Source organism: Leisingera sp. SS27 (assembly GCF_028368855.1).
In the GTDB taxonomy this organism is placed as follows: Bacteria; Pseudomonadota; Alphaproteobacteria; order Rhodobacterales; family Rhodobacteraceae; genus Leisingera.
Window position 1 is genome coordinate 56,645 of the sequence record NZ_JAQNCY010000007.1, and the last position, 57,671, is coordinate 114,315.

Sequence of the window (57,671 nt, forward strand, 5' to 3'; positions counted from 1 at the left end):
GGTCCGCCTCGGCCTCCAGCGCCGCCATTTGGGTCTTGCAGATGTTCTCGAAAGCGGTGCGCACATCGTGCATATTTGCGCCGCCGGTGCTGCCCTCGCCCTGAACCATAACCGCATTGGCGGCCTGCTGGCCGGTGGCGGCGGTGGTGGCGGTGGCGGCAATGCGCTGCAACAGCGGGATGCCAAGGTCGGCGACGATCCGTTCGCTGACGGCGCGGTTCAGGGCCGGAAGGCCAGACAGTTCCCACACCATGTTCTGCGGTGTCGCCTTTGCGTGGGAGGCGTTGACTGACGCCTCGGCCCAATTCAGGAGCGCGGCGGAGCTGGTCGGATCCATATCCTCCATTCCGCCGGTCAGCACCTTGTTGGCCCAGTAGGCGCTGCCAAAGATGATCTCCGCTTCTTGCGGCCCATGATGGGTTTCCAGTGTCTGGCGGATACTGGTCTCGATCTCGGCGACCTGTTTGGCCGGGTCGGCCAGCTCGTCGATGCGGTTTACGAAGATCACCACCTCGCGCGATTTGAGGTTGGAGATCATCCGGATCAGCCCCATGTCTACCGATGTCAGCGCCTGGCCAGCCGACAAAACCACAACGCAAATGCGGCTGTCGCGGATCGCTTGGATGGTGATCTGCTCGCGCATCATGAATGTGTCGTTGACGCCCGGCGTGTCGCGCAGGCAGAGCCGGTGCGGCACCGAGCGGCAATTCAGATACAGGTCCGCGGCGCGGGTGATATCGGCGAAGCGGCCCTGTTCGTCCACCGTGCCCAGATCTTCGTCATCGAAATCATCGCCGAGGCAGATGTAGCGTTCGATCAGGTTCTTGTCGAAATAGCCGTAATCGTGCTTCTGCCCCATCAGGAGTTCGAACTTGCGGCCCAGCCGCTGGCGGGAGCGGTCGCGCATCTCCTCGATCTGTGTCCGGATCTTCTGCAGCTCGCTGTCAGCACCGGCGCGGCCTGCCATTTCACCGATGCGGCCGCCTTTGGTAGTCAGCCGGTCCCATTCCTCTTCGGTCATGAACTGGAAGCAGGCCTTGTTCTCGGTGCGGGTCTCGCCCGGTTCCAGGTGCAAGGAGGTGACAACCGAGGTCCAGGGGTTCACATCCGAAGGCAGCAAATCGGCCCAGCCTGCCATCGCATTGACCAGGGAGGTTTTGCCGGACTTCACCTGCCCCAGCAGGGTGACGCTGGGTTCAAATGTGCCAAGCTCCTCCTGCAGGCGGGTGAGGCTGCGCTGTACCCGCTCGCCTGAAACGCCGTGCAGGGTGGCCAGTGCACCCTCGAGCCGCCGCGCCTTGCGGGCAAAGTCCGCCAGCGGTTCCAGCCCGGCGCTGAGGTTGGTGGGGCGGGCGGAGGCGCGGATGTCGGTGGCGCTCTCGATCTGGTGTTCCATGTTCATGGCAGGGCCTGTTTGATATCTGCTTCGGCGTTTTGTTCTGCTGTCCGGCTTGCGGGTCTTGGCGTGGCGCGCGTCTATCCGGGCGGCTCTTCCATCAGTTCCTTTTTCAGCTGAATCAGCAGGGTTACCGCATCGACGGCTGCGTCCTCATCCTGTTCCAGCTGGCACAGCATCAGCATCTCCTCGCCGTCCTGAGCGGCCTCACGCGCGGCTTCCACCGCTGCACTGGCGGGCATTTCATCAAGCGACTGCGACAGGTTGCGGATCATCTCCATGCATTGCGCCAGTACCGGGGCGGCCTGAGGGCCGCCAGCGGCTTCGGCCTCCGCCAGCATCGCCTCGGCGCCGGTTTGCAGCTGGTCCAGCGCCGCCGCCAGGCTGGCAGCCTGAGGGGCAGCGGCAATTGCCGCTGCTGGTGCTATTGCGGCGGAAGAGACCGGAACTGCAGGGGAGGGGGTCTCAGGCGGCAGGCTGCCGCCGAATTGGCGGATCAGCAGTTCCGCCTGATCGACGTCGGAGGCGCGGCCCAGATCGACCTGGCGCTGAACGTCTCCGGCCAGCTGCTTGCCGCCGCTGGAGCGCCACAATCCATCTTGCGGCGCATCGGCGGCACGGGCGGTCAGACCCTGGATCGCGGCAACCGGGTAAACGCCCAGAAACTCCTCCGCCGCTATGGGTTCCAGTGTTTCGATCAGCGCTGGCAAAGTGCCGCGCATCACTAGGCGGTCGGCCATGGTGAGCACGAGGAAGCTGTGATCCTTGGTGCTGTCGGGCACCGCGGTCCAGAGCGCCTGTTCACCGGCAGGGAACTCCTGGCTGCACCACAGGATGATGTCGGCGCTGGCGGCGGCCTGCTGCAGCATCTCCTGCTGGGTGTCCTGCGGCCCTGCCAGCGGCAACTCGCGGTAGCTGTGCCAGCGCAGGCGCGGGTCGGGCAGCATCTGGCGCACCCGGCGGGCGTCCTGCGGCAGCTCCATCTGCGCCAGCAGTCCGGGGATTTGCAGACGCTCGCCCGCGGCAGTCTCGACCTGCGCCATTTCCTCGGCGCCGTGGCAGACATCAACCAGCAGGCCGCTGCCGTTGCGGCCGATGACGACACTGCCCAGCAGCATGTCGATGAGGGCGGACTTGCCGCTGCCGGGACTGCCGGCAACCGCCACATGCACCGGCTGGCGCAGGCGCTGCAGCAGCTGGCTGCCCCAGCCTGAAACCTCGGACGGGAGGCGCCCGGTGCTGAGGGTCCGTTCCAGCTGGCCTGCCAGCGGGCTTATGTCTCTCAGGGGAAGGCTCACGCGGATGCATCCGTCTTGCTGCGGCCTGCCTCCGGCGCGTCGCGCCAGGAGGATGCGGCCATGAAGGTGACAACCCGGCGGCCTGCGCGCTGGCGAGCGGCCGCCGGGGCGGGTTCGGGCTGCTGCTGCTCCGGCGCAGCCGGCACGGCTGTTTCTGCTGCGGCAAGGCGGGGCGCCTGCGGGTCGAACGGTTTGATCACGCAGAAGGCGGCGTTGTCCTGCTCCGGAGCGTCCAGCGCCTCCAGCCGCCGCATCAGCGCCGCACCGATGCGGGCGCTGGGACTGTGGCATTCGGCGGCCAGCACTTCGGCGATCTCCTCCTCTGCCAGGAACAACAGCCCGTCGCTGGCGGCCAGCACGATATCTCCATGCTGCAGCCGTACCGGCGCGCTGCGGCAATCAACCTGTGGAATTTCGGCGCCAGTCAGCACCGAGGTCACGCAGTGGCGATCCGGGTGGGCGGCGGCCTCAGCCGGGTCCAGGCGGCCACGGGCGACCAGCTTCTCCAGCTCCGCCGCCATCGAATGATCGGCGTTTAGACGGATCAGTGCACCGTCGCGGAACAGGTAGAGCGGCGAGTCGCCGACCGAGATCCAGTAGAGCCTGTCGCGGAACAGCACTGGAGCAAGCAGGGTGGCGCCCATACCCTGCGCCTGCACCTGCGGCTGGTGGCTGGCATATTCGCTCAGGCAGGCGTTGGCGCCGTCGGCCGCGCTGTGCAGCACCGCACCGATGGCCGGCTCCAGCTGCTCTGGCTCGCCGGTGCGCAGCTTCAGCTCTGCAAAAACCTCTGTCACCACGATCCTGGCTGCGACGTCGCCGGCCGCGTGGCCGCCCATGCCGTCGGCCAGCACCGCAAAGCCGGTACCGGCGCCGGCCAGAAAATCGGCGGCGACGGCATCCTCCTGACGCTCGCGGCGGCCCTGGCTGATGGCAGTTGCTGCGTCGTATTCTAGTTCAGCGGAATGCAGCATGGGCGTTTTCATCCTGCTGCGGCTGGTCCCAGCCGAAAGAAGCACCGCAGAGCGGCACGAACCGCAGCGTGGTTTCGCCGATGCGGATCTCGTCGCCCGCGGTCAGCTCTTCGGTGCTGAGTACCGGCCGGCCGTTGCGGCGCACCAGGTTCGCCTTACCGCCGTGGCCGATGTAAAACGCCTTCTGCTCCGGATCATAGGCGATGGCTGCGTGGTTGTCGCGCGAGATGCTGTTGTCTCCAAAGTCGAGCCGCACGGTCTGATCCTCGCCGCGTCCGATCACGGTGACACCGTTAAACAGGGTAAAGGCAGCACCGCGGCCCGGGCCCTGCACCACTGCCAGCCAGCCGACCGGGAACTGGGTGTAGCCGGGCGCGGTGGTTTCACCGCCGCGTGAGAACGGATCGCTGCCGGGCGCCTGTGCCGGGCTGAAGCCGAGAAGGCGGGTTTTGACGCGGCCTGCGCGGCTGGCACCGCGTCCCATTGAAGGCGCGGGCACGTCGATGGGTGCCACGGCAACGGGTGTGCTCTGCTGCGGCTGAGGAGCCGGAGCCGCCAACTGCGTTGCCGGATCAGGCTGGGCCTCAGCCCGCGGCGCGGGTTCGGGCCAAGGATCAGACCGCAGGTCAGGCTGTGGTTCCGGCTGTTCGTCAGCCTCAGCCTCAGGCTCCATCTGCGGTGCGGCGGCAGGCTTGCGGTGGAAGACCCGGTAGCTTTCAGGCTGTTCCGCGGCGGCCTCTGGCTGCTGCAGGCGGCTGAAGTCAGGCTCTTGCGTCAGCACTTCCTGCGTGTCCTCGTCTTCCCCGGCTGCATAGTCGTCAGCGGCAAAGGCTTCCGGCTCTGCGGCCTCTGCCGCGAAGGGGTCCTCGTCTTCCGCATATTCCGGGGCTGCCGCTGTTTGCTCTGGTTCTGCGGCGGCCTCCTGCGTCTGTTCGCGGGCAAAGAAAGCGGCGATGGCGTCCTCCTCCGGCGCTTCGCTGCCGGGATTGTCCAGATAGGTCTCTGCGCTGTTTTCTTCTTCTGGTGCATCCTCCTCCAGGAAATCCTCCGGCAGAACGCAGCCGTCATCAGCGGCGCCCGGTGCCGGATCCAGCTGGAAGCCGCGGTCCAGGCTGAAGGGCGCACCCTCGGTGCGGGCCTCTGTTTCGGGCGCGGCGGCGAGGCTGTCAAACGGGTCCCGTGCCGGCGGCTGCACCGGTTCGGCGGCGGGGGCGGCGGCAGTTTCTGCCCTCACCCGCTCCCGTTTTTCGCCGATGATATCCTTGATGAACTTCATTGCGGTTTCCTTCAGTTCTTAACGGTTGCCGGGGTGCCGTTCTGGAACCCGAAAATTTTGCGCAGGCGGCCTGCGAATGTTGGTTTGTCTGCACTGGCGCCGCTGCCCGCAGCAGCCACAGGGGGCTGTCCGGCGGCGGGGGCTTTTCTGCTGCGCCTGTTGCGGGAGTCCTCTTCCGCCAGCCAGGCTTCCAGGTCGCTGACCGGCTCGCCGAACAGGTTGACCATCTGGCGGGGTTCCTGCGGCGGCCGTTCGGGTGCAGCTTCCGCCCGGACGATGCGCGGCTGGCCCGGGGTCAGGCTGGAATTGGTCGAGGCGACCAGATCGGCGATGGTTGCGTCCAGTTCACCGTCATCAACAGGTTCCAATGCTGTCTCTGCCATGGCATCGGCGGGCATCATCACTTCGGTTTCATACTCCGCCAGCATCTCGGCCCAGGCCCGGGCTGACTGAAACCGTTCGGCGGGCGGCACCGACATTGCCTGATCAACAGTGGCCAGAAGCGCAGGGTCAGCCGCCCAGGGGCCGCCCAGCAGCGGCGGGCAGGGGTCCGGGTTGCCGGCCATCACCGCGTTCAGCCGCTGCTGGCTGCCCGGAGGCGGTGCGCCGGTGATCAGGTAATAGAAGGTGGCGCCAAGCGCGTAGATGTCGCAGGCCGGGCGCTGCGGCAGATCGGGCTTGTAAAGCTCATGCGCCGAGTAGCCGTCCTTGACCGCCAGCAGCATCGGCAGCGCCGTGTCGTCCTTGGGGGTGCTTCCGGCCGCCGCGCCGAAGTCGATCAGGGTCAAGGTGCCGTCCTGGCCGAGCAGCAGGTTGTCGGGCGAGATGTCGCGGTGCAGGATGCCCAGCCCGTGCAGGCAGCCAAGCGCCTCCAGCGCCTGGGTCAGGATCTGCCGCAGCACCGGTGCGGTGAGGCGCTCGGGCTGGTCCTCGCGCACGGTCAGCAGGTCCAGCCCGTCGATGAACTCCATCGCGATATAAGCGGTCTGGTTTTCCTTGAAGACCTGATGCACGCCGACGATGCCGGGGTGTTCGGCGCGGGCCAGCAGATGCGCCTCGCGCAGGAAGGCGCGCAGCACGTTGCGGCAGGACTTGGCGTGTTCCGCCGCCGCCGGCTCCACCTCCGGGCCGTTGCGGCGGCAAATCCCTGCCGGAAAGCATTCCTTGATCACCACCCGCCGTTCCAGGCTGTCGCGAGCCAGATAGGTGATGCCGAAACCGCCGCTGATCAGCGGACGCTCAATCTGGTACTGGCCCTGCAACAGCTTGAAACCGCAGGGCAGTTCGCAGGTTTGTGCCGGATCGGCGGAAGTCGGGTCGTGCGGCACGGCGTCTGTTCCTCCTGGCTGCCTGGTCCCGGGCCGGAACGGCGCGGGCGGACCTTTAAGCTGCCGGCGGAATGGGGAATGTTCACGGCCCCATTCGGGCAATTACGGCAAAACCGCCGCATTTCCGCCACAATCCTTGCCAAAGGGCAGCAAACATTGGGTTAAAGCCGCGCCGGCGAGTTGCCTTGAAGTTAGTTAAACTGGGCCGCTATCCCGCTTGAGGGGCCCCTGCCGCCGGGCGGAGAAGGGCTGGGCTTTTCCGGTGCGTCCCGGTAGGATTGACGCATGACAATCTGGTATCCCGATCCCGAAACCCTCACACCGCCGCTGCATGCCAGCCTGGCGCAGGCCCTGGCCAAGGCGATCTCTGACGGCCGCCTGGCCACGGGTGCGCAGCTGCCGACCCACCGGCGGATGGCGCAGGAGCTGGGCCTCAGCGTGCATACGGTCAGCAAAGCCTATGACAGCCTGCGGCGGCAGCGGCTGATTGACGGCCAGGTCGGGCGCGGCAGTTTCGTGACCGGGGCTGAAGCAGGCTGCAGCCCGCCCTACCGGCTGCAGCCGGAGACCGGCAGCGGCTATGATCTGTCGATCTCAAGACCGCTGTTCGCACCGCTGCACGCAGAGAGGTTCCAGCAGGCGCTGCAGCAGCTGCCGGACGGGCTGGATCCCGCCTGCTACCTGTCGACCCGGCCCAATGCGGGACATCAGGCACACCGCGAAGCGGGCGCCGAATGGCTCAGGGTCTGCGGGCTGGAGGTGCCGGCGGAGCGCATTCTGATGACCAACGGGGTCAGCCACGGGCTGTCGGCGGCACTGACCGCGCTGGCCCGCCCCGGAGACACGGTGGTGGCGGAGAAGATCACCCATCACCTGCTGATCCCCGCCTGTGCCAGCCTGGGCCTGACGCTGGCCGGGCTGGAGACGGACAGCGATGGCATGCTGCCGGATGCGCTGGAGGACTATTGCCGCAAGAGGAGTCCCAAGCTGCTGTTTCTGCTTCCATCTCTGGCCAACGCCACCGCCGGGATGATGCCCTTGGAACGCCGCCAGGCGCTGGTGGATGTGGCTCGGCGGCATAATCTGCTGATCATCGAGAATGACGCTTTGGGGCCGGTTGCCGCGGACCGCCCGGCCCCGGTTGCGGCGCTGGCGCCGGAGCGCACGGTCTATCTGACCAGTTTCACCAAATGTACCTTGCCGGGGCTGCGGGCGGGATATCTGGCAGCGCCGGAGCATCTGCTGCCCGCGCTCACCACGCGGATCGTAGTGTTCAGCTGGATGGCGACTCCGCTGATGGGGGAGCTGGCCAGCCGCTGGGTGCGGGACGGTACCGCGCTGGAACTCGCCCGCTGGCAGCGCCGCGCCCTCGCGGAGCGCCACGGGATCGCCGCAGAGGTGCTTCAGGGCTGCGGATGGCAGGGCCACCCGGCAGCGCTGCACCTGTGGCTGCCGCTGCAGAACGGCTGGACCAGCGAGGGCTTTGCCGCCTATGCACGGCGACTGCAGGTCTCGGTGGCGCCGGACACCCCGTTCCTGGCGCCGCGGGTGCCGCCGCAGAATGCGGTGCGGGTCTCGCTGGGCAGCGTGCAGGATCCGGCCCGCTTCCGGCAGGCGCTGGAACTGCTGGCTGGAATGCTGCGCCAGCCGCCGGAAGGGGCCGCTTCACTGGCCTTCTGATTGTCGCGCGACAATAAAATAATTGACTCGCAGGACAAGTCCTCACAAGGGTGGCCGAAAGACCCCGGGCCTGTGCCGGAACCGGTGAATCCGCTGCAGGCAGCCAGGGGAATCACGCCGGCCATGCTGCTGCAGCAGGAGCTGGTGCCTCTTTCACCAGCTGATCAATCAGGAACCACACATATGGCAGACCCTAAGCTGTATTTCTCCCGCGCAGAATATCAGGCGCGCCTCGACAAGACCCGGGCCGAAATGTCCCGCCGCGGGCTTGATCTTCTGATCGTTACGGACCCCTCCAACATGAACTGGCTGACCGGCTATGACGGCTGGTCCTTCTATGTGCATCAATGCGTTGTGCTGGGACTGGAAGGTGAACCCATATGGTACGGGCGCGGCCAGGATGCAAACGGCGCGCTGCGCACCTGCTTCATGGATCCCGCCAATATCATCGGTTACCCGGACCATTACGTGCAGTCGACCGAACGCCACCCGATGGATTACCTGTCGGCGCAGCTGAAGGATCGCGGGCTGGATGGCGGCGTGATCGGCGTTGAGATGGACAATTACTATTTCACAGCCGCCGCCTATGCGTCGCTGCAAAAGCATCTGCCCAACGCGCGTTTCAGCGATGCCAATGCGCTGGTCAATTGGCAGCGGGCAGTGAAGTCGGCGACGGAGCTGGAATACATGCGCCAGGCGGGCCGGATCGTCGGGCGGATGCACCAGCGGATCTTTGAGCGTGTCGAGCCGGGGATGCGCAAATGCGATCTGGTGGCGGATATCTATGACGCGGGCCTGCGCTATGATGCGGAACTTGGCTTCGGCGGCGACTACCCGGCGATTGTGCCGCTCTTGCCCTCCGGCTCTGATGCCGCTGCGCCGCATCTGACCTGGGATGACCTGCCGATGAAGTCCGGCGAGGGCACCTTCTTTGAAATCGCGGGCGTCGTGCACCGCTATCACTGCCCGCTTTCGCGCACCGTGTTTCTGGGCAAACCGACGCAGACCTTCCTGGACGCAGAGAAAGCAGTGCTCGAGGGCATGGAGGCGGGGCTGGAGATGGCCAGGGCAGGTAACACCTGCGAGGACATTGCCAAGGCCTTTTTCGAGGTGCTGAAAAAATACGGCATCGAAAAGGACAACCGCACCGGCTATCCGATCGGCGTCAGCTACCCGCCGGACTGGGGCGAGCGCACCATGTCCCTGCGCCCGGGCGACACTAGGGTTCTGGAAGAGAACATGACCTTCCACTTCATGACCGGCCTCTGGATGGAGGACTGGGGCTTTGAGATCACCGAAAGCATCCGCATCGGTGCCGACGGCCCGGAATGCCTGTCCGATGTGCCGCGCAAGATGCTGGTGAAGGACTAAGCCATGAAGGCAAATCCCATTTCTCCCACCATCCCGCTGGACCGGGACGGGGTGCATCACGGCTTCCTGAAACTGCCCTACAGCCGGGATGACTCTGCCTGGGGCTCGGTGATGATCCCGCTGACTGTGATCAAAAACGGAGACGGGCCGACAGCCCTTCTGACCGGTGCCAACCACGGCGACGAATACGAAGGTCCGATTGCGCTCCATGAACTGGCGGTAACCACCAAGGCTGAGGATATCACCGGCAGGCTGATCATCGTGCCTGCCTTCAACTACCCGGCTTTCCGGGCCGGCACCCGCACCTCGCCCATCGACAAGGGCAATATGAACCGGGCGTTCCCGGGCCGCCCCGACGGCACAGTGACCGAGAAGATCGCCGATTACTTCCAGCGCACTCTGCTGCCGATGGCGGATCTGGCGGTGGATTTCCATTCCGGCGGCAAGACGCTGGACTTCGTGCCCTTTGCCGCCGCCCATATCCTGGAGGACAAGACCACGCAGGAGGCCTGTTTTGCCGCGATGAAGGCGTTCAACGCGCCTTATTCGGTGGAGCTGTTGGAGATCGACAGCGCAGGCATGTATGACACCGCGGTCGAGGAGATGGGCAAGGTTCTGGTCACCACCGAACTCGGCGGCGGCGGGTCTTCATCCGCGCGCAGCAATGCAATTGCCAAGAAGGGGCTGCGTAATGTGCTGATCCATGCAGGCATCCTGAAAGGCGAGATGCAGTTGGAGGAGACTGTCAGCCTGACCATGCCGGATGATGACTGCTTTCTATTCAGCGAGGGCGACGGGCTGTTTGAGATCATGGAAGACCTCGGCGAAGCAGTTGCCAAGGGGGACCTGCTGGCCCGCGTCTGGCCGCTGGACCGCACCGGCCAGCCGCCGGTGGAATACCGCGCCCGCCGGGGCGGGCTGCTGATCAGCCGCCACTTCCCCGGGCTGATCAAATCCGGCGACTGCGTCGCGGTGATTGGGGTCGCGGCGGAATAAACAAACTCTGGAAATAACCGAACAGGCCGTATAGGCCTGTTGTACCCTGGCAATAAAGGCATTGCGCGCTGCTGCTGAGGGTCGGGTGGAGATACCCGCCTATCCCGCGCAACAGCTGCGCAGGATCCGCGCAGCCTTCCTCCCGAAAATCAACCGGCGGCGCGCCGCCTTATTTGTGAGGATGACCAATGCTGAAGAACGACCGACTGGACCAATGGGACCGCGAGAATTTCTTCCACCCCTCGACCCACCTGGCCCAGCACGCCCGCGGAGACAGCCCGAACCGGGTCATTAAAACCGCCTCTGGTGTGTTTATCGAGGACCGCGACGGCAACCGGCTGCTGGATGCCTTTGCCGGGCTTTATTGCGTGAACGCGGGCTATGGCCGCCAGGAGATTGCCGAGGCCATCGCCGAACAGGCGCGGGAGCTGGCCTATTACCATTCCTATGTCGGCCATGGCACCGAGGCCTCAATCACATTGGCGAAAATGATCCTGGACCGGGCGCCTGCGAACATGTCCAAGGTCTATTTCGGCCTTGGCGGTTCGGACGCCAATGAAACCAACGTCAAGCTGATCTGGTACTACAACAACATCCTGGGCCGCCCGGAGAAGAAAAAGATCATCTCCCGCTGGCGCGGCTATCACGGCTCCGGGCTGGTTACCGGCTCGCTGACGGGGCTGGAGCTGTTCCACAAGAAATTCGACCTGCCGGTGGAGCAGGTGATCCACACCGAGGCGCCTTATTACTACCGCCGCGCCGATCTGGACCAAAGCGAGGAACAGTTCGTGGCCCATTGCGCCGCCGAGCTGGAAGCGCTGATTGAGCACGAGGGCGCAGATACCATCGCCGCCTTCATCGGCGAACCGGTGCTGGGCACTGGCGGCATCGTGCCGCCGCCCGTTGGTTACTGGCAGGCAATTCAAGCGGTGCTAAAAAAGCACGATATCCTGCTGGTCGCCGATGAGGTGGTGACCGGTTTCGGGCGCCTTGGCACCATGTTCGGCTCTGACCACTACGGGATTGAGGCCGATATCATCACCATCGCCAAGGGTCTCACCTCGGCCTATGCGCCGCTGTCCGGCTCCATCGTCTCCGGCAAGGTCTGGAAGGTGCTGGAACAGGGCGCCGACGAGAACGGCCCGATCGGCCACGGCTGGACCTATTCGGCGCACCCGATCGGGGCGGCGGCGGGGGTGGCGAACCTCAAGCTGATCGACGCGCTGAACCTTGTCAGTAATGCAGGCGAGACCGGCGCCTATCTGAATGCCACCATGGCGGAGGCGTTGATGGGCCATGCCCATGTGGGCGAGGTGCGCGGCGAGGGGATGCTGTGTGCGGTGGAATTTGTGAAGGACAAAGATAGCCGCACCTTCTTTGACGCCGCGGAGAAGATCGGGCCGCAGATCTCAGCTAAGCTGCTGGAACAGGACAAGGTGATTGCCCGCGCCATGCCGCAGGGAGATATCCTGGGTTTTGCGCCGCCGTTCTGCCTGACCCGTGCCGAGGCGGACCAGGTGGTCGACGCCACCCTGCGGGCTGTTAAGGCCGTGCTGGGCTGAGGGCCGCCATTCAGTTGCGGCAAATCTCGAGGACGGCGCGCAATCCCCGCTTGCCGTCCTCGAAAGAGAGCCGCCCGCCGTGCTGTTCCGCCACCGTGGCAACAATCGTCAGCCCCAGACCAAAGCCGTCGATGGCGCGGGTGTTATCGCCGCGGCGGAACGGGGCAATCACCTCGGTGATCTCCGCCGCCGTCATGCCGGAGCCTTCGTCCTCCACCGTGATGACCGCGTGATCGGCAGTGGAACTGAGGCTGATGGCGGCGCGGCGGCCGTATTTCAGTGCATTGTCGATCAGGTTGGTGATGGCCCGCTGCAAGGAAACAGGCCGCGCCACAACCAGCATCACCTGCCCCTGCGGCACCGCGCTTTGGCCGGGGGCAGAGGTGAAAACGGACCGCCCGCCCGCCGCCACCTGCGGTTCCGGCGGCAGCAGCTCTACCGGTTTGCCCATGTCCTGATAATCAGCCGCCAGCGCCTCGACCAGCGAGCTGAGCGACAGGCGGCGCGGGGTTTCGGCGCTCATCTCGGCGCGGGTGTAGGTCAGCACGCTTTCGATCATGCCGGTCATGGCGTCCAGATCCGTCTCGAACTTCTGGCGCAATTCCGTGTCCTGGATCAGCGCCGCACGCAGCCGCAGCCGGGTCGCAGGGGTGCCCAGATCGTGACTGACGCCGGACAGCACCGCCGCGCGGCTGGCAAGCTGTTCGCGCTCGGTCTCCAGATAGCTGTTCACCGCCGAGACAATCTCCTGCAGCTCCCCTGGGCCTTTCATCGCATAGGCGTCCGGCCCGCCCAGCCGGCGGCGGTGGCGCAGGGCGCGGGCGAAGCGGTCGAAATGGGCCGAAGTGTCCATCACCAGCGTCGCCAGCACCGCCAGGGCTAGCAGCGACAGCAGAACCGCCGGCAGGCGCAAGTCGCGCGGCGTGGCGGAACAGCCCCAGACAGCAGTGCCGTCGACCCGCTGCCAGGGGCCATAGCCCGCGCGCGCAAAGATCACCGGCTCGCTGCAATAAGTGGCCAGCAACCGGGTCAACGCCCCCAGCTTCTCCGCTGCTGTGGCGCCGCCTGCGGGCGGCAGTTCCGCCACCGGATAGCGCAGGGCAGGGGAGGCAATGACCAGCGCCAGAACCTCCCCCGACAGGGGATCGGAACCACTGTCGATGATCGAAACATTGGTGAAGAAGGCAGGCTTTGCGATCCCCTCCAGCCGCAGATAATCACCCGCAGACAGAAACGCGGCCTGTTCCGGCCCCACGGGCGTTACCGTCATTCCAGCAGGCGGTGGCGCGCCGCGGCGCAGGGTGCCGTCCAATGTAATACCGGAAATGGCAGCGCGGGTCAGATGCGCCTGCCAGCTGGCGCCGGAGTGGAACCAACCCCAGGCGCCGCCCAGCCCGGCGGCAAAGGCCAGCGGCAGCAGGATCAGCCCCCGGGTTCTGAGCCGCAGCGCCATGTGCCTCAATCTCCGCCAGTCTCGACATCCACCGCCAGGACATAGCCGGTGCCGCGCTCGGTGCGAAGCAACGTTGGCGCCCTGGGGGTGTCTTCGATCTTGGAGCGCAGCCGGCCCACCAGCACGTCGATGGCGCGGCCCGACCCCTCATCCGTTCCGCCGTCGCCGGTCACATCCAGCGCCGCCGCAATCTCCTCGCGCGTCAGCGGGATATGCGGGTTTGCAAGGAACACCTTCAGCAAGCCGGTTTCACGCCGCGACAGTGCCACCTGCACTCCCGCGGGGGAAATCACCTCATCCCGCTTGGCGTCATAGGTCCAGCCGGCAAAGCGGAAGGTGGCGACGCTGCGCCGGTAGATCAGTGACGACGACCGCCGCGCCCGCAGCAGCACGGCGCGGACACGGGCCAGCAGAAGATCGGGGTTGAACGGCTTGGCGATGTAATCATCCGCGCCGGATTCATACCCCGCCATCCGCTGGTGATCGGCGGACAGGGCCGAGACCAGGATAATCGGCACATCCTGCTGCTCGCGCAGGCGGGTGCAGATCTCCACCCCGTTCTCATCGCCCAGCATCACGTCGAGCAGAATGAGGTCAATCCGGCCCGCGCCGATCTGATCCCGGATCTCCGCTTCGCTGCCGCAGGGCAGGGCGATAAAGCCGTTCTGGCGCAGGTACTGGGTCAGCATCATGCGCGTCTCAGCATCGTCATCCACCACCAGAAGCCGCGGAATCGCCATCTGTTGCTCTCCTCCCCGGAAACCGCCCCTTGCGGCTGTCCCCGCTGTTTGTTTGTAACATCATGCAACAAAATCAATTGCTGCGTAACAACAGGTAACAGGCGGACGGTAAATCTGCCGTGGCAGGCGTCCGGGGTGCTGCCGGGCAATTGAAATGCAGCACCGGGACCGGGCAAGCTGATTGGCGAAGGCTGCGGGGCGCAGCCGTCACATAAGGGAGGAATGAGCGATGAAGTACACCGCTTTTGCGGCCGTATCGGCCGTGGCACTGGCCTGTGCTGCACCGGCTGTAGCCGGGCCAGAGGCCGAAGTTCTGCACTGGTGGACATCCGGCGGCGAGGCCAAGTCCGCTGCGGTGCTGCAACAGGAATTTGCCGACAACGGCGGCACCTGGACCGACATGCCGGTGGCTGGCGGCGGTGGCGATGCGGCAATGACCGCGCTGCGTGCCCGTGTCCTGTCCGGCAACGCGCCCACCGCAGTGCAGCTGAAAGGCCCGGCGATCCAGGAATGGTATGAGGAAGGCGTGCTGGCCGATATCTCCTCCGTGGCCGAAGCCGAGGGCTGGGGGGACGTGCTGCCCGGCTCCATCGCTGAGCACATGAAATGTGAGGGCAAATGGTGCGCAGCCCCTGTGAACGTGCACCGGGTCGACTGGATCTGGGCCAATGCCGCTCTGTTGGAGGCCAACGGCATCGAAATGCCCCAGACATGGGAAGACTTCAACGCCGCCGCGGACAAACTGATGGCCGCGGGCATCACCCCGCTGGCCCATGGCGGCCAGGCCTGGCAGGACGCTACCGTGTTCGAGGCCGTGGCGCTTGGCTTTCTGGGGCCGGAAGACTTCCGCAAGGCCTTTGTCGAACTGGACATGGACACCCTGAAATCGGAAAAAATGACCGCGGTCTTCGACCAGATGCGCAAGATGCGCGGCTATGTGGATGCCAACTTCCCGGGCCGCGACTGGAACCTTGCCACCTCGATGGTGATGAACGGCGAGGCGGCGTTCCAGATCATGGGCGACTGGGCCAAGGGTGAGTTCCTGGCCGCAGGCAAGGAGCCAGGCAAGGATTTCCTCTGCGCCTCGGTTCCGGGCGACGGGTTCCTCTATAATGTCGACAGCTTTGCCATGTTCGAGGTGGACGGCGAGGATAAGCAGGCCGGGCAGGACCTTTTGGCCAAGCTGATCGTCGGGCCAAAGTTCCAGGAGGTGTTCAACCTCAACAAGGGATCGATCCCGGCACGCGTGGATGTGAAACTGGATGCGTTTGACACCTGCGCGCATCTGTCGGCCAAGGACATGGGTGAAAGCGCTGACAATGGCTCTCTGCTGCCCAGCTATGCCCATGGCATGGCCCTGCGCGGCGCGCAGGCTGGCGCCATCACCGACGTGGTGACGGCGCATTTCAACTCCGAAATGTCCTCGGCTGAGGCCGTGCAGATGCTGGCTGACGCTGTCGCCAATTCGCTCTGATCTCCCCCGGGCCTCGCGTCCTCCGGGATGCGGGGCCACCTATTCAAGGCCCGTTTCCATGACTGAATGGCTTGAACGTCATATTCCGAAGATGGTGCTGGCACCGTCCTTCGCCGCGGTGCTGGTGTTTGTCTACGGCTTCATTGCCTGGACCGCTTGGGTGTCGCTGACCCGCTCGCGTCTGCTGCCGAAATACGAAATCGACGGGCTGATCCAGTACGAGCGCCTGTTCAACGCGCCGCGCTGGGACACCGCGATGTCGAACCTGTTTGTGTTCGGCACCCTGTTCATCCTGATCTCGATGGTCCTCGGCCTGATGCTGGCCATCCTGCTGGACCAGAAGATCCGCACCGAGGGTGTCTTGCGCACCATCTACCTGTATCCGATGGCGCTGTCGCTGATCGTGACCGGCACCGCCTGGAAGTGGATCATGAACCCCGGCCTGGGGCTGGAGGCCATGGTGCGGGGCTGGGGGTTTGAGAGCTTCACCTTCGACTGGGTAATCAACCCGGACAAGGCGATCTATGCGGTGGTCATCGCCGGTGTCTGGCAGGCGTCCGGCTTTGTCATGGCGCTGTTCCTGGCGGGCCTGCGCGGGGTCGATGGCGAGATCATCAAGGCCGCGCAGGTCGATGGCATCCCCGCCTGGCGGATCTATACCGCGATCATCATCCCTTCGATGGCGCCGATCTTCCTCTCTGCCTTCATCGTGCTGGCGCATCTGGCGATCAAGAGCTTCGACCTAGTGATTGCCCTCACCGGCGGCGGCCCCGGCTATGCCACCGATCTGCCCGCCACCTACATGTATACGATGGCCTTTTCCCGCGGCGACATTGGCCAGGCAGCCAGTTCCGCCATGGTGATGATGGGCGTGGTGTTCGCAATCATCGTTCCGTATCTTTACTCTGAGCTGAGGGCCAAACATGACTGATGTGACGCTTGCCCCCGCCGCCGCAGCAAACAGCCGCAACTGGAGCCACTTTGCTCTGCGCTGGACACTGTTCACCCTCCTGGGCCTGTTTGCCCTGTTCTACCTGATGCCGCTCTTTGTGATGATCACCACCTCGCTGAAAAGCCTGGAGGAAATCCGCACCGGCAGCCTGATCGCCTTCCCGCGTGAGGTCACCTTCGACGCCTGGCGCACTGCCTGGTCCGAGGCCTGCACCGGCATTCAATGCGAGGGCTTGCGGCCGTATTTCTGGAACTCCGTGGTGATTGCGGTGCCGGCGGTGGCGATCTCCACCATGCTGGGCGCGGCCAATGGTTATGTGATTGCGCAATGGCGGTTCCGCGGCGCCAACCTGGTCTTCTCGCTGATGCTGTTCGGCTGCTTCATTCCGTTCCAGGTGGTTCTCTTGCCGATGGCGCGGATGCTGGGGCTGATGGGGCTGGCGGGCAGCATTCCGGGGCTGATCTTTGTGCATGTGACTTACGGCATCGGCTTCACCACGCTGTTTTTCCGCAACTTCTATGTCACCATTCCGCAAGACCTGGTGAAGGCAGCCAAGGTGGACGGCGCGGGCTTCTTTCGGATCTTCTGGTCGATTTTCCTGCCGCTGTCGCTGCCGATCATCGTGGTGACCGTCATCTGGCAGTTCACCCAGATCTGGAACGACTTCCTGTTCGGCGTGTCGTTCAGCCAGGCGGGTACCCAGCCGGTGACCGTGGCCCTGAACAACATCGTCAACTCGACCACCGGCGTAAAGGAATACAACGTCGACATGGCCGCTGCGATCATCGCCGCGCTGCCGACGCTGCTTGTCTACGCCGTTGCCGGCAAATACTTCATCCGCGGCCTGACCGCTGGCTCTGTGAAAGGGTAAACCCATGGCTCCCATCCTGGACATCACCAACCTGCGCAAGAACTACGGGTCGACCGAGATCCTGAAGGACATCAACGTCAGCATTGAGCCGGGCGACTTTCTGGTGCTGGTCGGCCCTTCCGGCTGCGGCAAGTCCACGCTGCTCAACTGCATCGCCGGGCTGGAGCCGATCTCCGGCGGGCAGATCGAGATTGGCGGCCGCGACATGACCCATGTCAGCCCCAAGGACCGCGACATCGCCATGGTGTTCCAGTCCTACGCGCTCTACCCGACGATGACGGTCGCCAAGAACATCACCTTCGGCATGAAGGTGCGCGGCGCCGATGCCGCGACGCAGGAGCGCAAGCTGAAAGAGGTCGCGGCACAGCTGCAGATCGAGGCGCTCCTGGACCGGCGCCCCGGTCAGCTGTCGGGCGGCCAGCGCCAGCGGGTGGCAATGGGCCGGGCACTGGTCCGCGATCCCAAGCTGTTCCTGTTTGATGAACCGCTGTCGAACCTCGACGCCAAGCTGCGGGTCGAAATGCGCACCGAGATCAAGAAGCTGCACCACAACCTTGGCGCCACCATGGTCTATGTGACCCATGACCAGATCGAGGCGATGACGCTGGCAACCAAGATCGTGGTGATGAAGGGCGGCGTGGTGCAGCAGATCGGCACGCCCGCTGAGATCTACAACAAGCCCGCCAACCTGTTTGTCGCCGATTTCATGGGCAGCCCGGCGATGAACCTGATCCCGGCGCGCGCCCAGCCGAACGGGCAGGGCACCCGGATCGAGATGGACTGCGGCGGCAGCGCGCCCATCGTGCTGAAGGACAGCCGCGCCACCGGCCTGCCGCAGGACGTGATCCTGGGCGTGCGGCCGGAAGACATTGCCGAGGCAGGCTTCCGCGCAGGCGAAGGCGTACAGGAGGCCGCCTGCATGATCGAGATGGTGGAGCCTGCCGGCGCCGACACCTATGTGGTTTCAGAGCTAGGCGGCAAACAGGTCACGGCGCGGCTGCACGCAGAAACCCGGGCGCAGCCAGGGCAGATGCTGGATCTGGCCTTTGATCTCTCCAAGGTCTCCTACTTCTCGCCCGCAACCGGCGAGCGGCTGAATTGACCGGGCTGCGGCTGGCCGCGGATGTGGGCGGCACCAACACAAGGCTGGGGCTGGCACGCGACGGCCTGCTACTGGCGGACACGGTGCAAAGCTTCCGCAACGAGGCTTTTGGCCGCTTTGCCGAAGTGATGGACCTCTACCTGCACACCGCCGCCCCCGGCGGTGTGGCAGAGGTTACCATTGCCATCGCCGGGCCTGTCACCGGCACCACCGCGCGGCTCACCAACAGGGACTGGCACTTCAACGTCGCGGCCCTGTCGCAGCATCTGAACGGCGCGCAGGTGCATCTGCTCAATGACCTTGCCGCACTGGGGCAGGCCTGCCCGTATTTGCAGACAGACTGCCTCGACACAGTGATTGCCCCTGCAAGCTATACGGGCGGAGACGGCCAGCGGCTGGTGGTGGGTATCGGCACGGGTTTCAACCTCTCGCCGGTGCTGGACGCCGACGGGCAGGTGCAATACCTCAACGTGGAATACGGCCATGTCAGCCTGCCGCTGGATGTCGCGGAGCATCTGCGCAACCATGTGCCGGACGCCGCGAAGTTTGCAACGGTGGAACATCTCTTCTCCGGCCGCGGCCACGCAGCGGTGCGCATGCATTTTCCCAAGGATGACACCGGCACGCGGGATTTCCAGGCCTTTTATGCGGATCTGCTGGCGCTGCTGGCCCGCAACCTGATGCTGGCCTTCCTGCCTACGCAAGGCATGTATTTCGCGGGCGCCGTCGCCCGCAGCATTCTTGTGTCCCCGGCGAGGGCGAATTTCATAGAGGGGTTTCGACAGCCCTTCGAGCTCGACGCCCGCATCGCTGCCCCGGTGCATGTCATCCTGGATGACGCCGCCGCGCTGAAAGGCTGTGCGGCACTGCGCCTGCCTGGGCCGCACTGCTGGAAGTAGCGGCCATGTTTGGATGCTTGCGGGTTGGCGTCAAAGCTACCGCGCCTATTCTGCAAAGAAACGACGAAAGGCACTACACTGAGGAGCATGAGGCCGCCCCGGCAGGCGACTTGGACAAGCAGGATGAAGTGATCAAACGTCCTGTTCAAGGAAGCGCGAAAGCAACTCGGAAAGTATCGTCCCGGGACGCATCCGGCGATCCAAGCGGTTCTCGAACTCATTATATTAGCGCTGCAGGTGCTTGTGCGACATGCGTCAAGCGTCTTTATAGGTCAGATTAGGCTAGCACTGAAGCTATTTCCCGCTGACGCCTTGCGTGGACGTTGTGAACCGGAAGATAGCATAGAGCCTGAGTTTTTGCGGAGGATACGAATCGGCTGAGCGCCTGAAACTGAAACGGCAGGCTGGAGTCAGCCTTCAGCCTGTCAGCAGGAAATGCGTTTTCCGTCCATAAATTTACCATAATTTCGCTTACGCGTTTCTTGTGCCCTGGGGGCGCATCCAGATGTTCAGTCCCGGCATCTGGTGGATCGCATTCGTGATGAACCGGTCTGGCTCTGATGTTCAGATTTGGAAGATGCAAGGGTTTGTTGCAGACTTCGACGCAGCGGATTCATGTAACGCTTCCAGCTGATCGCTGGAGGAATGAGCAGCTGGCCTCCACGAACTAGAGGATCACGAAATGGTCTTCTGCGATGCCACGATCCAGGCCTGTTCAGGCATCAAGGCAGTGTTCGGGTTGCCGATGAGGCAAACGACCGGCTCTGTCGCGAGGTTCTTGCGCCCAATCGGGGTGGATTGGTCCGTTCCGGATTTCAGAAAGCTCTGCCCTCGGCAGAAGACGTTGAGTGTGAACCCCAGAACCGCAGTGCCGAGGCGAAGCTGATCCTCTTGATCGAAAGCACCGTTGTCAAAGCCGGAGGCGAAGGTGAGTGAAAGCAAGCAAGCGTGGAGTTTCCAAGCGCCGTTTTCGGCGCAAGATCCATCTTGGGATCGACGAGGAAACGCTGCGAGTCCGGGCCGCCGGGATACCCAAAACCGCGGCCGTGGGATGTAATCGTCCGGAAAAGAGTAAGCCCGGCCATTTGCCGGCTTCTGCAAAAAAGCTAGTTCAGAGAGAAAACACTTCAGTTTGTTGACGAACCCCAGGGGCACCAGCAGGCAAATGCTGGCGCATAAGCCTGTTCAGGACAGGTGCAGCCTCACCTATGAGGCGGGTTCGGTCCAATGGGTGGAAAAATTAGCCGGTGAGGTTTAATCCTGCTACCTTGATCCAGTTGTCCAGCGCATCCCGCAGTGTGTCGCCCCGTGCCGAATACCCATGCAGATGAACAGACCAGCGGTTTTCGGGCGCGGCTGATTGTTCCCCGCATGCCAGCCTGACTTCGCCTCCCATTTCAATGAATTGAGATGCCCTGCGTATGCCGCTAAGTCCGGACAGAATACGCCAGTCGGAAACACATTGCTGAGTGCTCATCCGTAACATTCGAATCTACTGGAACTGCTGCCTGGTACCAGGAGTGCCATCCCGGCCGCGCTGTTTGGCAAAGGAACGATTGCGTATCATGTTTCCTGGACCCTTGGCTGGGGAACATTGGCCGAATAGACGCGGTATTTGCCGTTTTGATCACCTCTCAACGGGCCAAGCGGGATGACGTTTGTAAAGCCTGAAGACTTGGCAAGCCGTGCAACAACCGGCGGAGACAGAAAGACGAAACGCTCTCCTCCCTGTTCCAGCAGGAATGAACGGAGCCGCTGCAGCACCAGCTGCCCTGCTCCCGGAGTTCCATTTGAAGCAAACCTGGTGAGCTCCCAAACCGCGGGATCGCATGGCGGTTCGGCGTCACATAGGTCTGCGGGCAGTCCTGGCAGCAGGCCGCGGACTGCATCCCGCACCATGTAGGTCATTTCGGAACTGCCAGGATAGCGGCCCCCGCGGTCTGTGCGCAGCAGCCTCGCCCCGGCCAGCGCTTCGTTCGTGGCAGGATCAAAGGCGACAATATAATAGGCGTCCAAGTGATCGTACTGGTCCAGATCGCTTTGGCAGGACAGCCACACGCGCCAGTTTTTACCTTCGGCGAACACGCTCTTCCGCAACGACATAAAAGCGTCCAGCACGCCCTGATCGGAACTTCTCAGCGTTTTTGGCAACCGCACGGGCGCGAACTGGACAACCATGGTTTCAATCGCCATGTGGGGCGCCGCCATCATGGTGGCGTTATCGTTTTGCATCAGAGTATCTCCAGTACGCATTTTGACCGTCCCCACTCAGCAAATACATCTAATGGTAGATTTTTGGTTGTCCAGAACTACCACATTGCGGCATACTATTAGCAACCCTGGTTACATCAGATGAGACCTAAGTTGCGGGCAATGCAACCTCGGTCGCCGCTGTGGAAACCTAAGTTGCAAAACATGGGAGATGGTCGTCAGAGATGCCAAAATCTGTAATTACAACGAATCTGCCCTCTGACGGTGCTAACAGCACCAGGATTGCGGCGGCATTTTCGGCCTGCAGATCCGAGATCAACGAAGTAAGCACTTCGGGTTTCACCCTCATGGTCAACTTTTCAATCATGGGTTACGAACACTTTGAGTGCTCCTTCCATGACAAGTGGAAGGAGCAGTATGACCGGGAAAATTATTTCCTTCATGATCCTGTTTTCAATTGGGCACTGAAGAACGAAGGAGCCATACGCTGGTCGGCTGTCGAGCTGCCTGATCCTTTGCAAATCCTCGAAAAATCTCAGCGGTACGGCTTGGTCTATGGTGCGGCGTTTGCAGCTCTGACGGGTTCAAAAAGATCTATGGTGTTTGTTTCCCGGCACGACAGGGAGCTTTCGGATGTCGAGATGCGCTCACTGAGCATGACGATCACGGAGTTTTTCGACGCGCTGCTTCCGCCCCCGTCCCTGTCCGAGAAAGAATTGGAGATGCTGCGGCTGCATATCCAGCAGGAGCTATCCTATGATGAGATCGCCGAGCAGTTTTCGCTTTCTTTGTCTGCAGTGAAGACCAGCTTCCTGAGGATGAGGCAAAAGTTTGGCTGCAAGTCCACTGCACGCCTCGCCTACCTGGCAAAGGAGCGCAATTTGTTTGGGGTGGAGCCGCGCTGAGCCTGTTGGCTGGTCTTGACCGGAGCTCCAAACGAGCAGTTCGGAAAGCCGTGGAATTAGCTCATACCGCCGCGATGGAAAGCCGCGGAAGCAGGGGGGTGGCCCTGCAAACAGACCCTAACATGAGAAGCCCCGGCGCATTCCGCCGGGGCTTCTCATGTTTAAGAGGCAAAGCGGATATCAGGCGCCCGCCGTCTCGCGTTTTTCTACGCCGCGGAAGAAGATCAGGTAGAAAACCGGGGCCGCTACCAGCGTCAGGACCGTGGCAAAGGCCAGCCCGCCCATGATGGTGATTGCCATCGACACGAAGAAGGCATCGGTCAGCAAAGGCGCCATGCCGAGGATGGTTGTCACCGCCGCCAGCATCACCGGGCGCAGACGCGAAACCGAGGCCTCTACTATTGCTTCGCGCAGCGGTTTGCCGGTCTCGCGTACGAGGTCGATCTCTTCGACCAGCACGATGCCGTTCTTGATCAGCATCCCCGAAAGGCTGAGGAGACCCAGCAGGGCGGTGAAAGTGAAGGGAAAGCCCGTACCCAGCAGCCCGATCACCACACCGTTAACAGACATCGGCACCAGCAGCCAGATAATGACCGGCTGGCGGATCGCGTTGAACAGCAGCACAGAAATCAGCACCATGATCAGAAGGGTCACCGGCAGCTGCTTGCCAAGGCTTTCATTGGCGTCGCCCGAGCTTTCATGCTCACCGCCCCATTCCATCAGGTAGCCGGGTGGTATTTCCATCGCTTCGATCGTGTCCCGTATCTCGGCAAACACGGTGGCGGCGGTCATGTCCGGCGGGATGTCCGCGCCGACAGTCAGCGTAGGCAGCCGGTCCCGGCGTTGCACCAGAGTATTCTCCACCTCGACATCAATGCCGTCGATCATCTGCTCCAGCGGCAGAAATTTTCCGGCAGAGGAGGAGAACACTACTTGATCGTAAATATTGTAGGTTTCCTCTGGCGCGCGGCGCACAACAATGGGGATCAGCCGGTCGCGCTCGCGGAAGACGCCCATCTGCAGGCCATCGGTGGAGAACTGCAGCGCGTCGGCAATGTTTTCCCGGGTGACGCCCGCGGTCTGCGCCCGGTCGGTGGCATAGACGGGTTTCAGAACCGGCTCCTGCTCGCGCCAGTTATGGCGCGGCAGCAGGATGTTGGGAGAGGCCGCTTCCAGCCGCCGGATTGCGTCTTCGCCCAGGCTGCGCAGGACGCGGGGATCGGGGCCGGAAAATCGCACCTGGATCGGATCGCCGCCGCCGGGGCCGAACACCAGCCGTTTGGTGCGGAATTCTCCCTCAGGGAACCTTGATTGGCCAAAGGCCTCCAGTTCAGCCTGCAAAGGCGGAATGGCGTCCAGGCTCGCGGTGCGGATAATCAAGTGCCCGTAGCTAGGGTTCGGCTTTTCGGCGGAATAGGTCAGCATGAAGCGGGTTGCGCCCTGACCGGTGAAGGACGCCACAGAAACTACATCTTCGCGTGCGCCAAGCCAGTCTTCGAACACTTGCAGATGCTCGGACGTGGTCTGTATCGAGGTTCCCTGCGGCAGTTTGTAATGGACGAAGAACAGGGGGGTGTTGGAATCCGGGAAGAATTGCTGCCGCACTTGCCCGAAACCGATAAAGCAGACCACGGTGACGGTAATCAGCCCAGCGACGACCATCCAGCGCAGCTTCAGAGATGCCCGCAGAATTGCGCCGTAGGTGCGGAACAGGACACCATTATAGGCATCGCCATCCCCTTCCTTGCCCTGTTTGAAGAAATAATGACCCAACAGCGGTGTGGCTGTCAGAGCCAGGAACCAGCTGAGCAGCAGCGAAATAGCAATCACCGCGAACAGAGAGAACAGGAACTCGCCAGTCGCATCCGGGCTGAGACCGATACCGGCAAAGGCCATGATGCCGATCACCGTGGCGCCAAGCAGAGGGATTTGTGTTTTCGAGGCTGCATCATGCGCCGCCTCGCGGGAAGTCTTGCCGCGCAGCATGGAGATTTGCATTCCCTCCGCCACGACAATGGCGTTGTCGACCAGCATCCCCATGGCAATGATCAGCGCACCAAGCGAGATCCGCTCCATCTCGATCGAGAACATGTTCATGAAGAACAGCGTGCCCACCACGGTCAGCAGGAGGGTGGTGCCCACCACAACAGCGGCGCGCCAGCCCATGAACAGCGCCAGCACGACCACCACGATGGACACCGACATAGCCAGGTTCACCAGGAAGTCGTTGGAGGCCTGCTCGACGACAACATGCTGCTGGTAGATTGGTTTCAGCTCGACACCATAAGGAATCTGGCCGTCCAGAGCTGCCAGTTTGGCATCAACGTTCTTGCCTACTTCGACGATGTTTTCGGAGGCAAGGCCTGCAATGCCAAGTGTAAAGGCCTCGACCCCGTCGAAACGGATGATGAGATCCGGGTTGTCGATGCGGCCGCGGTGCACATCGGCCATATCGATTACGTTGACCACCTCACCCTGCCAGCCGATCGCCAGGCCTTGAATTTCAGAAACCGAGTCCGAGCCTTCAGGCGCTCGCATCAGGGTTTCGGCAGGCCCGGCATCAAGGCTGCCGGCAGAACGGACCGAATTGGACGCGGCCAGAGCGTTGCTGATTGCGTCAATCGGCACATTCTGATTGACCGAAACCGCCATTGTAGGTTCGACGAAGATCGCCTCCTGCGGAAGCCCGGCGATTTCAACATCTGCCACCCCGTTCACCGTCAGCAACTCGCGCCGCAAGTAGGTTGCCAGGTCATGCTTTTCGGCATCTGTGTAGCCTTCCGCCGTCACCGCATAGAACAGGCCGAACACATCGCCGAAGCCGTCGTTCACAACCGGCTGGCTGACATCCTCGGGCAGAGAGCGGGCGGCATCGCGGACTTCTGCACGCAGTTTGGTCCAGATGGCAGGCAGTTCGGTGCCGTCGTACGTATCCTGCATCTCCACTTCGATCAGGGAGAAGCCGGGCTGGTTGACAGAAGTGATCAGCTTGACCTCGCCCATTTTTTGGATTGCGGATTCCAGAGGCTCGGAGACTTCACGCGCAACCTGTTCGCTGTTGGCGCCGGGGTATTGTGTCGCAATGACCGCGGATTTGATGGTGAAGGCCGGATCTTCGAGCCGGCCCAAGTTCAGAAACCCCCAGATGCCGCCAAGCAACGCAGCCAGCATGATGATCCAGGTATAAAGCGGCCGGTTGATCGACCCGCGTGCAATGTCCATCTGCCAGCCCTCAGTTTCCGAAACCGGTAAAGCGTCTGACCCGCTGTCCATCCTTCAGCGCACCGCCTCCGGTCAACACAATCTCTTCGTTTCCAGCAAGGCCGTTTGCCACGCGGAAATCACCGTTCTGTGCGGCTTCAACCTTGACTTTGGTCCATGCGACGGTGCCTTCTTCAGCGCCTGCAGGCGAAAAGACCATAACACCGGTGCTGCCATCGGTTGCAGTGACCAAGGCAGTGGACGGCACCCTGATGCCTGCATCGCCGGTGTTCACCTGCACTTTTACAGTTGCAGATGCACCCGGCAGGATCTGGCGGTTTTCGGGCGGGGTCAGGCGGAATGTCACCTGGTATGTCTGCCCGACGCTGCTCGCCTCTGCGTCATATTCAAGGATTTCCAACGGGTACTCGGTCTCTTGGCCGGGAAAGTTTGCAACAATCGTCCGCACATCGCTTTCCTCAGCCCTTTGGAACAGCACTTCGGGCACATCAACCTTGATGTGCAGTTCAGACATGTCGTGCAGCCGCACAATGGGCGTACCTGAGCTGACGGTGGTGAACTGCTCCACCTCACGGCTGGACACCAGCGCATCAAAGGGCGCGTCCAGGGTGGCGTGTTCGAATTCATACTCTGCGTCGCGCAGCGCCACCCGTGCCAGCCCCGCCTCAGTCTCAGCGTCGTCGATCGAGACCTGGCTTACGGTGCCAGTCAGATTTTTCAGGCGTGCCACTGTACGGTCAGCCTGTTCCTTACGCAGTTGCGCCTGCTCCAGCTGCAATGCGAACGGCTCCAGGTCGAGTTCGGCAATCAGCCCGCCCTTCGCGACAGCACTGCCTTCGGCCACCGGGAATCTCAAGATTTGACCCGAAACCTGAAACGCAAGATCCACCGTCTGCTTGGCCGCAACCTGGCCGAAGAACTGCCGTTCCATAAGCAATGCTTCCGAGGAGGTTTGCAGCAGCTTGACCGGTTTCAGTCCTTCTTGGGCAGGGGCGGCTGGGGGCAAGGCCGCAAGCCCCGCAGCCAAGACTGCGGCAAATGCAAACGAGTTAGGCAAGCGCATGCGTATCACTCCTTATTGGGCAGTTTTCTTGCTGTTCCGCTGTGTATGGGAGTTTCAGGAGGCGCTGCCTCTAGTGCAAGACAATATGCCGGGACCTGTGCGAATTAGCCGGTTTCCCGGTGTTTCCCTGTGAACAAGATCACAAATGGTAATAATTCTGCTACGTGCTTAGCCAAAGTGGATATGGGAACCTTCTGCAAGGCACCTTCCGCTCAGTCAGAACAGTGAGTACCCAACGCTTTGGAAAAAGCCGGTCAAGCGGAAGACAGCCCCACTCGTTGCCTCGGAATCGTAGTTAACAGTTTCCGGCCGGCTGATCCTCGGCCTCGGGCGACCAGTGTTGCGCGCAAGGAGGGGATACGGCCATCAGATCAACCGCGCGGGCGGCGATCTGTTCAGCGGCCTGTTCCAGGGTCCGGTGCCCCAAGTAGAATGCAGGAACCGGCGGCATGATGATGGCGCCCATCTCGGTTGCCGCTGTCATGTTCCGAAGATGAGCCAAGGTCAGCGGTGCTTCGCGGGGCAGCAGAACCAGGCGCCTGCGCTCCTTGAGTTGTACCCCCGCTGCCCGTGTCAGAAGATTATCGTCGAGACCATGCGCGATGGCGGCGAGGGAGCGCATCGAACAGGGAGCAATGATCATTCCTGAAACCGGAACCGAGCCTGACGCAATGGCGGCGCCAATGTCGTCAATTGCATGGCTGCGGGTGACCATTGCTTCGAGCGCTCGCAAGGCCTCCGGGCCGCATTCCTCCGCGAGGGTGCGCCTGGCTGCGGCGCTGGCAACCAAGTCGGTCTCAACCCCAAGGGAGGCCAAATGCCGGGCCGCCGCCAAGCCGAGCATAGCGCCGGACGCGCCGGAAACCCCCAGCACCACCCGCCGGGCGCTCATGCCCCCAGCTCCGGCATGAGGCGGGCAACCAGGTCAGCGGCAAATGCCTGATCTTCTGCCGCCCCGTGCATGACCTGCCCCCATTCCCGGGCGGTTTCACTTCCAATCTTGGTTGTGGCGTCGATGCCTATCTTGCCGGCCAGGCCTGGCTGGGGCGACGCGAAGTCGAGGTAATCCATTGGCGTGTTCTCCAAAATCATCACATCGCGGGAAGGGTCCATGCGTGTCGCCAGCACCCAGGCGATGTCATCCCAGTTCCGCGGGTCAGCATCGGCATCAACGGCAATGATCATCTTTGTGTAGCTGAATTGCGGCAGCATTCCCCAAAGCGCCATCATCACCCGGCGGGCCTGGCCAGGGTAGCGTTTGTCTATGCTGACAACGGCAATGCGGTAGGAGCAGGCGGCCGGAGGCAGCCACAGGTCGCGGATTTCGGGGATTTGCGCCTGCACCGTTGGCAGGGCCAGCCGGTTGAACACCTCACCGATGATGGCGGGTTCATCCGGCGGCCGGCCGGTATAGGTGGACAGGTACAGCGGATTTTCGCGATGCGTCACTGCACTCACCTGCATAACGGGAAAGGGTTCGTCAGGATTGTAATAGCCTGTGTGGTCGCCAAAGGGGCCTTCAGGCGCGGTTTCGTCCGGTGATACCCAGCCCTCCAGAACAATCTCGGCATCGGCGGGCACCATCAGGGGCACGCTCTTGCACGGGACCATGCGCGGCCGGGCTCCGCCAAGCGCCCCGGCAAAGGTTAGCTCGGACACGGTTTCCGGCAGCGGCAGCGCCGCCGACAGCAGCGTTGCCGGGTCCGCACCCAGTACCACCGCCACCGGCATTTTTTCGCCTCGTGAAACCCAGCTTCTATAGTGCGCGGCACCGCCCCGGTGGGGCAGCCAGCGCATGATCAGCCGGGAGCGGTCCAGCACCTGCGCCCGGTAGACGCCGGCATTGCAGCAACTTAGGTCCTGCGGGCCGCTGCCATGCGGCCGGGTGATCACGACCGGCCAGGTGATCAGCGGCCCCGCATCGCGAGGCCAATGGGTCTGCACCGGAAGCTTGGAGAGATTTGCATCCGCTCCTTCGCGCACAACGGCCTGCACCGGTGCTGTTTTGACGATCCTTGACCGGGTGGCCAAGGCGGCCTTGAGCATGGGCCAGCGCGAAAGCGCATCCCGTAATCCCTCTGGCGGAGCGGGTGACCTGAGCGCCGCGAGAAAGGCACCCAGTTCATCAAGCTGGTCCAGTGAAACCCCCAGGCCGGCCGCCACCCGCTCAGCCGTGCCGAACAGGTTCACAACAACCGGAATTTCCGAAGCCAGCCCGCTGTCCAGAACCGGGTGGCTGAACTGCAGGACCGGACCGCCGGCCTCCAGCACAGCGCGATGCACCGCCGTCATCTGATGCTGCACGGACACCGGATCCGGGATTTTCTGGAACTGCCCGGCTCCTTCGCACCAATCAAGGAAGTGGCGCAGGCTGGGGTATGGCGGAAGTGTACGAATGGTACTGCTCCATTGCTGGCTTACGCGGATCCCTAGCAGAGATTTACCCCCTGAATTTGTTCGCGCTCAAACTCGGGAGGCCTGCTGCAGAATAGAACCGCTGTGATTGAAACCACCGGCGGGAAAGGAAAATTATTTGCCACAGCCCCAAGTTCCCCAATGCCCGGCTGCTCTGGCGCGCATTCTGCGGGTGGCGCCGCTTGTGCCGTTATCCCTTTCGCTGACCGCCTTCTGCCGCCACATAGGCAAGCGTCACCCGGGATTGTTCCGCCGCCTGGGCGAGCACAGCCGCGCGCGCTTCGTCCTAAACCCGGTCGACCTACCCATCATGCTCTGCCTGGCTCCCAACGGCGGTGCCCCTACCCTGCGCGCACTGCGCGGAGATTGTGAGGGAGAGGCGCGCATATCCGGCCCGTTTGCTGCGTTGCTGGGGCTTGTCCACGGGGCCTATGACGGGGATGCGCTGTTTTTCTCCCGCGATTTGGTGATTGAGGGTGACACCGGCGCCGTCCTGGCCCTGCGCAATGCGGTGGATGATGCCGAACTGGACCTGTCACAGGAAATCGCCGCCCTTTCCGGACCGTTTTCCCGCATTATCCTTCAGACCGCCGCCTTTGCCGAACGGCGTACTGGCGTCAGCCTGGCCCGGCCGGAAGAGGACTGGGCATGGTGATGGAAATTGTCTGTCCCGCCGGCACGCCTGCCGCGCTGCGTGCCGCGGTCAGGGCCGGGGCGCATACCGTATATTGCGGCTTCAACGATGAGACCAACGCCCGCAACTTTCCCGGCCTGAACTTTGACCGCAGCGAAATGCGCGAGGGTGTGGATTTTGCCCATGCCCATGGCGCCAGGGTTCTGGTGGCGATCAACACCTTCCCCCGTGCAGGCAATCAATCAATCTGGCACCGTGCCATTGACGACGCAGAACTCTCGGGCGCGGATGCTGTGATCCTTGCAGATGCCGGACTGCTGGACTTCGCCGCACGCGCCCATCCGGGTTTGCGTCTGCATCTCTCAGTTCAGGCCGCCGCCGCCAATGCCGATATCATCAATTTCTACGCCGGCACCTTTGGTGTGAAACGCGTGGTTCTGCCGCGTGTGCTGTCGGTGCCGGAAATCGCTGCCATCAATGCCGAAACGGATGTGGAAACCGAAGTCTTTGTGTTTGGCGGCTTGTGCGTCATGGCCGAGGGGCGCTGCTCGCTGTCGTCTTATGCAACTGGTCTTTCGCCCAATATGAACGGTGTCTGCTCGCCTGCAAGCCATGTGAAATACCACGACAACAACGGAGAGCTGGATGCCAGGCTGGGCGGGTTCACGATCCACAGGGCAGCAAAGGATGAGCCCGCCCCCTATCCGACCCTGTGCAAGGGCTGCTTTTCGGCGGGCGGCCAGACCGGGCATCTGTTCGAAGATCCTGTCAGCCTCAATGCCGAACAGCTGATCCCTCAGCTGCAACAGGCCGGCGTCAGGGCCTTGAAGATCGAAGGGCGCCAGCGCTCCAAATCCTACGTCGCGCAAGTGGTGCGCAATTTCCGCGCCGCGGTTGATGCGCTCGAGGCAGGCAGGCCCTTGCCCGAGGGGATGCTCGCACGGCTGTCGGAAGGCCAGGCCATGACCACCGGCGCCTACAAGAAAACCTGGAGGTAACAGTATGGAACTGACTGTCGGGCCAAACCAGTTCTTCTGGCCGGCCGAAACCTGGAGCGCATTTTACGAAGGCCTGGCTGATGCCCCCGTTGACCGCGTCGTTCTGGGCGAGCTTGTCTGCTCCAAACGCCTGCCATTCTACCAGGACCGCATTCCTGAAGCACTCACTGCTCTTGCCGAAGCCGGCAAGGAGGCGGTTCTGACCAGCCTGGCGCTTGTCACTCTCAAGCGTGAACGCAAACTGACAGCGGAACTTTCGGACATGGGGGTGACGGTGGAGATAAACGACCTGACCGCCCTGGCGCATTTGCCCAAAGGCCTGGGCTTTCACGTCGGGCCGCTGGTCAATGTCTATAACGAGGGGACCTTGGCCTGGCTGGCATCGCTGGGCGCCAGACGGATCTGCCTGCCGCCTGAATTGCCTGTTGCGTCGGTTGAATCACTGGCCCGCGCCGGTGCCAGCCTTGGCGTGGACATCGAGGTTTGGGGACATGGCCGGCTGCCGCTGGCCATATCCGGGCGCTGCTATCACGCGCGGCTGCACAAGCGGACCAAGGACAATTGCCAGTTTGCCTGCGAACAAGACCCGGACGGGCTGGAGGTCCGGACGCTTGAGGACCGGCCGTTTATGGCGATGAACGGGGTGCAGACACTGTCGGATAGCTATGCCTGCGCCGACTATCAGATCGAGGCTCTTGCCGCAGCAGGTGTCTCCGCCTTGCGGCTGTCACCGCAATCCTGCGGCTTTAACCGGATTTGCGAATTTTACCGTGAGCGGCTGGAAGGCACACTGCCCGCCGGTGCAATTGCCGGCGAAATCCAGCGCACAACACCGGAAATTCGCCTAAGTGATGGTTTCCTGAATGGGCCCAGCGGCGTATCCTGGTCTGCCAAGCCTGACTTGCGATGACTTTGGGGCGTGATTTCAGCACGTTTTGGGATGCGCCTTACCGCCCGCTCTTTCTTGCTGCATTCCTCGGCGCGCTGCTGTCCGTGGCCTGGTGGCCATTGGGCGTTGGGTTTGGCCTGCCCGGCCCTGACTTTGCGCCTGCTGTCTTGTGGCATGTCCATGAATTGTTCTTCGGCTTTGCCGCTGCGGCCATCGCAGGCTACCTGCTGACAGCTCTGCCTGGCTGGGCGGCATGCCCTCCCCTAAAAGGGGCTGGTCTGAAAGCACTGGTTCTTGTTTGGGTCCTGGCGCGGGCCGCCATTGCCAAGTTCGATGCGTTGCCCTTGGTAATACCTCTGGCCCTGAATACGGGTTTCCTGGCCGGGCTCGCAGGCTTTCTCTGCCATCAGCTGGCCGCTGCCAGGGCCTTTCACAAGCTTGGGTATCCGGCTGCAATTATGGGCCTTTCCCTCTGCGAAACCGTGTTCCTGATCGAGGCAGTCGGCGGCAATATCAGGACCTGCCTTGACCTGGCACATATTGCCCTCGCTGGCATACTGCTGCTGCTGTTCTCTGTCGGCGCCCGGACAGTCCCTGCCTTTACCCGCAATTGGCTGGCCCAGCAGGACGATGCAGGCCCGCCGGTGCGGAACGCAACGCAGTTGCGCTCTCTGCTGCTGGGCCTGCTGTTTCTGGCACTGGCACTGAAGCCCGCCGGGTTTGCAGCTGCGGCCTCCGCTATATGGGCCGCGGCAGGTGCACTGATGCTATGGTTCATGCGGGGCTGGAGAACCGGGAAAGCGCTCTTTAACCCGCTGCTGGCAGCGCAGCACCTTGCCTTTGTCTGGCTGGCCTTCGGCACACTGGCTTTCGGTGCTGCCGGGCTTGGCATCATCGCTTTTCCGGTTCCTGACGCGCTTCACGCCATTACCATCGGCGCCATGACCGGATTCATAATGGCCATTTCGGGCCGGGCGGGCAGCCATCGTCCGAACGGGGAAATGCGTGCAGGCGCCGGGTTCACGGCCGGATGCACGCTGGTGTGGCTTGCCGCCTGCACCCGTCTGGCTCCGCCTCTTCTTCCGGCCTTTTCCCAGAGCCTGACAACAACCGCCGCCGTGCTTTGGTGTGCCGGCTGGCTTGCCTTCATTACCGCTTTTCTGCCTGCGCTCTCTGGCCCGGTCCAGCGGCCAGTCCTCAGCGGTCGCAGTTCCGGGCGGCAGTAACAGTGTTTCAACACTAGGGAGAACTGAATGAAAGCGCCTTAGAGGTTAGGCGAGGGCTCCGGTTCCTGCCCGTTTCCCCAGGTGCCCACCCTCTGGGTCAGTGATCAAGAACGCCAGTGTCAGCAACAGGAGCCGACAGCAAAACATAGGAAAGAGCGGCGCTGGCTTGGCCGTCGTTCGACTGGATCTCCGCCAGCACCTGCGGCAGCAAGTCTGCCGCGTCTTTGCCGTCCGCAGCGGTGGCGGCGCGTACCAAGGGGGTGTCGCTTGCCACGGCCAGAACAAGTTGCGGTGCAGCTTTTGCTTCTGGCGCCAAGGCCATGGCGAATTCCAAGTGCCGGTTTGCACCATTGCTATGGGTCAGCCGATTGGTGAGATTGTAGATATTGCCCTGTGCGCTGATCAGAACCACCCAGACCGATTGGGCCGCGGGTACATGGACTTCAGCTTGCAACGTTTCGCCGCTGACGGCCTGATCCCCTGAAAGCGTCAATTGCACAGGGTCCGGTTGACGGCCCTGGAGGGCGCGGGCCAAATCAGCTGCCGCGCATTGTTCCGGAGTAAGAGCGCGATGCTGCAGCGCGGGACGGGTGCCAAAGCGCTCCTCATAAGCTGCGGGCAAGGCTTCGAACGCGCTTCCATCCACCGAATAGGTTTCGACCACCCCCGCGTTGGGGCCGGCGGCAAGCCGGGTGGCAAAGCTGCAGCCGCCGGCACCGAACCCTGCAAGAAATCCTTCGCGGGTGCCGGGTGAAGGCGGCGGAATGGCCGGAGCGGGCGGCTGTGCCGCGAGTTGCCCGTCACCGAAGGCTGGAGCGGCCAGCCCAGTCTGCAGCAAGCCAGTTTGCCAGGCATGCCAGCCGGCTGCACCCGCAAGGGTAAACAGCAAGATTGAGACGAACACTGCAGCCTTGCGAGAGGTGCCGAATGTCTTCGGATGTTTGGGTTCTGCCCCCCCAAGCCCTGCGTGAGTGAGCGGTGGAGGCCGGCTGGAGGCTGCGGCGGATGCAGGGAACTGCAAATCCGGGATAGTTGCCTGCGGCGGCAGAGCCAACCCGGCCGCGGATACCTGAACTCCTGATGCTGGCAGCGGCCGGCGGTTTGCGGACCGGTCAGACAGTGCTGGTTTTGCATCCAGGCCCTCAAGCAAGTGCAACACATCCTGCATCGTTGCGGGCCGCTTGGCCGGGTTCGGCTCCAGCATCCGCGCCAGCAGCGGCTGAATTTCCTCCGGCAGCAAAGACAAATCCGGCACCACGCGACGGGCAGCGGCTGCTTCAGAAATCGAGCTGCCCATTTCCAGCGGCTTGCCAAGCAGAGCCGCTGCGGTCAGAAGCGCCAGTCCGTAGATGTCGGTTGCCGGGCTGGTCGCGCCGCCGAAGTGGCCCAGCTGCTCCGGAGCAACGTATTTGAACTTGCCTGCAAATTTCCCTGCGGATGCCCCCTCCGGAATGGTCTGCGCCCTGGCGATGCCAAAGTCGATCAGGCGTGCCTCGCTCACGATGCCATCAGGCAGCATCACGTTGTCCGGCGACAGGTCCCGATGCACAACGCCCTTACTATGCGCCTTGGCCAGCCCCCTGGCCAGGCGTTGCAGCAGGACCTTGGCAGTTTCGCCGGGCAGAGGCCCGAACTGGCGCAGGTGGTCCGACAACGGAATGCCACCAATGAATTCCATTACCAGAAAATAACGGTCCAGATCACGGTCATGGACGTAATTATAGTAGCGGACGATGGCATCGTCGGTCAGCAGCCGCAGAGTGCGGGCCTCGCGCCGGAACATGTCGCCAGCCTGCACATCGCTGATCAGCTCCGGCCGGATTGCCTTGATCGCCACCGGATCTTCAGTACCGATCTCTATGCCCCGGTACACTTCGCCCATGCCTCCGGATTTCAGCGCCGCCTGAATGCGGTAGTTGTTGTTGATCACGGTGCCCGGACTCAACCCGGAAACAGCCGCCGCGGCGGCTGTTTCCGGGCGGGCCAGTGGAATGGATCCGGCACCTGCGGGGATAAGCGCTTCGCCTGCAGTTTCGGTCTGTGGGCGCTTCTGAGACGCAGTGGGCTGGCGCGGCATGCTCAGCGCCTGCGCCTCGCTGATAATCTGCGTCCGGTCATCCGCCTCTGCATCGGCGAATGGCTGAGCCTTAGGATCTTTGGGCGCTGCCCCGGTCATGCCAAATCGTCCAGGACGTCGTCGGCCGGCCAGTTGCCGCTGTCAACGGTGGCAGCGCAGCGGACGGCCAAGACTGTTACATTGTCCCTGGCACCGCGGTTCAGGGTTTCGCGGATCAGCGCTTCACACGCCTGCTGCGGTGGCAGAGACGCCAGGCAGGCAGCGATTTCGTGGTCCTCAATGTGTTCGGTCAGCCCATCCGAGCAAAGACAAAAAATATCACCTGGCTCAAGATTGCCGCTGACCCGGTCGCACTGCGGTTCATTGCTGGTTCCGATGGCACGGGTGATGACGTTCTTGCGGGGCCAGTTTTCGGCCTCTTCCGGTGTTATTGTTCCTGCGGCAAGCAAGGCGTTTGCCTCGGTGTGGTCACGGCTTTGCTGAACCAGCTGGCCATTGCGCAGAAGGTAGGCGCGGCTGTCCCCTGACCAGATGCACGCATAACTGCAGCCATGCACAAGCAGAGTGACCACCGTGGAGCCGACCGTGCTGCCGCCCAGTTCCGCCGCGCGCGCCCGGATCAGCCGGTTGGCCTGGAACAGCCGATCCATGAACCGCGACGTCAGATCTTCGTCAGATGCGGCGTGGCCGATGGTGTCCAGCTGCTGGACAATTGCGGAGCTGGCAAAGTCGCCTGCCTCATGGCCGCCCATGCCGTCAGCCACTGCCCAAAGGCCCGAGTCGGGGCGTGCCAGCAGAGCGTCTTCGTTCACATTGCGGCGGCACCCCACATCAGTGGCCGATCCGGTTTCAAACTCAAGGCAGAACTCAGCTGTCAACATCTGCATCCTCTGTACCGCGGAAGGTGCCGGCCAGCAGCCAATGAAGGGCCGGCGCCGCTGGCATGCCGCTGCATCCGAGCCAGATGGCGGCCTTGGCGCCGCTGGCAGGTGCCCACCAGTAGCTGCGGGTCAGCAGCGCGCGTTCAGCATCGGCTGCGCTGGCCGCTTGGAGCAGCTTGGACAGATCCCCGTTTGGCTGATGCGCCCACAGCGTGCCGCCCGTCTGCGTGGCAGCGTCATCTTCGGCAGGCAGCTGCAGATGCAGACCATCCAGTAATGCCGCCCCGCCCTGGCCCGGTTGCATAACCGAGAAATGCGCGGCCAGCGCCTCATAGGCGGATTGGTCCGTGTCTTGCAGCGGTGCAGGCACCGCGGCCCCCTGTGCGATCAGAAACAAAGGATAGCGCCGTCCGGCCCGGTCGCGCGAGCAGCGCAGAACCCCTATCAGGCTGCGCCCGAGAACAGCGCGTCCGATCCAGAAACGCAGATCCTGCGCCTGTTCCCAGAACGCAGGCCAGTTCTGCCCTTGCTGGTCACGGATCTCCGGCAAGCAGCTGTCGAGCCAGGCCTCCAGCTGCTCTGCCGTGTGGTGCTCCACATTGGCACGGAGAAAATCGCCGTACCCGGGGTGTTTGCCTAATAGGCCGATGTCCGCGTCCATTCCGCTACTCCAACGTGACAGGGCAGGAGAAATCCGCCAGTTCCGGCATCAGGAAAGGCACTGTGGTGCTGTCGAACTCGATCCGGTAGCTGATCGAGCGGCCGCCAATCTCATGGCGCACGTCCACCACATTGCCAGTGACTTTGGAGCGGCCCTGGCGCAGGAAGGTGACGATATCCCAGCGCCCGTCGGTAAAGCTGAGCGCTGACTGCCGCTGCCTCTTCTGGGGGAACAGTTCCACCGACACACCAGAAGACTGCCCCGGCCAGGACAGTGCCGCGGGTGTGCTGCCGGGCTGGGTGCGTACGGAGGTGCCGTTGACCGACAAAACAGCCAACTCGACCGAGGGAGAGGAATCCGCATGCACAATGGACATGCCCACCTCCGGTTCTGGCGCACCCGAGGCAAAGAACGCCAGCTGGATGGCCTGCGCATTGCCGAACTGGCGCAGAATCTCTGGCGACAGCCGCTGCCCGGTTGCGCTGCCCGGTGCGGGCTTCAGCCCATCCGGCGAGCGGACCACATGCGGCTGCAGATAGGACGTGTAAAACCTGTCCATCCGGCCGCCGGGGCCGAAAAATTGGCCGAACACCGCAGGCGAGACATGCCTGCCGCCGCCAAAGGGGTAGAGCGGTGCAATGAAGTCCCGGCAGAACTGAGTCACCTCGTCGTTGAGCGCCCGGTTCAGCTGTGACATCGCCGCGTCCTGGGCCTCGGCCCGGAATTCGCTTTCAGCCTCGTTCAGCAATTGCGCCAGAGGGGCCGGCAAAGCCGTATTGTTCATGGTCAGCGCCGACAGCGTTTGGCTCAGCATCGCTTCGTCCGCCGGGGTCGGTGCAACGGCCGCCTGGCGCCGGTTCTCGCGCAGGTCGCCAAGCGCCGCGAGCACGAGGTCAATCGGGCGCTGCCCCGGCTTCCCGTTCAGCAGACTGTGCCACTGCGCAAAGTCATCGGAGATACGCTCCACCTGCCGGCGCTGCAAGTCCTCGCCATGGGCCTGGCCGGCCGCGCCCGCCTGGGTCTGCACCTTGGCGCGCGCCTTGAAGCTGTCCAGTGCCACTTTCTGGAAGACGCCGGATTTGCTGTAGATGCGTTTGAACACCGCATCGCCCATGTTGGCGCCCAGATCGCCGCCAGAGGCCGCGACCGCCGCCGGATCCAGCCTGTCGAGCTGATCATAGAAGCGGGACAGACGGGTTTCTTCCTCGACCGCCTCCACCAGTTCCAGCAGCGGTGAGGCGACCTGCGACGACGCCGCGGCCAGGGCTGCGTACTGCGGTGCATCCGCCGACATCCTCGCCAGTCCGATCTGTGCGAACATCGCCTTCCAGGCGGCGCTGAATTCGAGCCTGTAAACCCGGTGCAGCTCAGCCTCGAGCCCGGCCAGCTGGGTTTCATAGCCGACGCGCCCGGCTGCCTCGCCCAGAACCCATTGGTCTTCGCGCAGTCGGGTGCGGGCCGTGGTCAGCTCTTCCAGGAAATAGCCCCAGTACCCTTCAAAGGTGTAGAGCGCCGGGACGCCAACCGACTGGAGCGGCGAGCCATCCGTGGTTTCCAGAACCTGGGCCACCTGGCCGGACAGCCGCTCAGCCAGGCCAAAGTCGCGGATGCCGGAAGTTGCCGCACGCTCCTTGATCAGGGCATAGGCCTGTTCAGCCAGCGGCAGGTTGACGATTGCCTCACGTGCCTGCCGCACGATTTCCGGGTCGATGCCGATCACCGGTTTGCGGTCTCCGTCCAGATCCAGCAGCGCCTCCAGATGCGCCAGCAGCTGCTGACGCTCATCAATCTGGCCCGGCGCGTTGAACTGGCGCCGCCACAGCTGCTCGAAATAGCTGGTAACAGCGGCGTCGTTGTCAGCGGCATTGCCCTGCCCCGCCCCGCCCAGCAGCAGGTAAACCTTGAGCGCACGGTAGACTTCGGCGGTGTCTTCATCGGCGATCAGCTGCGGGATGGCGTTTTCCAGATGCAGCACCAGACGCGGCCGCAGCATGCGTTCCAAACCGTCAGAATAGGCCCGGTGAGTCGCCCCAGACAGTTCCGCATGGCGCGACAGGCCAAGTCCCTGCCAGAACCCCGGCCGCTCCGGATCGCCGTACCCCGTAGTCATGTCGCGCAGGTCCTGCAGATGCGGCATCACCGGCGAGGGGTCGGTGCCGTCAATCACGGTGCGGGACAGCTCGTTTCGGGCCGCATCGAAAAACGCCACCGCGTCATGTTCCGCATTGCGGGTCAGCGTTGCGTTCTGCCAGTAGCTGTAGCCGAAAGCACCCATTGAGCCTGCCGTGCCCAGCAGAATGGCGGCAAAGGCCGTGCTGCGGAGAAGCGCCGTGCGGCGCATGGCGGCACGGTCGAAGCCGACCCAGCCGCGTTCCTCGAAGATCACCTTCTTCATCAGATCATGCAGGAAATACGACTTGCCCTTGCCCGACATGAAGGCAGGCTGAAACAGGCCCGCATCGCCGCTGTTGCGGGACATCTCACCCAGCACCTGATCAACCGGTGTGCCCTCCTGGGTGCCCGAGGTGAAGTAGAAGCCGCGCAACAGCGCGCTGGTCTTGTAGCGGGTGGGTTCAAAGACGACTCGCAGGAATTCACAGATGTTCCCGCGCAGCATCGCCATCTGCCCAGGCAGGCCGAATATCGCGATGCGGCTGGCTCCGTCGGGTTCCTCGTTCATCCGGTCGATCACCTCGTCCGACAGACGGCTGATCAGCTGGTCAAACTCCGCACCCGCCTGTTTATAGGTTTCCACGCCGCGGTCCTTGGTCTGGAAGGTCACCCCCCAGACGGATTTGCGGCGGCTTTGGCTGAAGCTGGCAAAGTATTCGCGGAAGCCCGAAATCAGGTCTGCCTTGGTGAATAGCACGTAAACCGGGAAGTCGATCCTGAGGGTTTCGTGGATCTCTCCCAGCCGCGCCCGCACCGTCGCGGCATTTTCAGCAATCGAGGCGGGGGAGGCAGACATCATGTCCTCGACCGAAAAGGCCAGAATGACGCCGTTCACCGGCTGGTCGGGGCGCCCCTTCTTGAGCAGGCCCAGGAAGGCATCCCAGCTGGCTTTGTCCGCCGCCGCATCACTGTCGTGCATGGTGTAGCGGCCGGCGGTGTCGATCAGCACCGCGCCCTCGGCGAACCAGAAATCGCAGTTGCGGGTGCCGCCGAACCCCTGCGCCTTGTCCGGCAGAATGTCCTGGCCCGGGAATTCGATCCCGGCATTGGACAAGGCTGTGGTCTTGCCCGCCGCGGGCGGACCGATAATCACATACCAGGGCAGATCATACAGGTAGTTCCTGCCGCCCGCCTTCTTCAGTTTCGCCATCGCCTCCTGCAGGCGTTCGCTCAGAACCGTGGCATCGCCCACAGGTTCCTGCAGCAAGCTGTCCTCCAGATCCTGCGCGCGTTTCCGGCGCCGCCGCCAGCGAAGCCCGTAGTACAGCGCCAGCGCAAACAGAATTGCACCAATCACCGCGGCGCGGAACCAGACCGCAGCAAGCAGGGTCAGGCCGGTCATCGGGAACCCGAACCAGATGGCAGCAAACAAGGCAAGGATGCCGGTCAAGATCAGCGGAATGCGCATCCAGGGCTTGCGCAGCAGCTGGACTGGCAGGCTGAGAAAGGAAAGGAGCCGGAACATTCTAGTTTTCTCTCGGAATCATGATTTCGACGCGGCGGTTGCGTGCCCTGCCGTCACGGCTGCTGTTGTCAGCAATCGGGTCGACTGCGCCCTTGCCCTCGGCCGAAATCCGGCTGGCGTCGGCCAGTGCCGCGCCCAGAACAGTTGCGACAGTTTCCGCCCGGGCCAGTGAAAGCTGCTCATTGGTCTTGTAGCGCCCGCGCCCCGACGGCGGCACGCTGTCGGTATGGCCCACCACCCGCACCGGGCCGGTTTCCCCGTCCAAGGCCGCGGCGGCGGCGCCGATCAGCATGCTGATATCGCTGCTCAGATCCGCGGAGCCTGAGGTGAAGCGCAGCGCCCGGCCGACACGGATGAGCACCCAGTCATTGGTTTGGTCGAGTTCGATCTGGCCGGTTTCCAGCTCGCCCTCCAGCGCGCCAGTCAACCGCTGCATTTGCGTGCTGGGGGGTGGCTCGTACGGGCGGACAACCGGCTGCGTGCGTTCGATGACGATGCCGGGCTGGCCCTGGTGCAGCGCCAGGATACCGTCACGCACTTCGGCGCTTTGCCGGGTGAGCAGCGTCGAAAGTGTTGCAAACAGCGCCATCACCATCACAGCGGACACGCTGAGCGCCACCCACAGCGGCAGCTTGCCCTGATTGCGGCGGGTGCCAAGCGGCACCGCGCTCCAGCGAGGCGAGATATCGTCATCCGGGCGCGGCTGCACCCGGCGCAGGGTTTCGTAGATGGCTGTGCGGATGCGGGCGCTTTCCACCGTGCCGCTGGGCATGGTGCGGTACTGGCCCTCAAAGCCCAGCGACAGGCAGGTCAGCATCAGCTCCAGCAAGTGAAAGCGCTGGCCGGGCGCCCGCATTGCCTCGTCCACTTTCTGAAAGAAACCCACCCCGGAGGAGCGGTCGCCGAAGAACCGCGCCGCCATGGAATATTCCTGCCATATGCCGCGGTCGGTGCCGGGCAGGTTCTGGACGATGTCGTCCGCTGTGGCGGACAGCACGTATTTGGCATCGAGAACGTCCTGCGGCGCAGCATTTGCAGCATGCGCCGTTTTCTCGAAGGCGTCGATTTCCCGGACCACATGGTCGATCAGCGGGGCGGCCTGCATGTCCACCAGCCCGGTGCGCAGCCGGCCAAGCAGCACCAGAAGGTCTGCCGCAGCCGCAATCAGCGGATTGGAGGATTGCGCAGCGCCGCTGCCTTGCGCCTTCAGCGCATCAGCCAGCGCGATCCGCGGTTGCGCCTGTGGCCGGACCGCCTGGCCCGGCTGCACGATATCGGGGAAAATCCCTGCGCCGGCAGGCTGCTGGCCCGTTGCGGGCCGGTACTGCGGCTGCATTTGCGGTGGAGCAGGCTGCGGCGGCAGCGCTCCGCCAAGCCAGGTGTCCTCTGCCGGGGACTGCACCGGAGCAATACGGCCCGGCCCGCCGCCGGCAGGCGGCAGCGGCTGTCCAAACACCGTATTTCCTGCCGGCGGAGCTGCTGGCGGGCGCGCCGGCGCCGGGCCGGGCACCGGCGGGATCGGCTGTCCGAAAACGGTTTTGTCGTCATCCTCCGCCATCAGCCGCCCTCCGGCACCGCCCAAAGCTCAAGCTTCAGGTCCGGCCAGTTGCCCGCAAAGTGCAGCCCCACCGCCGGGGCGGTCGAGAACTCCCGCCACAGGTCCGAGGACTTGTCGAGCAGGAAATAGACATTGGTCGACACCACCCGGATCTGCCGCGGCGGGTTGGGCAGATGCACCAGGCCGATGCCGGGCAGGTTGTTGCTGACAATCTGCTTCATGCTGGTGGAGGGCCCGGCCTTGCACAACTGCGGGAACTGCTGCTGCACCTGGGTCAGGGGCAGGCTGGAGGACACCTCGATAACAAAGGTTGCCTGGGCAAACAGGTTCCGGTCATTGACCAGCGCCGCATAGGAATTGGCGCGGACCTCGTTCAGCGGCAGGCGCACCGCCCGGCCCACGTCCCGGGCCAGCAGCTGCTGGATGTCCTGCACCAGGGCGGTGAAACTGTCCTTGCTGTCCTGGTGGCTGTAGCGTTCGTAAGTGCGGGTCCGGCGCGCGCCCTGGTCGAAGGTTGACAGCTCGCCTGCCAGCGCCAGCAGTTTTTCATAGAGCCTCTCGGGATGCAGATTGGCGAGACCCTGCATGTGCTGCAGAACCGGCAGCTCGCGGTTCAGCACCATCAGCATGAGGTAATCCGTGGCCTGCATCCCCCCGCCCGAGGACGGGTCGGAAGCATAGCGCGCCAACGTTTCCAGCTTGGCCTCAATCCAGCCGATGACGCGGCTCAGATAGCCCTCATAGGCGGGATGCACCCGCATCACCAGCGCCACCGGCGGCACGCTGTCGTCCAGGGTCACGATGCCGTCGCGCATATCGATAATGCGCGCCAGCCGGATGTTCTGGTATCCGGGGCGCGGGGTCTTGCGAAGCACCAGTTCCAGCCGCGGCTGGGCGATTTCGACGATATGCTCCGAGCGGCCGGCCGACGCGTTGTTCACCACGGTTTCGGCATTCAGGACGAAACGTGTTGCCGCATTGGCGGCCGCTGGCGACACATCCTGCCCGCTGACGCTGGCATCCGGCAATGTCAGCCAGACATCCAGCCCCTGGGCCTCATCCTCCGGCACCTCCACGGGCACCGGCAGCGGCGCCGATCCCGGCGCATCAAAGGCCATGCCGTCGGGCATAATGCCTGCCACCGCCCGCAGGCCGATCTTGCCTTGCTGCGCCAGATCCCGGTCGAACCGCAGCTCGCTCACGCCCCAGGGGTAAGGAGTGATGTTGGCAGTGCGTTCACGCAGCTGGTATTCTTGGTAGCGGTCGGCCTGCTGCAGATGGTGCGGTTGAAGAAACAGGCCTTCTTTCCAGGCCACTTTGCTGAAATTCGACATGTGTATTCAATCGTTTCCATATCAAACGGGCCGGTGGCCCCCGGTAAGAATGACGCAACTTTTAAGGCCTGCGGACGGATCGTCAACACGGTCCGGTAGTGCGCCCTAAAACTGCAAGCGGATCTGCGCAGTCACCCCCCAGCTGTCAAGCCTGTCACTGAACCTTGTGTCGGCGCGGAACGATGCGTCCAGCTGACGCCCCGGCAGCGCGCTGCCGGGCTGCAGAATCTTGGTGTAATTCAGGCCAAGGCTGAGTTCGCCATAGGTGCCAAGATTGCTGCTCGTGCTGCTCAGCGCGGTTCCCGCACGTTCGCCGGTATCCGGGTCATAGAGGAAAAACTGCGACTCCACGTCGGATCCGAAGTCGTGGTAAACCGTTGCCGTGGCAAAATAGTTGAGCGCGGACGTGCCGGTCAGGCCGATCTTGCTCTTGGACAGGGTCAGGCCCGCAAAGCCCACCCGGCTCTCGATGTCTTCGATCTCCAGCTCGCCATTGTCAAAATACAGCGTGTCGGTCTCGATATTGGAAAATGAGAACCCCAGCGAGGGCACAAGGCGCAGGTCCTTGGCTTCGTTCAAGGGAATCGAAAGCCCGGCTGAGGCGCCGATGGTCAGGCCGCGGCTGTCGTAGGATTGATCCTGAACACCAAAGCTCAGATCCTCTGCCGTAAGGGTCGCGTCCCCGGACAGTGTCCGCACCGTATCCAAAGCTGCCGCATTCACCGTATTTTCAAGATCGAACGCGGTTTTATCCGCCCTGATCTGCACATCTGCAAACAGCACCCGGCCGCTGTCGCCCAAACTGCGGGAAGCCGCCATATAAGCGCTGCCGTACCGCTGGGAGAAACTGCTGCGGTTTGTGCTGGTGCGTACATTCGGGTTCAGCAGTCCGGTATTGGCATCGAAATAGTAGACCGGCTGCGTCGTGGTGCCGCCGTTATAGCCCGCGATACCGCCAAAGCTCAGGTCCCACCCGTTGAAATAGCCGTTGAAACAGGAATAATCCGCGCCGATCTGAAACCCGTAGTAATCCGCCGACAGCTCGCTGCTATAGCTGCCAAGTGCGGTTTCTGATGTCCCGGTGGCGGTAGCCTGACCGCCTGTGGCCCGGCTCCAGGTACCCAGCCCGCAAACGTCGTCTCCCGGGACGGCAAGGCCTGTCACAAAGGGGCTCGTCGGGCGGTTGACCACACTGCCCATCAGCGACTGTGTCAGCGCAAGGCCGGTTGCAAGCCCGCCGACCGCAGGGTTGGCCGCGCCCTGCAGCTGATAGGCGCCTGCACTGCTATTGTCGACAAGGGCATATACTGCTGCCCCGGTATTAGGCAAACCGTTGACCGTGACGCCTTGCAGCGCGCCGCTGCCGTACCTCAGGACATCGACGCTGCCGGTCAAACGGTTGGTCAGATCCTCTGTGTTACTAAAATTGAAGGTAGCCTGGCCGGAAAGGTTGCCGGACACTTCGACGACATCGCTTTGAATCACACCGTCTGCGAACACCGCATCCATTTCGAACGTGCCGTTCAGCACGGCATCTCCCGAGACTCTGAACACATCGTCCCCCGCCCCGTCAGCAAGGTCGATGACCGCCCCCGTCTGATGGGTCAACTGGCCGGCGCCAGTGACGGTGCCTTCCGCGATGATCGTCCCGCTGTTCACCACCGCTGCATGGACCGTGGCGCCGTCTGACAGGCCCAGCGAGGAGGTGTTGGTCAGTGTGCCGGACGCCAGTACACCGCTGCCGGACACCTGCAGCGAAGCGCCGCTGACATTCATCCTGGCATTCGTGGCGGTGGCCTGTGCCGTGCTGCTGCCGCTGATTGCGAGCGCACCAAATGACAAGCTGCCCTCGATGATCATGCGCCCGCTGCTGGACAGCGTTCCAGTGACTTCCGACGTGCCATCCACGGTCAGGGTTCCACTGTTGTTCAAGGACCCCGTGACATCGCCTGCCAGCGTCGCGGTACCGTTATTGGTGACATCACCGGTGACAGTTCCGTCCAGATCAAGCGTTGCACCAGAACTGTTGACCACATCTCCGGTCACATTGCCGCCTGCCGCTATTTCGGCAGTGCCAGCATTTTCCAGTCCCATTTCCAGCCTTGCACTGTTGCCAACCGTCAAACTGCCGTTTGAAGAGTTCTCAAAAACCGTTCCCCCTGACCCGGTGAGCGTGGCTCCGAAAATCTCTGCCCGGCCGTCATTTGCCACCGTCCCGCCGCCATCCAAAGTGGTGGTTCCGCCAGTAATGGCCAGGGTGCCGCTGCCGGAATTGGAAAAGCTCTCCAGACCCGTCAGGTCACCGGAGACTGTGACAACCGCACTGTCCTGAACGATCAGGCTGCCGTCCAGCGTGCCAGACAGATCGGCTGTTGCACTGCCGCTGTTTGTCAGGTCTCCTGAAATCATCCCTGTGGATACCAAAGTTCCGGCATTGGAGACGCCGCCGTTGATGGTGCTATTGTTCGTCAGCATGCCGCCGGAAATGGCCACGCTGTCCCCGATAGTGCCGTCATTGGTGACCGTGCCACCCGAGACCGCCGCAGTGCCGCTGACTGTCCCGCTGTTGGTGAAGCTGCCGTCTGTCTGGTCCAGCGTGCCCAAGGTGCCTGCGTTCGAGGCGGTGCCCGCGTTGCTCAATGCTGCCACCGAGCCGCCGCTGGAGACGGTCAGACCGCCGCCGGAGCTGTTCTGCAGGTCCGTCACAGTGCCGCCGCTCACCGTGGTGCTGCCGCTGTTTGTCAGGCGAGATACGCTGCCGCCGGTGACGCTCACCGTGCCGCCATTGTCCACCGTCCCGGCACTGCCGCTGGTGGTCAGATCCGCACCCGCCGCAACCGTCACATCGCCGCTCAGCGTTCCGGAGCTGTCCAGCGAACCGCCCGACAGGGTCACAGCCCCGTCCATCGACCCGCTGTTGGTCACACTGCCGCCCGAGATCGACGCCGCGCCGCTCACCGTGCCGGTGTTGGTGAAGCTGCCGCCTGTCTGGTCCAAGGTTCCCACGGTGCCAGCATTCGACACCGTGCCAGCGGTGCTCAGCGCTGTAACCGTGCCGCCGCTGCCAACCGTCAGGCTGCCAAAGGCGGAATTCTCAAGGTCCGCCACCGTGCCGCCGGTAACCGAAGCCGTATTGGTGTTGGTCAGGTTTGAAACTGTACCGCCAGTGACGTCCACAACACCTGAATTTTGAACCTGCCCGGCGGTACCGCTGGTAGTCAGCGACGCAGCCCCGCCGATAAGAACATTACCAGACATCACACCAGTATTGGTCAGAGTGCCTCCCGACGATGTGAGCGGACCGCTGATGGTGCCCGAGTTGTCCAGAGTTCCGCCTGTTGCGATGACTGTACCGGCTACCGTGCCGCTGTTGCCGATGCTCCCGCCGGACTGAGTCAGCGTATCAACCGTGCCGCTATTCGTAATGCCTCCCCCAGATTGAATCAGAGTGCCAATGGCGCCTGCATTACTTACAGTGCTGGTTCCAGAGTTGTTTACCTCCGTCACAGCAGCACCGCTTGCCACTGTCAGGCTGCTGCTCCCGGTATTTCTGATCTCCGCAACCGTGCCGCCAGTCACAGCCACGGTCCCATTGTTTTGAACCGCCTCCGCCGTACCGCTGGTGGTGAGCGCAGCGCTCCCGGACACAGACACCTGGCCTGACAGCGTCCCGCTGTTGTCCATGGAACTGTTGGACAAGTCCACAGCCCCGCTGACCGTGCCGCTGTTGGTGAAGCTGCCACCGGTCTGGTCCAGCGTTCCCACGGTTCCCGCGTTCGAGGCAGTGCCCGCGTTGCTCAATGCTGTCACCGAGCCGCCGCTGGCAATCGTCAGATCGCCGGTGGCGCTGTTCTCAAGGTCTGCAACCGCCCCGCCGCTCACCGTCGCACTGCCGCTGTTGGTCAGCTCTGCTACGCTGCCGCCGGTGACGCTGACCGTGCCGCCATTATCCACCGTCCCGGCACTGCCGCTGGTAGTCAGATCCGCACCCGCCGCAACCGTCACATCGCCGCTCAGCGTGCCGGAGCTGTCCAGCGAACCACCCGACAGGGTCACAGCCCCGTCCATCGACCCGCTGTTGGTCACGGTGCCGCCTGAGATCGACGCTGCGCCGCTGACCGTACCGGTATTGGTGAAGCTGCCGCCGGTCTGGTCCAGCGTGCCCACGGTGCCCGCGTTCGACGCGATTCCCGCGTTGCTCAGTGATGTCACCGAGCCGCCGCTGGCAATCGTCAGATCGCCGGTGGCGCTGTTTTCCAGGTCCGCCACCGTACCGCCCGTGACCGTGGCATTGCCGCTGTTGGTCAGTTCGGCGACGCTGCCGCCGGTGACAGCCACGGTGCCGCCATTATCCACCGTCCCGGCTATGCCGCTGGTGGTCAGTTCCGCGCCCGCCGCAACCGTCACATCGCCGCTCAGCGTACCCGAGCTGCTGGCCGTTCCCGCCAGAACAGAGGTTGTGCCGCTGACGATACCGGCATTGGTAAAGCTGCCCGATGTCTCCACATTGTCGGAAATCGTGCCGCTGGCGGTGTTCTCCAGCACCCCGTCCGCCGCATTGCTGATCGTGCCGTGGCTGGTGCTGATGGTGCCCGCGTTGGTGATTTCCCCGTAGGCACCGTTGTCCAGCTGCGCCACCGACAGGCTCGCGCCATCCCCCACCGTGAGGGTGGCCGCCGCCCCCGCCGAGCCGCTGTTGGTCAGAACCGTGCCGCTGCCCTCCAGCTGGTCGCCCGCGCCGATGCTGAGGCTGCCGCCTGCGGTATTGGTGAAGCTGTCGCCGCTGCCGTCGCCCAGGGTCAGCGTGTCGCTGCCGCCGTCCTGGGTCGAGATCGCGCCTGCGTTGGTCAGCCCCTCGCCGCTGTTGTCGCTGTCGGCGTTCAGCACGCCGGAGCCGGTGAACGTGATGCTGCCGCTGGCGGTGTTGCTGATTGCGCCGGCGTCTTCCACGCTGCCGCCATCGCCGACGGTGATGCTGCCGCTGTTGGTCAGCGTGTTGCCGGTGCCCGTAAGCGACGCCCCTGCCCCCAGGGTCAGAGACGCCCCGCTTGCGTTGCTGATCGTCTCCGCCTCCAGCGACCCACCGTCCCCGACAGAAACTACGCTGCTGTTGCTCAACGCGCCGACATTCTCCAGCGCCACACCATTTGCCACCTGCAGGCTGCCGCCATTGACCGATACAGAATGGCCGCCAGCGTTTACATTGCCAGAGATCTGCGCAACTGATCCGCTCTCCGCACGCAAATCGCCAGTCAGATCGGTATTGAGGGAAAGATCGCCATGGTTGGTCACATTTCCTGTCAGCGTCACACCGTCCGTCACTACTGAACTGCTGCTCAGCACGATCTCATCCGCATCGATTTGCAGGTCCGCTGTGCTACCGTCCAGAGTGCCGGTATTGGTGAAGCTGCTGCCGCCCGCAACACTCAAGGTCACAGTATCGCTGCCGCTGGAGGCAATTGTGCCGTTGTTCACGACATTCCCGTTCACCAAAGTGTCCGCAGCGATTTCGAAGGTGGCGCTGTTGCCGCTTTCGACCGTCACATCGCCGCCAAATCCGCCTCCATCGGCAACCAGAGTTCCCCCCGAGACGGTCACCGCTCCGTCCATCGACCCGCTGTTGGTCACGGTGCCGCCTGAGATTGACGCTGCGCCGCTGACCGTGCCGGTGTTGGTGAAGCTGCCGCCGGTCTGGTCCAGCGTGCCCACGGTGCCCGCGTTCGACGCGATTCCCGCGTTGCTCAATGCTGTCACCGAGCCGCCGCTGGCAATTGTCAGATCGCCGGTGGCGCTGTTTTCCAGGTCCGCCACCGTACCGCCCGTGACCGTGGCAGTACCGCTGTTGGTCAGTTCGGCGACGCTGCCGCCGGTGACAGCCACGGTGCCGCCATTATCCACCGTCCCGGCTATGCCGCTGGTGGTCAGTTCCGCGCCCGCCGCAACCGTCACATCGCCGCTCAGCGTACCCGAGCTGCTGGCCGTTCCCGCCAGAACAGAGGTTGTGCCGCTTACGATACCGGCATTGGTAAAGCTGCCCGATGTCTCCACATTGTCGGAAATCGTGCCGCTGGCGGTGTTCTCCAGCACCCCGTCCGCCGCATTGCTGATCGTGCCGTGGCTGGTGCTGATGGTGCCCGCGTTGGTGATTTCCCCGTAGGCGCCATTGTCCAGCTGCGCCACCGACAGGCTCGCGCCATCCCCCACCGTGAGGGTGGCCGCCGCCCCCGCCGTGCCGCTGTTGGTCAGCACCGTGCCGCTGCCCTCCAGCTGGTCGCCCGCGCCGATGCTGAGGCTGCCGCCTGCGGTATTGGTGAAGCTGTCGCCGCTGCCGTCGCCCAGGGTCAGCGTGTCGCTGCCGCCGTCCTGGGTCGAGATCGCGCCTGCGTTGGTCAACCCCTCGCCGCTGTTGTCGCTGTCGGCGTTCAGCACCCCGGAGCCGGTGAACGTGATGCTGCCGCTGGCGGTGTTGCTGATCGCGCCGGCGTCTTCCACGCTGCCGCCATCGCCGACGATGATGCTGCCGCTGTTGGTCAGCGTGTTGCCGGTGCCTGTAAGCGATGCCCCCGCCCCCAGGGTCAGAGACGCCCCGCTTGCGTTGCTGATCGTCTCCGCTTCCAGCGACCCACCGTCCCCGACAGAAACTACGCCGCTGTTGCTGAATCTGCCGGTGCCGCCGGCGGAACTGGACACCGTCACCGCGGATCCGGCTTCCAGAACCAAGCCGCCGTTACCGGACGCATTGGTCAGCCCGCCGACAGTGGACCCGTCTGTGCTGTCAAACGTCAACAACGCATCCGGTGAGACCGATACGGACTGCGAGGCCAGGCCGCCGGTGACTGTCAGACTGCCAGACTGGACCTCCGTTGCACCGGTATAGGAGTTTTCCGCCGCCAAACTGACGTCCCCCCCTGCGACGGTCAGCCCGCCAGTGCCGGAGATTTCGCCATCAACCGAGGAGGTTCCGGCGGTCAGCGTCAGGCTGCCGGGGCTGAGCGCCACCGTGCCTGACCCATTCAGGCGGGCAATGCTCTCATCACCGCCCAGTGAAACAGCGCCCTCGTTGCTAAGTTCAGTTCCTGGCGCCAGCGCGCCGCCATCGGTGGCGAGGCTTGCTCCGGACGCCACGCTCACTGTTTCCGATGCCAGACTGCCGGTCACAGTCAGGCTGCCGGATTGCACCGTGGTGCTGCCGGTGTAGGTATTGCTGCCTGAAAGCGTAACATCCCCGTCGCCAACGGCGTCCACCGACAGGGCCCCGCTGCCGTCCTCAATGACGCCCGAGAAACCCGCTTCGGCGCCGCTTGCCGCGTTAATGGAAAGGGCCGCGGTACTGGTGCTGGTGATGCCGGCCGCTGCGGAGAAATCCGCATCCAGTGTCAGCTCCGCACTGCCGTCCAGTTGCAGCACCATATCATCAGCCAGCACATCGCCGGCAAAACTGCCGCCGTAGGTCAGGCCGGCACCCGGTCCGTCCAGCACCAGGGTACCACCGGACAGCTGGGTCTCGGACTGGATGTCTACCGTGTTGGCCGTGTAGCTGGTGATGGAGCCGTCGCTGTTCCTGAGCAAGATGGCTTCCGGCCCGCTACCGCCGGAAATTTCAGCCGCCGCAGAGCTGGAATCGGGCACTGTGCCTGTGTCCCAGTTGCCGTCTTCCCCCCAATTTGCAGTTCCATTGCCATTGGTCCAAGACTGCGACGCAGCAGGGCAAGCCATCATCCCTGCATAGATTGCAGTGGTTCCAAGCAGTAGAATGCGCATGTTTGAATACCGTTTTAGGATAAAATTTCAATCAAAGGTGGCAAGCGGAAAGCTTCAGCAAATGCGCGCAAAATGCAATTTAAACATGAGAAGTCAACTGGACACGGCGGGGAGATTTACAAAATATTCACCCTTCCACACGCTGAAGCTGATCGATATGGTTGCCGCAGAATCTGCACAACCATCTGTGATAAAACATCTATTTTAAAGCCATCTCAAAGAACAGATCTGCCAGAGAGGACGCGTCTTGACGAAAAGGGCTTGGCAGAGCGCAATCTAAAGGCGTTCATGAAATCCCAGAACCGGTCAGGATCAACCCGAAAATCAACAGGAGAAAGCAGCGCCAACGGCGGCCCGCAAGGGTGACATCGGATCAGGATACGGCTGCCATTTTCCGCCTTCCCCGGCCACAGGCCGCCCGAAAGATGTGCGCTTCGGCGGCTGACGCCGCTGCCTCAGCCACGCCGCGGCATGTTCCTGCAGACGCAAGCGCCGCCGGAAGGCCGAAACATTTGGATGACCAGACACAATGACCTTGAACAGCAATGAAACAACGCTCCCGGCAGAGCTGCCATTCAACGGCGGCGATGACGGGGAAAAGACGCAGCCGCCAATATCCGCACTGCGGTTCGACACTCCTTGCGCCCTATACCAAGGTATGCCTCAACTCAGCCGGCTGATCCAGAACCGGCCTCAGGAACATGAGGACGGGCTCACCTTTCTGATGCGGCTGCGGGCCTCAACCACACCTGAGGATGCGGTGACTTTCACGGCATTTGCCGCGCAGCCGAAAATGGCGGTTTGGTGGGGCTATGAATGCATGCGGCTGGCGGCGGACCTCATCAGCGAGGACGACCGGCGCATGATGGAGCTGGTAGCAACCTGGACAACATACCCGGATGATGAGAACCGGTACCGGGCCGCCAGAATGGCGCTGTACGCTCCGGTGCGCAGCCCCGCGGTGTTCCTGGGGCTTGCGGTTGCCTGGTCCGGCGGCGCCATTGCCCCGAACGATCCCGCTACGGTTCCGGAACACCGCGCGCCGCGGGCAGTGAATTCCGCGGTGCTGTCCTGCCTGAGCAAGGCCGCCCTGTCGGACCGGCCAGTGCGGCTGGCACGTTTCATCGATTTGGCCGCGCCTCTGTTCCGCACCTACTAAACCCGCCGGAAGCCCGGCAAGCGCTCCCGAAATCAACCGACCCGAACCATGGCCATGATGCTGACATTGAGACTGGAAAACTTCGACCTGCTGGAAAATGGCGGTCCGGTCCGGATCACCCTGGACGGCCATGGCGCCAGTGCCGGCCGCAACAGGTCGATGGATTGGGTGCTGCCCGACGCAACCCGGCATGTCTCCGGCCATCATTTTGACATCAGTTACCGCGATGGCGGCTATTGGCTGACGGACGTGTCGACCAACGGCACATTTCTTCAAGGCCAGCCTCACCGCCTGCAAGGCCCTGTGCAATTGCGCGGCGGCGAGCGGCTGATCGCCGGCCATTATGTCATTGCCGTGGAAGCCGGCGCCACATCCGCCGCTGCGCAGCCGCAGGCAGGCGAAGAGGCCGACCCCTGGGATTTGGGGGTACTGGCAGGCGCCCCGGTGAATCCGCTGCCGCACCGGACAGCCGGCTCCAGAGCCTTTGACGATGCAGCGCAACAGTTCCTGCAGTTTGCGCCGCCGGCGCCCGGCCCGGCTCATGCGCCGCAGGCCGCCGGGCAGCCGGCAGCCGTTCCGGACGGCTATTCTCCGGTCGCGCCGGTCCCCATGCCATCCCCGGGGGCGCCGGCGCCCGCACCGCCGCTTGCCGCGCCCGCACCGCTGCCACAGCCCGTTCCCACGGGCGCCCCCGCCGCCGCGCCCGCCGCGGCACCCGGCCCGGACATTCTGCGCGCCTTTTGCGAGGGGGCCGGACTGGATCCCGGCCTCGCGCAGAACGCCGGCCCGGAACACCTGGCCCGCTCATTGGGGCAGGCGCTGCGCGGTTCAGCCGAAGAAATCATGCGGATGCTTCAGGACCGGGCCAGCGTCAAACAGTTCACCAAGGGCGGCGAGCGCACCATGCGCAATGCCCACGGCAACAATCCCCTGAAGTTTCTTCCGGATACAAACGAGGCGCTGGATGCAATGTTCCTGAACCCGCGCGAAGGCTTCATGGAAGGCCCGGAGAGCTTTGCGGCTGCCCTTGCGGATCTCCGCAGCCACCAGCAGGCTGTGTTTGCAGCCCTGCAGCCAGCGCTTGCTGCCGTTTTGCAGGGCCTCTCGCCAGAAGAGATCGAAGCTGCCGCCGGCGGCTCCCATCTGCTGGGCGGCAGCCGCCGCGGCAAGCTGTGGGAGAGCTATGTGGACCGCTGGGACGAGAAGGCCGCGGAGGCCGAACACGGGATGCTGGACGTCTTTCTGAAAGCCTTTGCGCAGGCCTATCACGATGCTGTCCAGCAAAATGGGAAATTCGACTGAACTGTCACCCTTGACGACATGTTAAAGTTGATTAAGTTCAGCGCAGATTTGAACAAGAAAATAACTTCAGGTTGATTTTGGACAGGATTGATTGATGCACAGCAGCGCAATTGCCGCGCCCCTGTCCGATAGCGCCCCCTGCGGGCCGGACCTGAACGCCAGCTTTGACCCGGAGTACGAGGAATACTATTTCGGCGCGGTCGGGCGCCTGCCCGGCTTCTACATGCAGCCCGGTGTCGAGCGCCCGGACGGCAGCCGTTCCCCGGACCGGATTTTCGACCCCAAGGATGTTGACCACCGCGCGGAGAAGCGGGCGCTGGACGCGCTTTTGGCGCGAAGCCGGGATCTGCGGCTGCTGGTGCTGCAAGCGCAATGGGATGCGCTGGCCGGGCGCCGCAGCGCGCTGGCCGGCACGATCGAAACCATCGCCACCCTGCTGGAGCAGTACCCTGCGGAGGCGCATCCGGCACTGGATGACGGCGGCTCGGAACGCCGGGATGCGATCAATGATCTGAACCAGCCCGTGACAATGGTGCAGCCGCTGATGTTCATGGGGCTGGCAGGCACCACCGAAGTCACCCTGCGCAAAATCCGCGCCTCCAGCGGCAGCGCCGCACCGCTGCAGCATGAAATCGATCTGGAGCTCAAACCGCTTCTGGACACCCTGGCCGCGCCCGCCAATGCCAGCAAGGTCAGCGCCTGCCACCAGGATTTCACTCGCCTTTCCAACGCGCTGACCCGGATTGAATTTTCCTGCAAAAACAATGAAGAAAGGCCGTTCACTCCCAGCTTCGACCAGTTGCGCGCGGTGATCTCCGAGATTCTGCAAACACTCGCCGAGGCCCGCCCGGAACTGAAGGCCGCGGAGGCTGACCCCCCTCCGCCAACAGAGACCGCAGCGGAAGAGCCGGCCAAGCCCGCCCTGCAGCCGCCGCCCGTGCTGGCGGCACCTGAGCAAGCGCCGCCGCCAAGCGCAATCGTCAGCCATCTCCACGCAAGGCGCACACTTGAGGCCTGTGAACTCTACTACCGCAAGGCCGAGCCCTCTTCCGCAGCCTTGCTGCTGGTCACTCAAGCGCGCCTGCTGATCGGCAAGCCGCTGGTGGAGGCGCTGCGTGCTTTGCTGCCGGCCCAGGCCGACACCGCCGTTGTGGATTTCGGTGCGCCGAGCGGGTTTCTGCTGGGTGCCGGACGGCTCGAGGAGCTGAGCAACGCTCTGCCCGAAGGCGCCGGCACGGTGCCGGAGCTGCCCCAGGACCCCGGTCCGGAAACCAGAATCTCAACCGCGGCCCAGGCGGCCCAGGCAATCCGATCTGTCGAGGAGTTTTTCCGCCGCAAGGAACGGTCCAGCCCGGTGCCGGTCCTGCTGCAGCGGGCGCAAAGTTACTTGGACAAGGACTTTCAATCACTGATTGAAGAACTTATACCGCAAGCAAAAACATCTTGAAGTAGTAAAATAGACATTTGATCCGATCGAAGGCCCCGCCCCGTTATTGGCATTCCAGCGTCAGCTGAAAGCGCGGGCCCCTTCGATCAGCACGTAACGGGAGTAGCACTCATGGCCTCAGATTCAGGCTCCAGCTTTATCAAACGCAACCGCCCTCCGCGCGTCCAGATCCAGTACGAAGACCCGTTCGACAGCGAGCAGATGATTGAACTGCCCTTTGTCATGGGGGTGATGTCGGATCTGTCGGGCAACAATCCGGGGGTCGAGAAGGACGCGGTCGAGGAGCGCGCCTTTGCCGATGTGACCAAGGACACCATGGATGACTACATGGCGTCGATCCAGCCCGGCATGACCTTCATGGCGGAAAACCGGCTGGGCGGCGGCGGCAACGACAAGATCGGCATCGAGCTCAAGTTCGAAAACATGGGTGACCTGGAACCGGCGGCCATCGCCCGCCAGGTGCCTGCGTTGAAAAAGTTGCTGGAGGCCCGCGAACAGCTGGCAAACCTGCAGCGCTACATGGCCTCCAAGCCCAAGGCGCAGGACCACCTCAGGAAGCTGCTCGAGGATCCTGAGCTGATGGCAGCGCTGGCGGAACGCGCAGCACAAGACGAAACCGGCGAAGACGCCTGAACGCCGCTTGGGCGATAGACGGGAACGGTGATTACCATGGATAACGAAGCACAGGTACTGGCAGGCGAGGCCCCTGCGGAACTGGATGAGCTGTCGGAGTTTTCCGACATCCTGAAACAGACCATCAAGCCGCGCAGCGACATCGCCGCCCGCGAGGTCGACAACGCGGTGGTCGCACTGGTGCGCGAAGCGCTGGACGATCAGTCGGTTGTCGCCGATGACGTGATCGACACGGTTGACGCGATGCTGGCCAAGCTGGACAAGAAACTGTCCGACCAGATGAACGCGATCCTCCACAACGAGGAATTCCAGCAGTTTGAATCCAGCTGGCGCGGCCTTGCCTACACGCTGAACAACGCCGAAACCGACGCCTCGCTGCGGGTGAAGGTGCTGAACGTCTCCAAGAAAGAGCTGCAGGCGATGATGCGCCGCTTCCCCGGTGCCAAATGGGACAAGTCCCCGCTGTTCAACATCGTCTACGAACAGAACCTCGGCACCCTCGGCGGCAAACCCTTCGGTTGCCTGATCGGCGACTACCACTTCGACCACTCCTCGGCCGACGTGAACCTGCTGAACTCGATCGGCAAGATCTCCGAAGCCTCGCTCGCGCCCTTCATCTCCGGCGCCTCCCCCAACCTGCTGGGGCTGGACGAATGGAATGAAATCGCAGCGCCGCCGGATCTGTCGGAAATCTTCGAGACCCCGGAATACGCCCAGTGGAACAGCCTGCGCGACAGCGAGAACTCGCGCTTTGTCGCCCTGACCCTGCCCCGCGTGCTGTCGCGCGAGCCTTACAGCCAGAACTCAAACTCGGTGGTTGAGGAATTCAATTTCGAAGAGGAAACCGACGGCCACGCAGGCAACCAGTACGCCTGGATGAACTCCGCCCATGCGATGGCGGCAAACATCAACCGCGCCTTCAAGGAGCACGGCTGGACCGTCCGCATCCGCGGCGTCACCTCCGGCGGCGAAGTGGCCAACCTGCCGACCCATGTGTTCGACACCGGCGACGGCGCCAAGGATCTGAAGTGCCCGACCGAAGTGTCGATCACCGACCGCCGCGAAGGCGAGCTGAGCAAAGCAGGCCTGATCGGGCTGATCCACCGCCAGCACACCGACAAGGCCGTGTTCATCGGTGCCCAGAGCCTGTACCGGCCGAAAACCTATGTGGATGACCAGGCCACCGCCTCCGACAACATGTCGTCGCGCATCCCCTATATCTTCGCGGTTTCACGCTTCAGCCATTACCTCAAGGCGATGGTGCGCGACAAAATCGGCCAGAGCCCCGATGTCTCCCAGCTGCAGCGCGACCTGCAGGCCTGGGTGAACAAATACGTGGCCGGCAACCCCGAAAGCGCCAGCGAAATGGAAAAGGCCAAGAAGCCGTTGGCTGGCGCCAAAGTTGAAGTTGTCGAGGACGAGCTGAACCCGGGCTACTACCAGGGCAAGTTCTTCCTCAAACCCCATTTCCAGCTGGAAGGCATGGATATCGGCATGAGCCTGGTCTCCAAACTGCCCTCCGGGAAGTAATTCGTTTCCGCTATTTGGAAGCGATGTTTAACGCCTCAAGGAGTTATTCATGGCGATTGATTGTTTTTTGAAACTTGATAACGGCATCGTCGGCGAGTGCCAGGACGATAAACATAAGGACTGGATCGACATCCTGTCCTGGGGCTGGTCGATGTCCCAGTCCGGCACCACCCACATGGGTGGCGGCGGCGGCGGCGGCAAGGTCGACGTCCAGGACATCCAGGTCACCAAATACGTCGACAAGGCGACCCACGATCTGATCAAGCGCTGCTGCTCGGGCGAGCACATCAAGTCCGGCCAGCTGGTGGTGCGCAAATCCGGCGGCACCGCGCCGGTGGATTACCTCAAGATTGATTTCGAGGATGTCCTGATCAGCAACTACCAGACCGGTGGCAGCAAGGACGGCCTGGACCGGGTGCAGGAAACCCTGACCCTGAACTTCCGCCGCTTCCAGGTGACCTACACCTTCCAGGAGCAGACCGGCGCCGCAGGCCCGGAAAGCCAGGCGGGCTGGGAAATCGCGGAAAACCGCGAGTGGGCCAAGTAAGCCCGGACCAGACCGGTCCCAAACAAAGGATCCCCGGGCACAGGCTTGCCCGGGAATTCAGCTGGCGGCCTGCCTCCCCTTGCGGCCGCCGGCGTCTTGCAATGTTTCCAGATTTCAGGTGCAGCCATGCCGCGGGGTGACGCCGACAATTCCGATACCGCCCGGCGCCCCTGGCAATCCGGCAGAAAGGCCAAGACCTCGCTGCTGCA

General features: G+C 63.2%; 42 protein-coding genes and 1 pseudogene (2 of these 43 running past the window's edge). 24 read left to right on the forward strand and 19 right to left on the reverse strand.

The genetic code is table 11. From position 1 onward, the window contains the following. The 5 genes from N6L27_RS15475 to N6L27_RS15495 all read right to left on the reverse strand — a co-directional run. Positions 1–1,402, reverse strand: partial view of a dynamin family protein gene (locus N6L27_RS15475; protein ID WP_271908198.1) — the 5' portion only. Its footprint begins 659 nt before the window's first position; 1,402 of the gene's 2,061 nt are visible here — the first part of the coding sequence; its start codon is at positions 1,400–1,402; the stop codon falls past the left edge of the window. Positions 1,403–1,476: 74 nt separating this feature from the next. Continuing rightward, positions 1,477–2,694: a hypothetical protein gene (locus N6L27_RS15480; protein ID WP_271908199.1), complete on the reverse strand. Its 1,218-nt coding sequence runs from the start codon at positions 2,692–2,694 to the stop codon at positions 1,477–1,479. Next, on the reverse strand, positions 2,691–3,668 hold the full coding sequence (locus tag N6L27_RS15485) for a PP2C family protein-serine/threonine phosphatase (RefSeq protein ID WP_271908200.1): 978 nt from the start codon (positions 3,666–3,668) through the stop codon (positions 2,691–2,693). Before N6L27_RS15485 ends, N6L27_RS15480 begins: the two co-directional genes overlap by 4 nt. Next, on the reverse strand, positions 3,652–4,944 hold the full coding sequence (locus tag N6L27_RS15490) for an FHA domain-containing protein (RefSeq protein ID WP_271908201.1): 1,293 nt from the start codon (positions 4,942–4,944) through the stop codon (positions 3,652–3,654). Before N6L27_RS15490 ends, N6L27_RS15485 begins: the two co-directional genes overlap by 17 nt. An 11-nt stretch (positions 4,945–4,955) precedes the next feature. After that, positions 4,956–6,272 carry a serine/threonine protein kinase gene (locus N6L27_RS15495; RefSeq protein WP_271908202.1) on the reverse strand — a complete coding sequence of 439 codons (1,317 nt, stop codon included), beginning with the start codon at positions 6,270–6,272 and terminating at the stop codon, positions 4,956–4,958. A 285-nt stretch (positions 6,273–6,557) separates the two neighbouring features. On the opposite strand from N6L27_RS15495, the gene ehuR reads away from it, so the two are divergent. From ehuR to N6L27_RS15515, 4 genes are all read left to right on the forward strand, one after another. Then, positions 6,558–7,952 (forward strand): MocR-like ectoine utilization transcription factor EhuR, encoded by a 1,395-nt coding sequence (gene ehuR, locus N6L27_RS15500; protein WP_271908203.1) that lies wholly within the window; start codon positions 6,558–6,560, stop codon positions 7,950–7,952. 183 nt (positions 7,953–8,135) lie between these two features. Next, positions 8,136–9,323, forward strand: coding sequence for an ectoine hydrolase DoeA (gene doeA, locus N6L27_RS15505; protein ID WP_271908204.1), 1,188 nt, complete (start codon positions 8,136–8,138; stop codon positions 9,321–9,323). Between the two features lie 3 nt (positions 9,324–9,326). Then, positions 9,327–10,319 (forward strand): N(2)-acetyl-L-2,4-diaminobutanoate deacetylase DoeB, encoded by a 993-nt coding sequence (gene doeB / locus N6L27_RS15510; RefSeq protein ID WP_271908205.1) that lies wholly within the window; start codon positions 9,327–9,329, stop codon positions 10,317–10,319. 188 nt (positions 10,320–10,507) lie between these two features. Then, positions 10,508–11,881, forward strand: a complete 1,374-nt coding sequence (locus N6L27_RS15515) for an aspartate aminotransferase family protein (RefSeq protein ID WP_271908206.1) — start codon at positions 10,508–10,510, stop codon at positions 11,879–11,881. A 10-nt stretch (positions 11,882–11,891) separates the two neighbouring features. On the opposite strand, the gene N6L27_RS15520 is transcribed toward N6L27_RS15515, so the two are convergent. Both N6L27_RS15520 and N6L27_RS15525 read right to left on the reverse strand, forming a co-directional pair. After that, positions 11,892–13,334 (reverse strand): sensor histidine kinase, encoded by a 1,443-nt coding sequence (locus N6L27_RS15520; RefSeq protein ID WP_271908207.1) that lies wholly within the window; start codon positions 13,332–13,334, stop codon positions 11,892–11,894. Between the two features lie 5 nt (positions 13,335–13,339). Continuing rightward, positions 13,340–14,074 carry a response regulator transcription factor gene (locus N6L27_RS15525; protein ID WP_271908208.1) on the reverse strand — a complete coding sequence of 245 codons (735 nt, stop codon included), beginning with the start codon at positions 14,072–14,074 and terminating at the stop codon, positions 13,340–13,342. 229 nt (positions 14,075–14,303) lie between these two features. On the opposite strand from N6L27_RS15525, the gene N6L27_RS15530 reads away from it, so the two are divergent. From N6L27_RS15530 to N6L27_RS23300, 7 genes and pseudogenes are all read left to right on the forward strand, one after another. Then, positions 14,304–15,548: an ABC transporter substrate-binding protein gene (locus N6L27_RS15530; protein WP_271908209.1), complete on the forward strand. Its 1,245-nt coding sequence runs from the start codon at positions 14,304–14,306 to the stop codon at positions 15,546–15,548. Positions 15,549–15,606: 58 nt separating this feature from the next. Further along, positions 15,607–16,479, forward strand: coding sequence for a carbohydrate ABC transporter permease (locus tag N6L27_RS15535; RefSeq protein ID WP_065269531.1), 873 nt, complete (start codon positions 15,607–15,609; stop codon positions 16,477–16,479). Further along, a complete protein-coding gene (locus tag N6L27_RS15540; protein ID WP_271908210.1) occupies positions 16,472–17,371 on the forward strand; it encodes a carbohydrate ABC transporter permease in 900 nt (299 codons plus the stop codon). The genes N6L27_RS15535 and N6L27_RS15540 overlap by 8 nt, the downstream gene beginning before the upstream one ends. A gap of 4 nt (positions 17,372–17,375) precedes the next feature. Beyond that, positions 17,376–18,473, forward strand: a complete 1,098-nt coding sequence (locus N6L27_RS15545) for an ABC transporter ATP-binding protein (RefSeq protein WP_271908211.1) — start codon at positions 17,376–17,378, stop codon at positions 18,471–18,473. Beyond that, the gene (locus N6L27_RS15550; protein ID WP_271908212.1) at positions 18,470–19,372 is read left to right on the forward strand and encodes a glucokinase; all 903 of its coding nucleotides are present in this window, start codon (positions 18,470–18,472) and stop codon (positions 19,370–19,372) included. Before N6L27_RS15545 ends, N6L27_RS15550 begins: the two co-directional genes overlap by 4 nt. A 682-nt stretch (positions 19,373–20,054) precedes the next feature. After that, a complete protein-coding gene (locus N6L27_RS23295; protein WP_442915784.1) occupies positions 20,055–20,258 on the forward strand; it encodes a transposase in 204 nt (67 codons plus the stop codon). After that, positions 20,255–20,394: pseudogene (locus N6L27_RS23300) on the forward strand (IS5/IS1182 family transposase); the annotation flags it as partial. The gene N6L27_RS23295 and the pseudogene N6L27_RS23300, both read left to right, overlap by 4 nt. A 541-nt stretch (positions 20,395–20,935) precedes the next feature. Here N6L27_RS23300 and N6L27_RS15560 read toward each other — a convergent pair. After that, positions 20,936–21,604 (reverse strand): acyl-homoserine-lactone synthase, encoded by a 669-nt coding sequence (locus N6L27_RS15560; RefSeq protein WP_271908215.1) that lies wholly within the window; start codon positions 21,602–21,604, stop codon positions 20,936–20,938. Positions 21,605–21,807: 203 nt separating this feature from the next. On the opposite strand from N6L27_RS15560, the gene N6L27_RS15565 reads away from it, so the two are divergent. Further along, positions 21,808–22,488, forward strand: coding sequence for a helix-turn-helix transcriptional regulator (locus N6L27_RS15565; protein ID WP_271908216.1), 681 nt, complete (start codon positions 21,808–21,810; stop codon positions 22,486–22,488). A 180-nt stretch (positions 22,489–22,668) separates the two neighbouring features. On the opposite strand, the gene N6L27_RS15570 is transcribed toward N6L27_RS15565, so the two are convergent. The 4 genes from N6L27_RS15570 to N6L27_RS15585 form a co-directional block, all read right to left on the reverse strand. Next, positions 22,669–25,710: an efflux RND transporter permease subunit gene (locus tag N6L27_RS15570; RefSeq protein WP_271908217.1), complete on the reverse strand. Its 3,042-nt coding sequence runs from the start codon at positions 25,708–25,710 to the stop codon at positions 22,669–22,671. A gap of 10 nt (positions 25,711–25,720) precedes the next feature. Beyond that, positions 25,721–26,773: an efflux RND transporter periplasmic adaptor subunit gene (locus N6L27_RS15575; protein WP_271908218.1), complete on the reverse strand. Its 1,053-nt coding sequence runs from the start codon at positions 26,771–26,773 to the stop codon at positions 25,721–25,723. Between the two features lie 295 nt (positions 26,774–27,068). Further along, positions 27,069–27,665 carry a UbiX family flavin prenyltransferase gene (locus N6L27_RS15580; protein WP_271908219.1) on the reverse strand — a complete coding sequence of 199 codons (597 nt, stop codon included), beginning with the start codon at positions 27,663–27,665 and terminating at the stop codon, positions 27,069–27,071. After that, positions 27,662–29,170, reverse strand: coding sequence for a UbiD family decarboxylase (locus tag N6L27_RS15585; protein WP_271908344.1), 1,509 nt, complete (start codon positions 29,168–29,170; stop codon positions 27,662–27,664). The genes N6L27_RS15580 and N6L27_RS15585 overlap by 4 nt, the downstream gene beginning before the upstream one ends. A 136-nt stretch (positions 29,171–29,306) precedes the next feature. Here N6L27_RS15585 and ubiT point away from each other — a divergent pair, with 136 nt between their 5' ends. Genes ubiT through N6L27_RS15605 form a run of 4 tightly spaced genes read left to right on the forward strand, consistent with a single transcriptional unit; the run spans position 29,307 to position 32,935 of the window. After that, complete coding sequence (ubiT, locus tag N6L27_RS15590) at positions 29,307–29,843, forward strand: ubiquinone anaerobic biosynthesis accessory factor UbiT (RefSeq protein ID WP_271908221.1); 537 nt, start codon at positions 29,307–29,309, stop codon at positions 29,841–29,843. Beyond that, on the forward strand, positions 29,843–30,820 hold the full coding sequence (gene ubiU, locus N6L27_RS15595; RefSeq protein ID WP_271908345.1) for a ubiquinone anaerobic biosynthesis protein UbiU: 978 nt from the start codon (positions 29,843–29,845) through the stop codon (positions 30,818–30,820). Before ubiT ends, ubiU begins: the two co-directional genes overlap by 1 nt. A gap of 4 nt (positions 30,821–30,824) precedes the next feature. Continuing rightward, on the forward strand, positions 30,825–31,730 hold the full coding sequence (gene ubiV / locus N6L27_RS15600; RefSeq protein ID WP_271908222.1) for a ubiquinone anaerobic biosynthesis protein UbiV: 906 nt from the start codon (positions 30,825–30,827) through the stop codon (positions 31,728–31,730). Next, complete coding sequence (locus N6L27_RS15605; RefSeq protein WP_271908223.1) at positions 31,727–32,935, forward strand: NnrS family protein; 1,209 nt, start codon at positions 31,727–31,729, stop codon at positions 32,933–32,935. The genes ubiV and N6L27_RS15605 overlap by 4 nt, the downstream gene beginning before the upstream one ends. Positions 32,936–33,032: 97 nt before the next feature. Here the strand turns inward: N6L27_RS15605 and N6L27_RS15610 are convergent, their stop codons facing one another. The 7 genes from N6L27_RS15610 to N6L27_RS15640 form a co-directional block, all read right to left on the reverse strand. Then, a complete protein-coding gene (locus N6L27_RS15610; protein WP_271908225.1) occupies positions 33,033–35,111 on the reverse strand; it encodes a serine/threonine-protein kinase in 2,079 nt (692 codons plus the stop codon). Continuing rightward, entirely contained in the window at positions 35,108–35,899 is a 792-nt protein-coding gene (locus tag N6L27_RS15615) for a PP2C family protein-serine/threonine phosphatase (protein ID WP_271908226.1), read from the reverse strand. Before N6L27_RS15615 ends, N6L27_RS15610 begins: the two co-directional genes overlap by 4 nt. Continuing rightward, the gene (gene tagF / locus N6L27_RS15620) at positions 35,880–36,554 is read right to left on the reverse strand and encodes a type VI secretion system-associated protein TagF (protein ID WP_271908227.1); all 675 of its coding nucleotides are present in this window, start codon (positions 36,552–36,554) and stop codon (positions 35,880–35,882) included. Before tagF ends, N6L27_RS15615 begins: the two co-directional genes overlap by 20 nt. A 4-nt stretch (positions 36,555–36,558) precedes the next feature. Continuing rightward, positions 36,559–40,191, reverse strand: coding sequence for a type VI secretion system membrane subunit TssM (gene tssM / locus N6L27_RS15625; protein WP_271908228.1), 3,633 nt, complete (start codon positions 40,189–40,191; stop codon positions 36,559–36,561). A 1-nt stretch (position 40,192) separates the two neighbouring features. Beyond that, positions 40,193–41,749, reverse strand: coding sequence for a type IVB secretion system protein IcmH/DotU (icmH, locus tag N6L27_RS15630; RefSeq protein WP_271908229.1), 1,557 nt, complete (start codon positions 41,747–41,749; stop codon positions 40,193–40,195). After that, positions 41,749–43,083 carry a type VI secretion system baseplate subunit TssK gene (gene tssK, locus N6L27_RS15635; protein ID WP_260019018.1) on the reverse strand — a complete coding sequence of 445 codons (1,335 nt, stop codon included), beginning with the start codon at positions 43,081–43,083 and terminating at the stop codon, positions 41,749–41,751. The genes icmH and tssK overlap by 1 nt, the downstream gene beginning before the upstream one ends. A gap of 105 nt (positions 43,084–43,188) precedes the next feature. Then, positions 43,189–50,844: a hypothetical protein gene (locus tag N6L27_RS15640; RefSeq protein WP_271908231.1), complete on the reverse strand. Its 7,656-nt coding sequence runs from the start codon at positions 50,842–50,844 to the stop codon at positions 43,189–43,191. Here N6L27_RS15640 and N6L27_RS15645 point away from each other — a divergent pair. The 8 genes from N6L27_RS15645 to tssE all read left to right on the forward strand — a co-directional run. Continuing rightward, entirely contained in the window at positions 50,843–51,052 is a 210-nt protein-coding gene (locus tag N6L27_RS15645; protein ID WP_271908232.1) for a hypothetical protein, read from the forward strand. The genes N6L27_RS15640 and N6L27_RS15645 overlap by 2 nt on opposite strands. 450 nt (positions 51,053–51,502) lie before the next feature. Further along, on the forward strand, positions 51,503–52,003 hold the full coding sequence (locus tag N6L27_RS15650; protein WP_271908233.1) for a DUF6931 family protein: 501 nt from the start codon (positions 51,503–51,505) through the stop codon (positions 52,001–52,003). A 48-nt stretch (positions 52,004–52,051) separates the two neighbouring features. Then, a complete protein-coding gene (tagH, locus tag N6L27_RS15655) occupies positions 52,052–53,305 on the forward strand; it encodes a type VI secretion system-associated FHA domain protein TagH (RefSeq protein WP_271908234.1) in 1,254 nt (417 codons plus the stop codon). A 94-nt stretch (positions 53,306–53,399) separates the two neighbouring features. Next, positions 53,400–54,752, forward strand: a complete 1,353-nt coding sequence (locus tag N6L27_RS15660) for a type VI secretion system protein TssA (RefSeq protein WP_271908235.1) — start codon at positions 53,400–53,402, stop codon at positions 54,750–54,752. Positions 54,753–54,863: 111 nt separating this feature from the next. Further along, positions 54,864–55,385 carry a type VI secretion system contractile sheath small subunit gene (tssB, locus tag N6L27_RS15665; protein ID WP_271908236.1) on the forward strand — a complete coding sequence of 174 codons (522 nt, stop codon included), beginning with the start codon at positions 54,864–54,866 and terminating at the stop codon, positions 55,383–55,385. Positions 55,386–55,421: 36 nt separating this feature from the next. After that, entirely contained in the window at positions 55,422–56,915 is a 1,494-nt protein-coding gene (gene tssC / locus N6L27_RS15670; RefSeq protein WP_271908237.1) for a type VI secretion system contractile sheath large subunit, read from the forward strand. A gap of 49 nt (positions 56,916–56,964) precedes the next feature. Further along, positions 56,965–57,462 (forward strand): Hcp family type VI secretion system effector, encoded by a 498-nt coding sequence (locus N6L27_RS15675; protein ID WP_039186972.1) that lies wholly within the window; start codon positions 56,965–56,967, stop codon positions 57,460–57,462. A 126-nt stretch (positions 57,463–57,588) separates the two neighbouring features. Beyond that, positions 57,589–57,671, forward strand: the beginning of a protein-coding gene (tssE, locus tag N6L27_RS15680; protein WP_271908238.1) for a type VI secretion system baseplate subunit TssE. Its footprint extends 508 nt past the window's final position; the window shows 83 of its 591 coding nt (coding positions 1–83); the start codon lies at positions 57,589–57,591; the stop codon falls past the right edge of the window.

Bases quoted from the DNA above. Each gene is read 5' to 3' on its own strand.
- N6L27_RS15610 (WP_271908225.1), bottom strand. From the start codon at position 35,111: ATGACCGGGGCAGCGCCCAAAGATCCTAAGGCTCAGCCATTCGCCGAT.
- tssM (WP_271908228.1), bottom strand. From the start codon at position 40,191: ATGTTCCGGCTCCTTTCCTTTCTCAGCCTGCCAGTCCAGCTGCTGCGC.
- tagH (WP_271908234.1), top strand. From the start codon at position 52,052: ATGGCCATGATGCTGACATTGAGACTGGAAAACTTCGACCTGCTGGAA.
- ubiV (WP_271908222.1), top strand. From the start codon at position 30,825: ATGGAACTGACTGTCGGGCCAAACCAGTTCTTCTGGCCGGCCGAAACC.
- N6L27_RS15545 (WP_271908211.1), top strand. From the start codon at position 17,376: ATGGCTCCCATCCTGGACATCACCAACCTGCGCAAGAACTACGGGTCG.
- N6L27_RS15535 (WP_065269531.1), top strand. From the start codon at position 15,607: ATGACTGAATGGCTTGAACGTCATATTCCGAAGATGGTGCTGGCACCG.
- ubiU (WP_271908345.1), top strand. From the start codon at position 29,843: ATGGAAATTGTCTGTCCCGCCGGCACGCCTGCCGCGCTGCGTGCCGCG.
- N6L27_RS15660 (WP_271908235.1), top strand. From the start codon at position 53,400: ATGCACAGCAGCGCAATTGCCGCGCCCCTGTCCGATAGCGCCCCCTGC.
- N6L27_RS15565 (WP_271908216.1), top strand. From the start codon at position 21,808: ATGCCAAAATCTGTAATTACAACGAATCTGCCCTCTGACGGTGCTAAC.
- N6L27_RS15615 (WP_271908226.1), bottom strand. From the start codon at position 35,899: ATGCAGATGTTGACAGCTGAGTTCTGCCTTGAGTTTGAAACCGGATCG.
- N6L27_RS15515 (WP_271908206.1), top strand. From the start codon at position 10,508: ATGCTGAAGAACGACCGACTGGACCAATGGGACCGCGAGAATTTCTTC.
- N6L27_RS15580 (WP_271908219.1), bottom strand. From the start codon at position 27,665: ATGAGCGCCCGGCGGGTGGTGCTGGGGGTTTCCGGCGCGTCCGGCGCT.
- ehuR (WP_271908203.1), top strand. From the start codon at position 6,558: ATGACAATCTGGTATCCCGATCCCGAAACCCTCACACCGCCGCTGCAT.
- N6L27_RS15570 (WP_271908217.1), bottom strand. From the start codon at position 25,710: ATGGACATTGCACGCGGGTCGATCAACCGGCCGCTTTATACCTGGATC.
- N6L27_RS15650 (WP_271908233.1), top strand. From the start codon at position 51,503: ATGCCTCAACTCAGCCGGCTGATCCAGAACCGGCCTCAGGAACATGAG.
- N6L27_RS23295 (WP_442915784.1), top strand. From the start codon at position 20,055: ATGGTCTTCTGCGATGCCACGATCCAGGCCTGTTCAGGCATCAAGGCA.
- N6L27_RS15640 (WP_271908231.1), bottom strand. From the start codon at position 50,844: ATGCGCATTCTACTGCTTGGAACCACTGCAATCTATGCAGGGATGATG.
- N6L27_RS15530 (WP_271908209.1), top strand. From the start codon at position 14,304: ATGAAGTACACCGCTTTTGCGGCCGTATCGGCCGTGGCACTGGCCTGT.
- tssK (WP_260019018.1), bottom strand. From the start codon at position 43,083: ATGTCGAATTTCAGCAAAGTGGCCTGGAAAGAAGGCCTGTTTCTTCAA.
- N6L27_RS15605 (WP_271908223.1), top strand. From the start codon at position 31,727: ATGACTTTGGGGCGTGATTTCAGCACGTTTTGGGATGCGCCTTACCGC.
- tssB (WP_271908236.1), top strand. From the start codon at position 54,864: ATGGCCTCAGATTCAGGCTCCAGCTTTATCAAACGCAACCGCCCTCCG.
- icmH (WP_271908229.1), bottom strand. From the start codon at position 41,749: ATGGCGGAGGATGACGACAAAACCGTTTTCGGACAGCCGATCCCGCCG.
- doeB (WP_271908205.1), top strand. From the start codon at position 9,327: ATGAAGGCAAATCCCATTTCTCCCACCATCCCGCTGGACCGGGACGGG.
- N6L27_RS15485 (WP_271908200.1), bottom strand. From the start codon at position 3,668: ATGCTGCATTCCGCTGAACTAGAATACGACGCAGCAACTGCCATCAGC.
- tssC (WP_271908237.1), top strand. From the start codon at position 55,422: ATGGATAACGAAGCACAGGTACTGGCAGGCGAGGCCCCTGCGGAACTG.
- N6L27_RS15490 (WP_271908201.1), bottom strand. From the start codon at position 4,944: ATGAAGTTCATCAAGGATATCATCGGCGAAAAACGGGAGCGGGTGAGG.
- N6L27_RS15575 (WP_271908218.1), bottom strand. From the start codon at position 26,773: ATGCGCTTGCCTAACTCGTTTGCATTTGCCGCAGTCTTGGCTGCGGGG.
- N6L27_RS15540 (WP_271908210.1), top strand. From the start codon at position 16,472: ATGACTGATGTGACGCTTGCCCCCGCCGCCGCAGCAAACAGCCGCAAC.
- tagF (WP_271908227.1), bottom strand. From the start codon at position 36,554: ATGGACGCGGACATCGGCCTATTAGGCAAACACCCCGGGTACGGCGAT.
- N6L27_RS15520 (WP_271908207.1), bottom strand. From the start codon at position 13,334: ATGGCGCTGCGGCTCAGAACCCGGGGGCTGATCCTGCTGCCGCTGGCC.
- doeA (WP_271908204.1), top strand. From the start codon at position 8,136: ATGGCAGACCCTAAGCTGTATTTCTCCCGCGCAGAATATCAGGCGCGC.
- N6L27_RS15560 (WP_271908215.1), bottom strand. From the start codon at position 21,604: ATGCAAAACGATAACGCCACCATGATGGCGGCGCCCCACATGGCGATT.
- N6L27_RS15525 (WP_271908208.1), bottom strand. From the start codon at position 14,074: ATGGCGATTCCGCGGCTTCTGGTGGTGGATGACGATGCTGAGACGCGC.
- N6L27_RS15675 (WP_039186972.1), top strand. From the start codon at position 56,965: ATGGCGATTGATTGTTTTTTGAAACTTGATAACGGCATCGTCGGCGAG.
- N6L27_RS15645 (WP_271908232.1), top strand. From the start codon at position 50,843: ATGTTTGAATACCGTTTTAGGATAAAATTTCAATCAAAGGTGGCAAGC.